Here is a 57,671-nt window from a genome sequence, read left to right as displayed (position 1 = left end):
TCGTAAATAGGAGTTTTACATATTGCCATAAATGCGCCAAATGTCATTGGCTCTGTCAAATTCCTTATAAGAGCCGATTTTCCAACTAACCGCTTGCTCCCATTTCTTGCACAAATTATAATGTCATTCTCTTCTATAAGCAATTTTTCTGATATGGAAGAACTTACTCTTACAATATCATCTAATACTAACTTGCCATTTCGTATATTACAGGAACGTAATACGATAGTTCCTTTCTCGTCAATATCTGACGGTTTGTACGTTAGACCAATATAAGAGTTTGATACATTACGAACTCTACACCATTCCCAATTACTTGGGATTTCAAAGGGAATTTGCTCAGTTATATCCAAGCATTTTTGGCCTATCTGCTCATAATACTTGTTATCGTCACCACGGAAGATAACAGAATCGTTGAGGGCAGACTTCTTTAGCTTGCCCTCTTTGACGAGTTTTTGTTTCTCTTCCTTTATCTGTTCAAGCAGTTCTTGTGCTGTACCTTCTTCGGCAAGTTGTGGAACAAGCTTTCCCTGTATAGCTTCTTGCAAGACAGACTTTTTCAACTTTTCATTTAGAACATTGTTCAATAAATCAAGTTTTGTTTGGGCATCATTGTAACGATTTATAGAATGTGCCAACCGTACCATTCCCAATATAATACGATGTTGTTCGGTAATAGGTGGAACAGGTATCAAGAAATTTCTCATACCAGCCAATGGAACATTCTTTATTGTACTACCAGTTGCAACATTTTTTGCGTATTCAGTAAAATATTCTGTCTCCAATATATGTTTGATGTATTGTTTGTCAATGTTATCCATCAAGTTGAAATAGCAAGCACTTTTACCTAAAATCACATTTTCCCCATTATAAAAGGCAACATTACCTAAAGTACCATTTATAGAGACTAAAACTGTTGTAGAATTTAGCAGACGTTTATGTTTTTCTGCCTCTTGTTCACTTACTTTTTTTGTGTCGGCTTTAATCTCAATGCTTCCATTACTTAGGTTATTGCCATTGATAAAATAAACAGTTCCTGTTGCATCGTATTCGGGAGTTCCGTGAATGCCATCTCCCAAAATGGAGGTTATGTTTGACAATCTTGCCCAATTCCATGTTGCTGGTATTTCAAACGGTATCTCCTCATCAATGCACTTCACCTCTCCCGTAGCAAGTATCTTCTCATAATAGGAATTGTCCTCACCACGGTAGATAATGGATGCGTTCTTGTCACGCTTGATTTTCTTCTCCTTGATCAAGCGTTCTTTCTCTTGGCGAATCTTGTCAAGCAAAACGCTTGCAGGCTCGTCATTAGGGTCTTGCGGTACAAGTTTTCCCTGTATCGCCCATTGTAATATGCTGTTCTTTAATTGTTTTCCGTTCATAACATAAGTTTTATCGTAAAGCATCAATTCGCAACAAGTTGTTGGCGAATTATATACTATTTCTAATCTTCATTTTCTGCCTCTTTTACACGCAGTAAGCGTTCATAGTGAACCATGATAGGTTAGGATAGAATGGTATCGCAGATTCGTCAAGCTTGCCATATTTCGCACGTTCCTTTCCATTTTGTTCCTGTGTCACGATACGCCAACCGATAAGCCAGTTGCGAACCACCAATTCTGTTATGCTTGTTAATGCCATTATTATCACCTAATTATTCTTTCATCAATCCTTTTGAGGCTGAAATTATTGTCTGGTCAACAATTTCTTGCAATTGATATGTTGATACACCGATAGGCTTATTTATGTCCTCAAACGACCATTTTACTACCGTATCGTCTTTTGACTTGCAGATAAGCAATCCGATACTTGGGTTATCGTCATCTTTTTTCAACAAATGATCAGCTGCGGAAACGTAGAAATTCAATTTTCCAGCAAACTCAGGAATGAACTTTACCACCTTCAACTCAATTACTACATAGCATTTCAAATGAATATGATAAAAAATCATATCGGGGTAAAAAGATTGACCTCCGGGCATACGCAATTCCATTTGCCTGCCTACATAGGCAAAACCTTGTCCTAATTCCAAAAGGAAACGCGTTATGTTATGAGCCAAAGCGTCTTCCAAGTCTTTTTCATCATAATCTTCCTTCAAATGCAAGAAGTCCAATTTATAAGGGTCTTTCAACACTTCTTCCGCCAACTTACTCTGAGCAGCAGGAAGTTTTGAAGAAAAATTAGTGACAGCACAACCTTGTTTAACATATAGTTTTTCTTCCATTTTATTTTCCAAAGTGCTCCGACTCCAATTGCCTTCAATTGTCTTGTTTATATAAAACAAGGCTTCCTTTACACTATTGCTCTTAGTGAAAATCGATATATGATGTCTCCATGGGACAAGACTGAAATTCGCTGGAAATTCCAATTCGTCACCAAGTTGGTGACGAATTTCATCAGACTGTGCATAGAAACTATACCAACGCTTCATATATTTAAGATTGGTAACTGAAAAACCGTTCTGCTGTGGAAACGTATCTTTTAAGTCAAGGCTAAGTTGGTTTAGCACGCCTTTACCCCAGTGGTCTTCTACCTTCATTGCAACAATATCTTTTCCCAAGGACCAGTAAAAACGAATCAACTCGCTATTTACTTTGACAGAAGCCTTTATTTGCGCATCCTTATAGCGAAGTTTTAGACTTTTAAGCCATTCGTGATATTCTACAGAAGGTACAATACCCTGATTATATGTAAACTCTGGTTTGTTCATATACTATTTTTATTTCATTACAATTCGTCCACATTCACATTTATCCCCAAGATGCGCTGTATCTCCGCCAATGTCTTATCAATTTCATGATCAAGAGCCTTGCGCTTCTTGAAATAGTCAGCAAGCAGTTCGGCAGGAGGCAGGATTTCTTCATCCTCTTTCGGGAACTTGCACAAGTCGAAGTTGCAATCGGTGGCGATAAGGTCTTCAACCGAATAGCAACGGGATTTCTCGTCACCATCAGCAATAATAATCTCCTTACGGTCGTTCCACCACTCACGGATTGGGTCGCAATGTTCCGACTTCATGGACTTTGTCTTGGAGAAATGCTTGTAACCCTCTGGCATATCCAAACGATAGAACCACGTTTCCTTTGTAGAATAACCTTCTGGAGCACCCTCCGCACTGGTATTGTCGAAGAACAAAATATTCGTGGCAATCGAAGTGTAAGGTGCAAAGATACTGCCAGGCAAACGTATAATGGTATGCAAGTTGAAATCTCTGAGTAACTTGGTCTTGATGGCTATCTTTGTGTTGTCCGCTCCAAACAGGAAACCGTCTGGAACAATAACCGCTGCACGACCATTCTTCTTCAGTCGGTACATGATGAGAACCATGAACAAGTCAGCAGTCTCGCTGCTTCGCATATCTGAGGGAAAATGCGACTTTACGTCAGCCTTCTCGTTGCCGCCGTATGGTGGGTTCATCAGTATCACGTCAAACTTGTCGTCGTCAGTATAGTTCAACACATCCTTTGTCAATGAATTGTCGTGATAGACCAAAGGTGTATCTATGCCATGAAGCAACAAGTTTGTTACGCATAGCATATATGGAAATTGTTTCTTCTCAATACCGAATACTGATTGGTTAAACTTCCTGCGGTCTTCTGCTGTTTTCACCTTTTTATCCAGTTCACCCAGCCAACTGGTGATGAAACCACCAGTGCCACATGCAAAGTCGGCCATTTTCTCGCCAATCTGTGGATTCACGATTTCTGCCATGAACTCAGTCAGGGCTCTTGGGGTGTAGAACTCACCAGATGAACCTGCCGACTGCATTTCCTTGAGGATAGTCTCGTATATCTCTCCGAAAGCATGACTCTCTTCATAGTCACCAAGATTCAAACCGTCAATTACATTCAGCACTTGACGAAGTTGAACTCCATCTTTCATATATTGGTTGGCATCCTCAAATGTGGTCTTTACTATTGCTTGGCGGATAGGGGTGTCTGGTGTTACTTCTATCTTTTTGAGCTCCACAAACAATGTGTTGTTGACAAACGAAAGCAGCTCGTCACCAGTCAAGGCATTACCGCTTCCATCGTCATGCGCCCAGTTGCGCCAACGGCATTCTTCTGGAATAATAGATTTGTAATCATCATCGTCCAACTCCCAGTCATTCTCTTTCTCGTCATAAACTTTCAGAAAAAGCATCCATGCCATTTGTTCTATGCGTTGCGCATCGCCATTGATACCAGCATCATTGCGCATGATATTGCGTACTCGTTTTACGAAATTTGATAAACTCATTTTATATTGTTTCTTTTTATGCTATATTATATATTGACTGCTCCAACTCTTTTACGGCCTTCAGATAATCTCTCTTTCCACCGAAGAACTTTACTATATTTGCCTTAGAGCCAAATCGGCGGAAAGGATCGTTTTCAAGCACAGTGAGACTTTCAAGTTCAGAAATGCCTTCTTCCATGTACTTCTCCAGCAAAGCCTCAAGTACCAGCCGTGCCTGCTCACCATATTTGGTGAATATATCACGCTTTTTCACTTGCTCGGCACGTTCCCGCCTCGTCAGGGTCTTCTTGCCGTATGCGATATGGCAGATGAAATCAAAATCATCCACATTGCTCATTTCCTGTGAAGTCTTTAATTCCGCAAGGTCTATGCCTCTTTCTTTCAGCATATCAGCAATGTCTGACTTTTTCTTTAATTCTTTCCATTTGGAGGTAAATGTATCAATGGTTGCAAACGAATCAAGGATATTCTTCTTCGTGTAGTCGGTAATACTCTCCGTGCGAAGCAGCTTGCCATCGGCATCGTAAACGGACACTACCTTATTGACAACCATCACCTGGCATCCTTCTCTATCTACAATCGGTTTTGAGTGTGTAACTGGCGCATTTGTTGAGGACGGAGGAGTGTCTGTGTCCTCTGGAAATGTACGTGGGTCCGTTTCGTTTGGTTTTGCAGGATAGTTTGGGTCAATCTCTATCGGTCCATCCCAATCGGGGTCTGCAAACAAGCGTGTTACATTGCGAAAATCCATCACTGTGAAATTGGTTTTTCCCTCATTCTCACGAAGACGGGTTCCGCGACCTATAATCTGCTTAAACTCTGTCATGGAACCAATCTGCTGGTCAAGCACTATCAGCTTTACCATCTTGCAATCCACACCGGTAGAAAGCAGTTTGCTGGTTGTTGCAATGACAGGATATTCTGAAGATACTGAGATAAAGTAATTCAGTTTGCCTTTTCCATACTCATCGCTACCTGTTATGCGAACCACATAGTCGGGATGTTTCTTGCACATATCGGAATTGGCATTGGTCAATGCCACACGCATGCGTTCAGCGTGAACTTCATCGGCACAGAATACAATGGTTTTCGCCATACGGTCTGTACTTTTCAGATAGTTTGTTATTTCCTGCGCAACTTCCCTTATACGGTCTTCTATAACAATGTTATAATCATAGTCGCTGTTGTTATAAATGCGGTCTTCTATCTCGTTGCCGTAAATATCCTTTTGTCCCTTTGTCGGTCTCCACTCATCGCCAATGTTGGTTGTGATGTTGATGACCTTGAAAGGAGCAAGGAAACCGTCCTCAATTCCGTTTTTAAGACTGTATGTATATATAGGCTCACCAAAGTAGCCAATACTCGACTGGTACTTTGTTTCTTTTGGTGTTGCTGTCATACCTATATGAGTAGCCGAAGAAAAGTATTCCAAAATGTTTCGCCAGTTGCTATCATCCTTTGCGCTACCTCTATGACACTCATCAACGATAACAAGGTCAAAATAGTCTGGATTAGGAAACAACTCCTTATAGTTTTTGGCATCATTCTGTCCAATCAACTGTTGATAGAGTGCAAAGAACACTTGATAGGAACCCAATTCTTCCAAGTGGTTCTTGTCTTTTGAGTAATCTATCTTGTGCGTTACCTTTTCTAATGGTTTGAAATCCTGCTGTATGGATTGGTCAACCAATATGTTTCGGTCCGCAAGATACAACACTTTCTTCTTCAAACCACTTTTAAGTAAACGCCATACAATCTGAAATGCAGTATATGTCTTGCCTGTACCGGTTGCCATGACAAGGAGCACACGGTTTTGTCCTTTAGCAATGGCACCGACTGTGCGGTTTACTGCATTGCGCTGATAATATCGTGGTGGAAAAATGTTCTGTCCTGTACAGAAAGGCTGTTCAATGACAGACAACTCTTGCTTATTAAGTCCGTTACCATCGTTAGCCTCATTTTTATATCTTTCGATAAGTTCTTCTTTTGTTGGAAATTCGTCCATAGCAAAAGTGCGTTCTTTGCCTGTCAAGAAGTCATGTTCGGCAAAACCTTCACCATTTGAACTGTATGCAAACTTAACATCAAGCATTTGGGCATAGGTCATGGATTGTTGCAATCCATGAGAAACAGAATGATTGGCATCCTTTGCTTCTACAATAGCAATGGGTGTTGCCTTATTTGCATAAAGTACATAGTCGGCAAACTTCGGTTTCTCTCTATGCACAAGATTACCATGAAGGTTAATTTTACCGTCAGTAAATTTAACCTTCTGTTCCATGAATATACTATCCTTCGACCATCCCTTGCTTGTGATGGCTTCGTTGAGATAGCGGAACTTGATGTCCTCTTCTGTTAAATCTTTGCTTATGCCCATATTCAAATAATATTTTATTATCAGAAGTTCTACAACATACTAGCTAAGACAGAAACTACGAGTTCATTACACTCTTTCGTTCTCGTCCGTAATCAAATCCTTGAGGTCAACTTCTAAAATCTTTGAGATTTCAAGAAGCGTCTCTAAATCGGGTAGGTATTTATTCCGAGCGTAGCAATAGACCGTGCTAAGGCTCTTACGGGAGATTTGTATTATATGCCCTTAAAATAACTCCAGGATCTTATCGATTATCTTTTCGATGCTGGAAGAATCGGTGGTTTCGTCGAGCTTCTGGTTGATTTTCTCTTCTACCTTCTTGCTCACTTTATCTGCCGCCTTATCGAAAGCCTGATTGGCTTTCTCTTCCAGTTTCTTCTGCATTCTTGTGCTGAGGCTGCCTTCATCGCTGTCAGCCTGGTCTTCTGAATCTGAGCTATCCATATTAGGATTGTCAGAGGATACATTTGATTCTGACTCCTCGATATGGAGATTATCGGCTGATTCCAGTGCTTTCACCATATCGTCGGCATTCATCGTATAGACGTTGCCGAGAATACCGAAACTCACGGTGTGCGGCTTGCCGTTGAACTCTACAGAACCCGTAGAGCAAACGATATAGTTGTGGTATTCGAAAAGCTGGTTCATCGCTTCGTCCATCATGCTGCCAGCCATCATCTTGGCTACAGAGCGGAGTGCCTGCGAGAAGAAATTGTTGTCGGTAGATCCTACCGCCTTTTCTACCGCCTTGCTTGCCTCCGTGCGAACCTTCTCCTTATGAGCGTCTGCGCCCGGATTGGTTACGGCAAATATGGCAAGGATGAAAATGATGAGACCTATTACCAGCTTCATTGCGAAATGGCTCGTCTTCTTCTTTGGCTGCTGCTGGAAATTCGAATTCATCGCTGCTCCCTGCTGGAATCCCTGCTGATAGGCTTCCTGCTGGGCTTTCTGATAATCCTGCTGCTGAGCCTGCTGCTGGTTGGCTCTTATTGCTTCCAGTACAGCTCTCAGTTCCTCTACTTTCCAGGCAGGAGTCCAATCTGCCATACCCTGTTTCCACACCAGTGTTTCGGGACTGATGCCCTTCTGTACGAGTTGATCGAAACTGAAAGGACCAGCCTGCTGTCCATTATGATCGATTATAAAAAATTCCATCTTTGTCCTTTAAATTTTTAAATGTGAACAATTTACTTGATGAGTACTAAGCCCACTTGAAAAAGTAGTTTCGGGTTCTTTACGATAAACTTTCCCATGTTAGTGGGTTGCCTTCCACCATCCTGTCTTCTCTCTTCCCTTGAGGGCTACACTGTGTTGGCTCGGGTCGGAGATGGAAAGGCCGCAATAGCTCTTCACCTGGAAGGTGGTTCCTCTATATGAGTCCTTCAGCATGGTAAATGCCTCATCGGTATGCGCTGCAGCCTTGATGGTTTTCTGCATCTGGGCGGCAAACTGATCTTTCAGGTAACCGCTTGGCTTGAGGCTATCTACATATGCCGACATATCATAGAATAGGTTGGGAGTGAAGCCGTCGAGAGGTTGGATTGTTTCCAGAGGAATGGAGGAATCAAGCGTATATTTGCTGTTGATTTCCTTCATGACGCTAGCCAGGTTATCCATCTCGCGGCAGTCGATGGCTGCCATGTTGCAATAAGGTACTTCGCTGGATTTGTAGAAGTTGACAATACCGTTCACGATGCCGGAATAGTTGGGTGTTGCGGAATTGAGCATGCTCCAGATGCTCCGGTATGGAATGCCCATACCCATCACCTCGCTGCTCGAACTGATGAGATAGTTGGTGACATCCTTCAGCTCGTATGCTGTCTCCACATTTCCCATATAGCAGGCATCGAAGAGGATGTATTGCATCTTCAGTCCGCTCTGTCTGATTCCTTCTGCCAGGGTTGGGATGTCCATGGCATAACTCTTGGAATTTACACTTCCGAAGAAGCGGGTGACCGGATGGTCTGGGTCGCTGCCAAACTGGATGCCGCTGAATGTACTGGATGGCTTGCCGGCTGTGGCTGTGCTTCCGAAGCTAGGACGGGCATAGTTCGGATAATTCACCCAATCTTCTGCATAGGTCCATCCGGAACCATGTACTCCGATGATGAGGGCATAGTTGAGAGCCTCGGCATTTTGCTTCACCTCATTGAGAAGGTTGGCGAATCCCTCTGCCGTGCAATAGCTGTTGTCCTCGTAGGTCTTCACGGGCACACGCTTCACCGTCTTGCTGGCGGCATCGTACTGCAGATCGTAGAGTGTGCTCTTGTTGTATTTCTCGCTGAAAAATACCATCACACGTGAGTCACTAAGTCCTTTTTTGGCTACGATACCCTGGCAGATGCTGTCGATGTTGTTTGCAAGGTATTGCTTCAAACCCGAACTGGTGGTACTGCCTGTCCATGGATAATATACCAGGATGGTCTGCTTGTTGACGCTATCCACATCAAAAGCCTCGTCGCTACAACTGGTGAAAGTCATGGCGAACGAAAACATACATATAAATAAGGTGAAAAGCTTCTTGATCATAATAAAAAAGTTGAATGTTGAATGCTGAATGCTGAGTTGCAGAATGGCTGACGAATTCATCCGTCTGAGATTCTGCATTCATCATTCTACACTCAACATTCAACATATATAAAAAAAGAATCTGTTACTTCTTCTATAAAAAGAATCTGTTACTTCTTCTTGAGTTCCTCGATGGTAGCCTTGAGGGCTGCAATCTTCTCTACAGAGTCGCTTTCCTTCTTGCGCTCCAGGGCAACAACCTTCTCAGGTGCGTGAGCAACGAAGTTCTCATTGCTGAGCTTCTTGCGTACACCCATCAGGAAGCCCTCCAGGTGCTTGAGCTGGGCCTCTGCCTTCTCAATCTCGGCTGCCACGTCGATGAGGTCGCCCAATGGTACGGCAAACTCGTCGGTGCCTACCATGAAGCTGGATGCATCGGCACTCTTCTCGGCGATGACCTCAATCTTGTCGAGGTTGGCCATCTTCAGCGTTACGTCGTTGTAAGCCTCGAAATCGTTCTTGCCTACTACCTGCAGAGACAACTGCTCCTTCTGGGCAATGTTCTTCTGGTTGCGAACGGTACGAACACCGGCGATAATCAGCTTCACAGCCTCGATATCTGCAGCCAACTTCAGCTCCTCAGCTGTAGGTGCAGGAATCTCCAGCTTCTCGCGCATGATGCTCTCGCCATCCTTGCGGTCGTAGATGTGCTGCCACAATTCCTCGGTGATGAATGGCATGAATGGATGCAACATCTTCAGGAGGGCATCGAAGAAGCGGAGGGTAGCGTCGTAGCTCTTCTGGTCGATAGGCTGGCCGTAAGCTGGCTTCACCATCTCCAGGTACCAGGATGAGAACTCATCCCAGAACAGCTTATATACAGTCATCAATGCCTCAGAGATACGGTAGTCCTTAAACTGCTTCTGCATCTCCTCGTTCACCTCCTTGAGCTTGGCATCAAACCACTTCACGGCGATTTCTGCACTCTTAGGCTGCTCGATATCTGCAGTTTCCCAACCCTTCACGAGGCGGAAGGCATTCCAGATCTTATTGTTGAAGTTACGTCCCTGCTCGCAGAGGCTCTCGTCGAAGAGAATGTCGTTGCCTGCTGGTGCACTGAGCATCATACCCATACGAACACCATCGGCACCAAACTTGTCAATCAGAACCAGTGGGTCTGGTGAGTTGCCGAGACTCTTGCTCATCTTGCGGCCGAGCTTATCGCGAACGATACCTGTGAAATATACGTGCTTGAATGGCATCTTGCCACGATACTCGTAGCCAGCCATGATCATACGTGCTACCCAGAAGAAGATGATATCCGGACCTGTTACGAGGTCGGAAGTAGGGTAGTAGTAGTTGATCTCCTCATTGTCAGGATGCTCGATACCATCAAACAGAGAGATAGGCCACAACCATGAAGAGAACCAGGTGTCGAGGCAGTCGCTCTCCTGCTCCAGGTCCTCAGCCTTGATGCTGGCGTTCTTTTCCTGAGCGAGCTTCAGAGCCTCCTCAGCAGTCTCTGCTACCACGAAATCCTTCTTGCCGGCATTATCGAAGTAGTAAGCAGGGATGCGATGACCCCACCAGAGCTGACGGCTGATACACCAGTCCTTGATGTTCTCCAACCAGTGGCGATAGGTGTTCTTGTACTTCTTAGGATAGAACTCGATGTCATCGTCCATTACAGGAGGAAGAGCGATGTCGGCAAAGTGCTGCATCTTGAGGAACCACTGTGTAGAGAGCTTTGGCTCGATAGGCACATTGGTACGCTCAGAGAAGCCCACCTTATTATTATAGTCCTCAATCTTCTCCATCAGACCGGCGTTCTGAAGGTCGATGGAAATCTGCTTGCGCACATCCATGCGGTCCATGCCTACATAGAGACCTGCTGCCTCGCTGATGGTACCGTTGTCGTTGAAGATATCGATGGTTTCCAAACCGTGCTTCAAACCGAGGGCGTGGTCGTTGATATCGTGAGCTGGAGTCACCTTCAGGCAACCAGTACCGAACTCGATATCTACGTATGAATCCTCGATGACAGGAATCTCGCGGTTTACGAGAGGTACAATCACGTGCTTGCCCTTCAGCCAGGTATTCTTCTTATCCTCAGGGTTGATACACATGGCAGAGTCGCCCATGATAGTCTCCGGACGGGTGGTTGCTACCACGGCATAGTAACCCTTCTCATCCTTGTGCATCACGTTCTCCTCGTCCACCTGCTGGCAGTCCTGCTCTACCACGTAATACTTCAGATGATAGAGTTTAGAGTGCTCGTCCTTGTAGATAACCTCCTCGTCAGAGAGGGCAGTCTGAGCCTTAGGGTCCCAGTTAACCATTCGCACGCCACGATAGATGAGTCCCTTCTGGTAGAGGTCGCAGAATACGTGGATAACGGCACGGGAGCGGGTCTCGTCCATGGTGAAGGCTGTGCGGTCCCAGTCGCAGCTGGCACCGAGCTTACGGAGCTGCTTGAGGATGATGCCGCCGTGCTCGTGAGTCCAGTCCCAAGCGTGCTTGAGGAACTCTTCGCGGGTAAGGTCAGTCTTCTTGATACCCTGCTGGGCGAGGCGGTTAACCACCTTAGCTCGGTAGCGATACTAGCGTGGTCGGTACCTGGTACCCAGCAAGCGTTCTTGCCCTCCATGCGTGCACGGCGAACGAGAATATCCTGGATCGTATTGTTGAGCATGTGTCCCATGTGGAGCACACCCGTAACGTTTGGTGGAGGGATTACCACCGTATAAGGTTCACGACCATCTGGCTTAGAGCAGAAAAGCTTGTTGTCGAGCCAGTACTGATACCATTTACTTTCCACTGCTTGTGGATCGTATTTACTTGCTAATTCCATTGTTTCTATCTAATTTTTATTCTTTTTCTTTCTTTTTCCTTAAAAAACGGTGCAAAGATACGAATTTTTGAGCGAAAATCATTATCTTTGCAGCATAAATTACGTATTTTTACATAAATATAGTGCCAATGATTTGTTGAAGAATAAAAAGTAATAGTTATGGAAGCATATTTGTTTTTTAATGTAATGATGTTTGTGTTTGCATTGTCTTTTGTCATTTTCCTCAACACGAAAGCCGGGAAGAAATGGAAAGATAATCTTTAATGTGAGGTTAGAGTTATGCATACGAAAGAAGAGAAAATGGCGGCATTCAGCCGCTTGCTGGATGTGCAGGACCGTTTGCGCCTGCAGTGTCCATGGGATAAGAAGCAGACATTCGAGAGCCTTCGTCCGAATACCATCGAGGAGACTTTCGAGCTTTGTGATGCCTTGATGAAGCGCGATTACAAGGATATCAAGAAGGAGTTGGGCGATGTGCTGGAGCACGTGATGTTCTATAGCATCATCGGCAGAGAAGACGGCGAGTTCGATATCTGTGATGTCTGCAATCAGGAGGCCGATAAACTGATGTTCCGCCATCCTTTCATCAACTGGAAGGAAGAGGGCGAATGGACAGTGGCGAATCCTGATATGTATATCAATGATGAGGGACAGGTGGTATATAAGGAGTCGGAAGAAACGGCAACTGGTAAGGCTGAGGCGGGAAGCTCGGAAGAAACCCTGGCTCTTGGTGCCAGCAAACCTAAGAATGCTGCCTCGGTAGAGAAAACCTGGGAGCAGATTAAGCAGCAGGAGAAAGATGGCAACGAGCGTGTTCTGAGCGGTGTGCCAAATTCCCTGCCATCCCTTATCAAGGCCTATCGCATTCAGGACAAGGCACGAAACGTGGGCTTCGACTGGAAGGAGAAGGAGGACGTATGGGATAAGGTACAGGAAGAACTGGAAGAACTCAAGGTAGAACTTGCCAAGGGTGATAAGGAGAATTCTACCCAGGAACTCGGCGATTTCCTCTTCTCCGTAATCAATGCAGCCCGTCTCTATAAGCTCAATCCTGACAATGCGCTGGAGAAAACAAACCAGAAGTTTATCCGCCGTTTCAACTATGTGGAAGATCATTCCTTAAAGCAGGGTAAGAATCTGAAAGACATGAGCTTGGAAGAAATGGATAAACTGTGGGATGAAGCCAAGAAGCTGGAAAGACAAGAAGCAGGAAAGACAAGATAAATAGAACGTTTTTATAACAACAAAAACTATAAGGATTATGAAAAGATTAGTTTATATGATGATGGCTTTGGTGGTACTCTTTGCTGCCAATAGCTGTAAGGATAAGAAGACCGCACAGGTTATCAGTCCTACAGATTCCCTCGATCTGGAGGAGGTTGCCGATGATTCAACCATCTACGGTGTATGTGGTGAGGGAACATCTATGCACAATCTGGAGCTGATTTCTGATGAGGGAGATACGCTCTCTGTCTTCATTGATGATGAGAAGCCAGACATCGTACAGGGTGGTTTGCTGGCAGGCGACCGCATCGCTCTTATCGGTTACAAGGCACAGGATGGAGAGATGATGGCACAGAAAATCATCAATCTTACTTCACTCTTGGGCAAGTGGACTTCACTCGACAAGAACTTCGACTTGCTGGAAGGCGGAGAGGTAAAAAACAATGTGAAGGCTGAGACCAATCCTTGGACTTCATGGAAAATCCTGAACGGAAAGCTACTGCTCAACAAGGATACCTTTGCCATCGATAAACTGGGATCTGACAGCTTGATGCTCGAGAATACCCAGGGCATCTATGTCTTCAAGCGCCAGGAGTAAATAGTCATTCTAATTTTAGATTAAGTTGGAACCATTTAAGATACATATACTGGGGTGTGGCAGTGCGCTGCCAACCCTGAAACACAATGCTTCCTCGCAGCTCATTGAGATGCGGGGAAAATGCTATATGATAGATTGTGGCGAGGGCGCACAGATGCAGTTCCGTCGCTCTCATATCCATTTCTCCAAGCTCAATGCCATCTTCATCACTCACATGCATGGAGATCATTGCTTTGGCTTGATGGGCTTGCTTTCTACGCTGGGAATGCTTGGACGTACATCTAAGTTAAGAATCTATGCTCCAAAGGATTATGCTCCTCTGTTTAAACAACAGGTAGAATTCTTTATGCAGACGATGGAATACGAGATGGAAATGATTCCTGTGGATACGGAGAAGCAGCAGATTATCTACGAAGACCATTCGCTCACGGTAGAGACGGTGCCTCTGAAACATCGTCTGCCATGCTGCGGCTATATCTTCAGAGAGAAGCCTACGCTGCCTCATATCAAGAGAGATATGATAGATTACTACGGCATCCCGATCAGTCAGATCAACAACATCAAGAATGGGGCTGACTGGACCAACGAAGATGGCGAGGTGATTCCGAATGCCCGTCTGGTGACACCTGCCGACCAACCTCGCAGTTATGCCTATATGAGTGATACCCGATATATTCCGAATCTCTGGGAAAAGGTGAAGGGGGTAACTGTGCTTTATCACGAAAGTACTTATACTTCGGAACAGGAAGACCGGGCTAAGATCTACAACCATAGTACGGCAAAGCAGGCTGCGATGGTGGCAAAGGCTGCCGGGGTAGGCAAGTTGCTCCTGGGACATTATAGTGCGAGATATAATGATGAGACGGTTCTGCTGAAAGAGGCCAAAGAGATTTTCGAGGAAAGCTATCTCACCAATGAGGGAATGATTATCTCGGTATAAAAATAGCCTTGCATCAAAAAAAGTTCATTTTTGGTGCAAGGTTTTGTGTTGCTATTCGTTTAATGTATAAAAGATAGAGAAAATTGGAATCTGAAAAACTACTTTTGGATGACATAAAGGGCGGCAGTCGGGCAGCGATGCACCGGCTCTACGACCGCTACGTAGGATATGCCATGGCGGTAGCGCTGAGGTATGTCCCTTTACGTGATGATGCGGAGGATGTGGTGCAGGATAGTTTTGTGAAACTTTTCTCTGGTATTGCCAACTTCGAGTACAGGGGCGAAGGTTCGCTGAAGGCGTGGTTTCTTCGGATTGTGGCAAATGAGGCCATCAGCTTTACTAGAAAGCAGAGTCGCATTACTTTCGTGGATGAAGTTCCGGAAGATGTGAGTGACGACGAACCGGAGGTAGAACGGGTGCCGCCTGCCGTATTGACGAAGATGATCGGTGAATTGCCCGAGGGCTATCGACTGGTTCTGAACATGTTTGTGTTTGAGCAAAGAAGCCATAAGGAAATTGCTGATCTGCTGGGCATCAAGGAGAGTACCTCTGCCTCGCAATATCTAAGAGCCAAGAAGTTTCTGGCAAAGAAAATAAATGAATATCTAAATAATATAAACGAGAAAGAATATGAGTAATCAAGATTGGACAAGCAAACTTCAAGACCAGTTGGCAGGCTATCAGGAGTCTGTCAGCCACGACTTGTGGGCAGGCATTGAACAATCGCTTGCTCAGAATGATATAGAATCAGTTTCGTCGAATCCACAGGCAATAGTTTCTGAAAGTTCAGAATCTTCAGATTTCCACGTTGGTTCAGAGGCTAAAAAGAAAGCCAGGATTGTCTATTTTAAGCGATGGTCTGCGGCTGCAGCAGCTGTGGCATTGTTGGGAATAGGAGGAAGCTATATTTATCTGCATCAGGAGGAAGTAGAAAAGGGTAATTTGCAATTGGCTTCTCTTTCTTCCCGCGTCGTTTCAGCGGATTTGCCATCCGCTGCACCCCATACCGTTTCATCGGATTTGCCATCCGCTCCATCCCATGCTGTTTCATCGGATTTGCCATCCGCTGCATCCCATGTCGTTTCATCGGATTTGCCATCCGCTGCACCCCAAAAGAAGAAGGGTAATGTTCTAGAGAAAGAATCTGAGAATAAAATTTCTTTGCTAGCCGATAATCATGCTGCAGCGTATGCTTCTCAATCTTATCATTTTGACAAAAATGAGGAGGTTTCAGGCTGGTCGATGCAACTCTATGCCGAAAACCTGACGTCAAGTTTGGGCGGTGTTAATTCTGATGCATCTGGAAGCTATCGTGATTATAGTTATGGCACGATGGCAGAGCCGATGCCTGGAGTCATCCCTGATCCAACGGCTGGAGGCATATATGGAGAAGAATATCTCTTGGCATCCTGTAAGGCGATTCAAAGAAACCAGCAGGTGAATGCCAAGCATCATGCTCCTGTATCTGTTGGTTTGCAGGTAGCCTTTGGCATTGCACCTCGTCTGTCTTTGAGTACGGGTATGGTATATACACGCACTTCTTCTGATTTTTATCCATATGCATCAAGTAATAGCTACAATGTTCATCAGGTGCTTCATTATGTGGGTATTCCGGTGGGATTGAATTATGAATTCTGGCAGAGCGGAGGCTTCCATGCTTATCTGATGGCTGGTGCTGAGGCTGATTATAATGTGAAGAATGATACCGAAGAAGAGGGAGTAAAGAAAGAGAATGCCAAGCGAGACAGGGTGCAGTTCTCAGGAAAGGCTTCGCTCGGTGCGCAGTATGACATCACGCCAAAGGTGGGTCTGTATATCGAACCGGGTGCTAAATATTATTTTGATAACGGAAGCCATGTGGAGAATACCTTCAAGGATAAGAAGTTGAATTTCAATCTCCAGTTCGGTTTGAGATTCAATCTATAGTATAAAAAACAGAACTTTCGCACATGCGAAAGTTCTGTTTTTTTTATTTTATTTCTTCAAAAGCTTCTCACTCATATTGAGAGCAGCCTTTCTACCATCTCCCATGGCAAGGATCACGGTGGCACCACCTCTTACGATGTCGCCGCCGGCATAGATCTCCTCAATAGAGCTCTGCATCTGGTCATTTACGGCAATCGTATTCTTTCTGCCAAGTTCCAATCCCTCGATGCTCTGAGGAACGAGTGGGTTAGGGCTTACGCCAACAGCTACGATTACCTGGTCGCACTCCAAAGTGATGGTCTCGCCTGTTGCTTCCGGACGGCGACGGCCGCTGGCATCTGGCTCACCGAGCTGCATCACATCCAGGACTACAGCCTTTACTGCGCCCTTCTCATCAGCCAGATATTCCTTTGGATTATGTAAGGTCATGAAGTTGATGCCTTCTTCCTTGGCATGTTTCACCTCCTCAAGTCGGGCTGGCATCTCTGCCTCCGAACGGCGATAAACCAATGTAACTTCGGCACCAAGTCGCTTGGCGGTGCGGCAGCTGTCCATCGCAGTGTTTCCGCCACCTACTACAAACACCTTCTTACCCAGGTTGATAGGGGTGTCGGTATGAGGGTTGGCTGCATCCATCAGGTTCACACGGGTAAGATACTCGTTGGATGACATAATGTTCAAGGCATTCTCACCAGGGATATTCATGAAGTTAGGAAGTCCTGCTCCCGAGCCAACGAAGAATCCCTTGAATCCCTGTTCTTCCAAATCCTTCACGGAGATAGTCTTGCCCACGATGCAGTCGGTAATGAACTTCACACCCATCTTCTGGAGATTCTCTATCTCTACATCCACGATGGCATTAGGCAATCGGAACTCTGGGATACCATATTTCAATACTCCGCCAATCTCGTGAAGAGCCTCGAACACGGTGACGTCGAATCCCTTCTTTGCCATATCGCCTGCAAAGCTCAAACCTGAAGGACCTGAACCCACAACCGCCACCTTGATGCCATTTGCCTCATCGCATTCTGGTACAGAGATGTTGCCGCTCTGACGCTCGTAGTCGGCTGCGAAACGCTCCAGGTAGCCGATGGCAACGGCTGGCTCGTTCATCTTGAGATGTACGCACTTGCTCTCGCACTGCTTCTCCTGCGGACAAACACGGCCGCAAACGGCTGGCAGGGCAGAGGTGTTCTTCAGAACTTTGGCTGCGGCAAGGAACTGTCCACGCTCGATGTTCTTGATGAAGGATGGTATGTTGATGCTTACAGGGCAACCCTCCATACAGGTAGGCTTCGGACAGTCGAGACAGCGCTTTGCCTCGGTTAAAGCCATCTCCTTGGTCAAACCGATGTTAACTTCCTCTGTGCGGGTCGTTGCACGATAAACTGGGTCCAGCTCTGGCATCTTGACGCGCTCGATAGCGGTGCGCTCCTTTGCTTTCATCGAAGCACGTAACTCCTTGCGCCACTCTGCGTTACGGTCGGTCAGTTCTTCTATTGGTGCATCTGTTGGCTCTACATCCATCGTAATGTCTGTAGTCTCCTTCTTCTTTTCGGCATCCACCGTAGCCAGATGCTCCTCGAAGTGCTCCATCTCTTCGCGCTCTACGTCCTTGAAGGTACCCATACGCTTGAACATCTCATCCCAATCTACGAGAGCACCGTCAAACTCAGGACCGTCGATGCAGACAAACTTGGTCTTGCCGCCGATGGTCAGGCGGCAGGCGCCGCACATACCGGTACCATCCACCATAATGGTATTGAGCGATACATCAGTAGAGAGATTATATTTCTGGGTGAGGAGGCAGCAGAACTTCATCATGATAGGAGGACCGATGGCGAACACCTTGTCGATGTGCTCCTGGTTGATGAGCTTTTCGATGCCCACGGTTACTACGCCTTTCTCGCCATAGCTTCCGTCATCGGTCATGATGATGAGTTCATCACTGGATGCACGCACTTCATCTTCCATGATGACGAGGTCCTTGCTTCTACCAGCGATAACACTGAGTACTCGGTTGCCTGCAGCTTTCAGTGCCTTGATGATAGGGAGCATGGGAGCCACGCCTACGCCACCGCCAGCACAGATCACGGTACCGAAGTTCTCGATGTGGGTAGGGTTTCCGAGTGGACCTACCACGTCGTGAATCTCATCGCCCTCGTTTAAGGCGCAGAGCTTGGTAGAGGAGAGTCCTACCTTCTGTACCACCAGGGTGATAGTACCTTTCTCGATATCAGCATCGGCGATGGTCAGCGGCATGCGCTCGCTGTTGTTATCTACACGGATGATGACGAAGTTGCCAGCCTTGCGGCTCTTGGCGATGAGTGGAGCTTCTACATCGAAACGGAATACCTTCTCAGAGTATTGTATTTTCTTGATAATCTTGTTCATGGGCTATTAACTTTTTATGTTGAATACTATCTGTGATTCTATTTCTTATTAGTTGTCTTGATGTTTGCTCATGGTATATAAAACGCAAAAGGATAACTGCGGCCGCCTTTTGGGTAGCCGAAGTTATCCTCGTACATTCTGTTATTCTTGTTTCGAAAGAACTCGGAGTTCTGACGATTTTTTTCTTGATTTCCCGAAGAACCGGGTTCTTCTTTTTTGTCGAATTAATCGAAGTTCTTGTCATCGAGCATCTCGAATCCGCAGTAAGGAACCAATACCTTAGGAACGCGGATACCCTCTGGAGTCTGGTTGTTCTCCAGGATGGTTGCTACGATACGTGGCAAAGCGAGAGCTGAACCGTTAAGGGTGTGGCAGAGTTCAATCTTCTTGTCCTCTGCATGGCGATAGCGGCAGTGGAGGCGGTTAGCCTGGTAGCTCTCGAAGTTAGATACTGATGAAACCTCCAGCCAGCGACCCTGTGCTGCACTCCATGTCTCGAAGTCGTAGCAGATAGAAGAGGTGAAGCTCATGTCACCACCGCAGAGACGGAGGATGTGGTATGGCAACTCCAACTTCTTCAAGAGACCCTCTACGTGGTCGAGCATCTCGTTCAGGCTCTCGTATGAGTGACCTGGCTTATCGATGCGTACAATCTCCACCTTGTCGAACTGGTGCAGACGGTTCAAACCACGAACGTCCTTACCATAGCTACCAGCCTCACGACGGAAGCATGCAGAATAAGCACAACGCTTGATAGGGAGGTCCTTCTCGTCGAGGATAACATCACGGAAGATGTTGGTTACAGGAACCTCGGCAGTAGGGATGAGGAAGAGGTTGTCGAGATTAGCATGATACATCTGACCCTCCTTGTCTGGCAACTGACCAGTGCCACGACCGGAATCCTCGTTAACTACGTAAGGAGGCTGAATCTCCAGATATCCGCTCTTGCGGGCCTCGTCGAGGAAGAAAGCCTCGAGAGCACGCTGGAAGCGAGCCATCTTGCCGATATATACAGGGAAACCAGCACCTGTGATCTTCACACCGAGGTCGAAGTCAACGAGGTTGTACTTCTTCAGGAGATCCCAGTGGCAGAGTGCGCCCTCACCGAGGTTAGGCTTTTCTCCGCCTTCCTTTACAACTACATTGTCTGCAGCATCCTTACCTTCAGGAACCTGCTCGCAAGGAATGTTAGGGATTTCGAGCAACTGGTTGGTCATATCGTTCTGGGCCTTCTCCATAATCTCTTCCAGAGCCTTGGCGTCAGCCTTGAGCATAGCTACCTGAGCCTTGGCGCTCTCAGCTTCCTCTTTCTTGCCTTCCTTCATCAGGGCACCAATCTGCTTGGCAAACTGGTTAGCCTGCTGCTTGTTGTTATCCAACTTCTGCTGAGCTTCGCGACGAATCTTGTCGTACTCCAAAACTTTCTCTACAGCCTCACGAGCATTTGGAAAATGCTTCTTTTCGAGACCTTTAACTACACGTTCAGTTTCTTCACTGATGAGTTTAAGTGTAAGCATAATATTTCTTTTTTATATTAATTTTCCTATTTGAAGGCAAAATTACAAAAAATATTTGTGATAGCGCAAAAAAATGCCAACTTTTTTGCCGAGAAGGGTAGAATTAAAGTTTTTTCGTGGTTTTTATGGGGTTAAACGAAGAAAGCCTGCTCTAGGTATGAGCAGGCTTCTATGTTGTTTGTTTGGAATAGTTTTTTCTAAAACTTTAAAATTTAAGCGTCAGCTTTCTTAGTCTTCTCAGCGTAAACCTCTGGAGAGAGAACAGAAACTGTACTCTTGTCCTTGCGGCCCTTGTGGAAGTAAACGATACCGTCTGCCAAAGCATACAATGTATCATCCTTACCCTGAGCTACATTCTCACCTGGGAAGTGCTTGTTACCACGCTGGCGAACGATGATGTTACCTGCGATGATGCTCTGACCACCCCAGATCTTAACGCCTAATCTTTGTGAAGCTGATTCACGGCCGTTCTTAGAACTACCAACACCTTTCTTATGTGCCATTTTCTAATTCCTCCTAATTTTAAGCGATTACAGATTTGATTGATACCTCAGTGAACTGTGCACGGTGACCGTTCTTCTTGCGATAGTCCTTGCGGCGCTTCATCTTGAAGACGATAACCTTGTCACCCTTTACGAGTGGGTTCACTACTTCTACTACTACTTTTGCACCCTCTACAGCTGGTGCACCGACAGTGATTGCGCCGTCTTTGTCAACGAGCAAAACCTTGTCGAACTCAACAGTCTGACCTGCCTCAACATCCTTGATGTGATGTACGAAGAGCTTCTTGCCCTCCTCAGCCTTGAACTGCTGACCGTTAATTTCTACGATTGCGTACATTTAATTAATTATATAAACGGGTTTTTCCGCGAGGCGTCCTGCATCGTGCCGGATCTTTACCGAGCCCCAACGAACTTAACTTTTTCTGTAATATTTGCCCAATCCATGAGCATTCGGGGTGCAAAATTACTTATTTTCTATGAAACAAGAGAATAAAGAGATGAAAAACTATCTTCTTTTAGGAAGAATTAACAAAGATGTGGGGGATTTGCAAAATAAAACGGGTGCAACCCCTAACAAAGCGGATATAAACAAAAAAAGCGATGACCTTCACAGGCTACCGCTCCAAATCTTCAATAGGTATTAGTTTTCCTTAAGGTAAAAAGATTGTTTTCAGGATAACTGCTGCAAAGGTAAATCATTTTTTTTGTATCTCCAAATCTTTTTGAAACTTTTTTGGGTCTATGTAGAATGTGTAGGTGCACAGTGATATTGTTTAACTAGCGTTAACGGAAAAAGTTGCGTAAACGTTTGCTTTTTGCAGTCTTTGGTGCTGTAAACGTTTGCTTTTTTGCAGTCTTTAGTGCTTTTTAGTAGTTTCTTCATATCAATTAGATAGCAGTTTTTCTTTTGTTTGATTGAGCGTAGCTTCTCCATAACGAAAAAAGGGCAGAAGCTCTGACAAGCTTCTGCCCCCATGCTCTTTTCTATGTATCTTTTGCTATTACTAGCCTAAGATTCTATATTCAATAACTCTTGTATAAGATGTTATTTCTGATTCTTGATCTTCTCTACGTAAGCATCGATTACAGCTACGGCTGTGATGTTTACGATATCCTGTACACTGCTCTCTGAGTCAGTGAAGTGGATAGGCTTGTTCAATCCCATCTGGATAGGGCCAATGATCTCTGCCTCTGGGTTCAATCCCTGGAGAAGCTTGTATGCGCCATTTGCACTGCTCAGGTTAGGGAATACCAAAGTATTCACATCCTTGCCCTTGAGACGTGAGAATGGATACTTCTCATCGCGGAGATCCTTGTTGAGCGCATAGTTTACCTGCATCTCGCCATCGATAGCGAGGTCAGGGAATTCCTTCTGCATTTCTGCCACTGCCTTCTTTACCTTTATAGGAGAACCGATGGCATCGGTACCGAAGTTAGAGTAGCTCAACATTGCCATTACTGGCTCCTCGTTGAAGAACTTCACTGTGCCGGCAGACAGCTTGGCGATATCGGTCAGGACATCCTCGTCTGGGTGACGGTTGATCAGTGTATCTGCGATGTAATATACGCCCTTCTGGGTATTAAGGATGTGCATGGTTCCGAATGTCTTGTACTCATCACGGATGCCGATAACGTCCTTGGCTACCTTGATGGTATTGCTGTATTTGGTGTAGAGACCAGTGATGAATGCATCAGCATCACCCTGCTCAACCATAGACATACCGAAGTAGTTGCGCTCGTACATCTTATCGTAAGCCTCTTCGAAGCTGTAACCCTCGCGGGCACGCTTCTCTGCCAGGTGCTTGGCAAACTTGGCACGGCGACCCTGCTCGTTGTCAGCACGCATATCTACAATCTCGATGCTTGAGAGGTCGAGCTTCAATCGGCTTGCCACACGGTTCAGACGGTCTGGGTTGCCCAACAGGATAGGCTCGCAGATACCCTCGTTCTTTGCCTGGACTGCAGCCTTCAGCATGGTAGGGTTACCGCCCTCTGCGAATACTACGCGCTGTGGGTGGAGGCGGGCTGTATCGTGGAGCTTGCGGGTGAGCTTTGTCTCCTGACCGAGCAACTGGCGCAATTCCTGCTTGTACTTCTCCCAGTCTTTGATAGGGGTGCGAGCTACGCCGCTTTCCATAGCTGCCTTGGCTACTGCTGCAGATACCTCTGTAATCAAGCGTGGGTCAACTGGCTTTGGAATGAAGTACTTAGGACCGAATGTGAGGTCGTTTACATGATATACGTCGTTCACTACGTCTGGCACAGGCTGCTTAGCCAGGTCGGCGATGGCGTGAACGGCAGCCATCTTCATCTCCTCGTTGATGGCACGGGCGTGAACGTCGAGTGCACCACGGAAGATATATGGGAAACCGATAACATTGTTAATCTGGTTTGGATAGTCGGAACGGCCTGTTGACATCAATACGTCAGGACGGCTTTCCATCGCATCCTCGTAACTGATTTCTGGCACAGGGTTGGCGAGTGCGAATACGATAGGGCTGTCTGCCATTGATCGAATCATATCCTTAGAGAGCACATTGCCCTTGCTGAGTCCTACGAATACATCGGCACCCTTCACGGCCTCTTCGAGTGTGTGGACATCGCGGCGGTCGGTAGCGAACAGCTTCTTCTGCTCTGTCAGGTTCTCACGGTCGCTTGTAATTACGCCCTTAGAGTCGAGCATGACGATATTCTTCACCTGTGCACCGAGGGCTACGTAGAGCTTGGTACAGCTGATGGCTGCAGCTCCGGCACCATTAACCACGATCTTCACGTCGCAATGTTCTTGCCGGCTACTTCGAGGGCATTCTTCAAACCTGCAGCTGAGATGATGGCAGTACCATGCTGGTCGTCATGCATCACAGGGATGTCGAGGGTCTTCTTCAAGCGCTCTTCGATGTAGAAGCACTGAGGCGCCTTGATGTCCTCCAGGTTGATACCACCGAAAGTAGGTGCAATCTTCTCTACGGTTTCGCAGAATTTCTCAGGATCTTTCTCGTCGATTTCGATATCGAATACATCCACGCCACCATAAATCTTGAACAGCAATCCTTTACCTTCCATTACTGGCTTGCCGCTCATCGCGCCGATGTCGCCGAGTCCGAGCACAGCAGTTCCATTACTGATCACAGCTACCAGGTTACCCTTGTCTGTGTACTTGAAAACTTCGTCAGGATTTTGCTGAATCTCCAAGCATGGGAAAGCCACGCCTGGTGAATATGCCAAACTCAAGTCCGTTTGTGTGTGATAAGGTTTTGTTGGTTTAACCTCAATCTTACCAGGACGGCCTGCTTCGTGATATTCGAGAGCCGCCTCTTTTGTGATTTTTACCATAACAATATATTGGTTTAATGATTCTATTTCTTTCTGTTTTTCGCAAAAAATGCGTTTTATCTTAAAGATTGTGCAAAGGTAATAAAAAACTTATTAAAAAAAGATGGTTTTTTGTTTTTTTTTGTATCTTTGCACAAAAATTATCTAATGGATGCGGTTTTGCTATATGGAGTTGGCAGAATCGAATATGCAACAAACCATTAAAATAAGAGATATGGCAGAAATTAATCAATATAGAAAGGATTTGCGCGATAAGATCATAGCTTATGCCATGAGAGAGTTTTACCAGCGCGGCGTGAAGGCGGTGAAGATGGATGAGATTTCTCGTGGACTTCGTGTGTCGAAGCGTACGGTGTATGAGATTTTCGGCGATAAGGAGGAACTGCTGCTCGCAGGACTGAAGATGGAGCGGGCTGAGTATAAGGCCCGTGTTGAAGGGTATGCTATTGCGCACGCGCGTAATGTAATAGATGTGATTGGCTATATCTATCGCCTTCAGATGGAGCGTAACCAGCAGGTGGGTGTCGTTTTCTATGAGGAGATTCATAGGATGCCCCGCATCCTGAAGTTCCTGAAGGAGGAGCATGACAAGGAGTATGATGATAGCATGCGCTTCTTCAAGGCTGGTGTAGATGAGGGATACTTCCGCAAGGATGTGAATTTCGAGGTGATTTATGAGTCTTCGAGAATCTGTATGTCAGAGATGATGCATCATCAGCTCTATAAGAGATTTACGATGCAGCAGCTCTTCGATAATTTCACTCTCATCATGATTCGTGGTTTCTGTACCGAACGCGGTCTCGAATTGCTGGATAAGGCTATCGGACAGCTTTAAGGCTTGTATATCCATTTCATCAGTCTGTTGATGATGCCGATGTTGCATCTGAACCAGCGGTATTTTGCCACGGGCTTGCCTCCGAAGCTGCGAATGAAATCTCTATACGGATTTCGCTTCCAAGGTAAGCCTACATCCATAAAGTGCAGGTGCTTGAAGCCCCTTTGGTGGGCATATTGGATGGCGTGCCAGACGGTCAGGGTATCGGGATGCAGATATCGGTAGCTCTTCCTGAGCGATGCCAGGTGCCACAGGTAGGCATCGCTGTCGCTGAAGGCCAGGGCGCATCCTCCCAGTATCCTGTTTTCGCAAGAGGCTTTCTTGATACCCAGCCGCTTCTTGTCGTAGGTTGTCACGAAGACCTTTGCCTCGCTGCTTTTGCTTATTTGCTCAAAGTATTCTCTTGGTGGCACATAGCGGCGAGGTTTCATCTTGTAGAAGTTTCTATAGAGTTGATAGAATCTTCTCACTTCGTTTTCGTCAGAAGTGCTATGACATTTCAATCCCTTTCTTTCTGCAGCTTCAATTTGCATTTTAGCCTTGTCGGTGAGTCTCTCTTCCGGTGTCTTGCTGTGTAGCGAATTATATACTTCCTGCCAAGCTACAGGGAAATAGCCCGTGCGACGGAAATGTCGGTAGCCGAACATCTTTTTCTGTATCTCTGAAAATTCGATGTAGAGGGTATGGCGGCGGGTGAGTTCGCGGGTCATCGCATGCAGAAGAGTAGGGAAGGTGGCTTCGGCGGTTTCTTCATCCAGATAGACTCCTTCTCCGTGCACGTGGGCATGTGTATATATAAAAGGTGGAATAAGGATATGGCGGCGGTGTATCATGGCTAGCATTTGTCCCACTACTCTTCCTTCCTGGGTAGCTACAGCCATAATGGGGGTGTCGCTTGGTACTTTTTCACCTATCTGGAAGAGTTCCAAGCTATGGAAGAAGTTGCCCTCCAACAGATGGGGCAGTTCCTCGTTTTCCGAATATATTCTTACTTCAATTCTTTTCACATTGCAAAAATAATAAATTAATTATAAAAAAACAAGTTTTCTTCCATTGTGTGGCTCTTTTTTAGTATTTTTGCACATTATCAAGGATTGTTTAGGTAAAAATGGCCTGATGGCTTGCGTAAAGCGGCTTGATGGCTTTAGGTAAAAATAAGATTGAAAAAGAAAAAGATATGAAGGTGATATTGATTGGCGCTGGCAATCTTGCCACTCATTTGGGTAAGGCGATATTTGCCGCAGGGCATGATGTGGTGCAGGTGTTCAGCCGCACGATGCAGTCGGCTACGGCTCTGGCTTCCGAGGTGGGCGCGCAGCCTGTTTCGGATATATCAGCTGTTCGCTCTGATGCAGATTTATACGTCGTCTCGGTGAAGGATAGTGCACTTGCCGAGTTGGTTCCTGTTCTTTGCAAGGGCAGGGAGACCAAGGTCTTTCTGCATACGGCAGGCTCTATTCCGATGGATGTTTTCCAGGGAATGGCTTTACATTATGGTGTGCTTTATCCGATGCAGACTTTCTCCAAGCAGCGTGAGGTAGATTTCTCTCAGATACCTTGTTTTATCGAGGCGAATGATGAGCATGCCTTGCAGCAGATCGGTGATGTGGCGCATCAGGTGAGCTGTAGGGTGTATCATCTGGCGAGTGAAGACCGCAAGTACCTGCATCTCTCTGCCGTCTTTGCCTGCAATTTCGTGAATCATTGCTATGCCTTGAGCCAGGAAATTCTGGAGGAGCACGGAATACCGTTCGATGTGATGCTTCCGTTGATAGACGAGACGGCTGCGAAGGTGCACGAACTGAATCCGAAAGATGCACAGACGGGTCCAGCTGTAAGGTATGATGAGAATGTGCTTCGGGCGCAGGGAACTCTGCTCAAGTCGAATCCGCAGATGAAGGATATCTATGACAGAATGAGCATGAGTATTCATAAGTTAAGTATCAAGGAATAAGTATCAAGGAACAGAGTTCAAGTGTCTGATTACTAAATAGAAAAAGTTTTCAAGTATGATTAATTACGATTTGAAGAAGATAAAGGCAATTGCATTTGATGTGGATGGCGTGCTTTCCCGCCAAACCATTACGCTTGCCAGTACGGGTGAACCTCTTCGCACCGTGAATATCAAGGATGGCTATGCAATCCAGTTGGCTCAGAAGGTGGGTGTGCGCATCGTCATCCTTACGGGCGGAACTACCGAGGCTATCCGCAAGCGATATGAGGGATTGGGCGTTCAGGATATCTATATGGGATGTGCTGTAAAAATCAATACCTATGATGATTTCCTGGAGAAGTATCAGCTTTCTGATGAGGAAATCATCTATGTGGGTGATGATATCCCGGATTACGAGGTAATGCGTCGTTGTGGCTGCCCGTGCTGCCCTGCCGATGCCTGCTCTGACATCAAGGAGATTTCCTGCTACGTCTCTTCTGCCAATGGTGGCGAAGGAGTGGGCAGGGATATTGTAGAGCAGGTGCTTCGTGCCAAGGGGCATTGGCTTTCCAATGCCAAGGCGTTTGGATGGTAATCATAAAGTTCAAAGTTCAAAGTTCAAAGTAAATAAATGAAGTATAAAATCATTTTGGCGAGCAATTCGCCACGCCGCAGAGAGTTGTTGGCAGGATTGGATGTTAATTTCGAGGTAAAGGTATTGCGTGGTATTGATGAAAGCTATCCTGAAGATTTGGATGCATACGATGTGGCAGAGTATATTGCACAGAAGAAAGCGGATGCTTATCGCTCTTTGTTGAATGGAGATGAGGATTCTGAAGATTCTTCTTCCGACAAATCCTCCTCCGATGATTTGCTCATTCTTACAGCGGATACTGTAGTGATAGCTCCTGTTGCTGATGAACAGAACGATCAGGAGGGTAAGGGAATCATTCTCGGAAAACCGCAGAATGCCGATGATGCGGTTCGCATGCTTAAGATGTTGAGCGGCAAGACTCATCATGTGGTTACGGGCGTATGTCTTACTACGAAGAAAGAGCAGCGCAAGTTCTCGGTATGCACGGAAGTAAGTTTCAAGGAATTTGAAGAATGGGAGATCAATTATTATATCACCCATTACAAACCCTTCGACAAGGCGGGTGCTATGGCATCCAGGAATGGATAGGTTACATCGGATGTACCGGACTCAAGGGCAGTTACTTCAATGTGATGGGCTTGCCTGTGCAGCGCATCTATGCAGAAATGCTTCAATTAGCAGAATAATAGATCTGGCTTTGTGCCAATTTACATCAATAATCCCTAAAACAGCCATCAGATTGGTGAAGAAAAAGCAGGAAAATTACCAAAAACAGGGCAATTTAGATTTTTTAAATTTAAATATGCCCTTATGTCCGGAATAATGAGTATCTTTGTGCGTTTTATGTAACTAACAAGGATTATGACTGAGAAAAATAAAGCCAAGGTTCGTGAAATCTTGGACACATATTTGGAGTGCAATCATCACCGCAAGACCCCAGAAAGGTATGCAATTCTGGATGCGGTTTATAGCATTGATGGGCACTTCACTTTAGAAGAGCTGGATGCTGAGCTCACGAAGAGAAACTTCCGGGTGAGCAGAGCTACGCTCTATAATACAATGCACCTCTTCATCGAGCTGAGGCTCGTGATGAGACACAGCCTGGTGGATGGTACCAAGTACGAGGCGTGCTATTGCAATGATAGCCATATTCACCAAGTGTGCAGCGTGTGCGGGCAGGTAACAGAAATCAATGTTCCGGCTGTTACGGCAGCGGTGAACGAACTCAAGCTGCTGCGCTTCAGAAAAGACGCTTTCGCCCTCTATATCTATGGCGTATGCAGTGCATGCCAGGCAAAGCTTACACGCAAGAAAAACGATAAATAATAAAAATAACTATATTTTATAGAAATGAACACAGGTAAAGTAGATGTCCTGCTCGGTTTGCAGTGGGGCGATGAAGGAAAAGGTAAGGTGGTTGATGTTTTGACCCCTAAGTATGATGTCATTGCTCGTTTCCAGGGTGGTCCTAATGCGGGTCATACTCTCGAGTTCGAAGGCGAGAAGTATGTTCTTCGTTCTATCCCTTCTGGTATCTTCCAGGGCGGCAAGGTAAACATCATCGGTAACGGCGTAGTCTTGGCTCCAGACCTCTTTATGGGCGAGGCTAAGGATTTGGAGAAGAGTGGCCATGACCTCAAGAGCCGTCTCTTCATTTCCAAGAAGGCTCATCTCATCATGCCTACTCACCGTGTGCTCGATGCTGCCATCGAGGCTTCCAAGGGCAAGAACAAGGTAGGTACCACTGGTAAGGGTATTGGCCCTACTTATACTGATAAGGTAAGCCGTACAGGTCTTCGCGTGGGTGATATCCTCGAAAACTTCGAGGAGAAGTATGCTGCTCACAAGGCTGCTCATCTCAAGACTATCGCTAGCCTCGGATACACTGATTTCGATATCACTGAGGTAGAGAAAACCTGGATGGAGGGCATCGAATACTTGAAGCAGTTTAAGCTCATCGACAGCGAGGTGGAGATCAACAAGGTGCTCCGCTCTGGCAAGGACATCCTCTGCGAGGGTGCTCAGGGTACTATGCTCGATGTTGACTTCGGTTCTTATCCTTTCGTAACTTCTTCTAATACCATCTGTGCGGGTGCTTGCATCGGTCTGGGTATCGGTCCTAACCGTATCGGCAATGTCTATGGTATCATGAAGGCTTACTGTACTCGCGTAGGTGCCGGTCCATTCCCAACAGAGCTTTTCGATGAGACTGGTGCTAAGATCCGTGACCTCGGTCATGAGTACGGTGCTGTTACTGGCCGTGAGCGTCGTTGTGGCTGGTGCGACCTCGTACAGCTCAAGTATTCTGTTATGGTAAACGGTGTAACCGAGCTTATTATGATGAAGAGCGACGTGCTCGATGGTTTCGATACCATCAAGGCTTGCGTGGCTTACAAGTTGCCTGATGGCACTGTTACTACAGATTTCCCTTACGAGATTGATAACGTAGAGCCTGTTTACAAGGAGTTCAAGGGATGGAAGACGGATATGACTCAGTTTACTTCTGAGGATCAGTTCCCACAGGAATTCAAGGACTACATTGCATTCGTAGAGGAGTTCCTTGAGACCAAGATTGGTATCATCTCTATCGGTCCAGACCGCGCTCAGACTATTGTTCGTAAATAATTTGATAGTGTTTAATGTTTGGTGTATGATGTTTGCTTAAGGGTGAGCATAGCACTAGGCATTAAACATTTAACATTTAATATTTAACATAAATAAATGGCTCAGAAACCAAGTATTCCAAAGGGTACCCGCGATTTCGGTCCTGTTGAGATGGCAAAGCGTAATTACATCTTCAATACCATCAAGGATGTGTATGCCCTTTACGGATTCCAGCAGATTGAGACTCCTGCCATGGAGACCCTTCAGACCTTGATGGGTAAGTATGGCGAGGAGGGCGACAAGCTGCTCTTTAAGATTTTGAATTCAGGTGACTATATGAATAAGGTGAGCGATGAGGATATTCATTCGCTCGGATCACTCAAGTTGGCAGCAAAGCTCTGCGAGAAGGGTCTTCGCTACGATCTTACCGTGCCTTTCGCACGCTACGTAGTGCAGCATCGTGATGAGTTGCAGATGCCTTTCAAGCGCTATCAGATTCAGCCAGTATGGCGTGCCGACCGTCCACAGAAGGGTCGCTATCGCGAGTTCTATCAGTGCGATGCCGATGTGGTTGGTTCTGATTCTCTTCTCAACGAGGTTGAGTTGATGCAGATTGTAGATACAGTCTTTACCAAGTTTGGTGTGCGTGTCTGCATCAAGATCAACAACCGTAAGATCCTTACCGGTATCGCTGAGGTTATTGGCGAGGCAGAGAAAATCGTAGATATCACCGTGGCTATCGATAAGCTCGACAAGATTGGTCTTGACAATGTGAACGAGGAGCTGCGCAAGGATGGTATCTCTGAAGAAGCAATTGAGAAGTTGCAGCCAATCATCTCATTGTCTGGTTCTAATGATGAGAAGCTTGAAGTGATTTCCAAGGTGCTCGAAGGTTCTGAAATCGGATTGAAGGGTGTAGAGGAAACTAAGTTTATCCTTGATACTTTGAAGTCTGTAGGTTTGAACAATGAGATTGAACTTGATCTTACTTTGGCTCGTGGCTTGAACTATTATACTGGTGCCATCTTCGAGGTGAAGGCGCTTGATACTCCTATGGGCAGTATCACCGGTGGTGGCCGTTACGACAACCTTACCGGTATCTTTGGTTTGCCAGGACTGAGTGGAGTAGGTATCAGTTTCGGTGCCGATCGCATCTACGATGTGCTCAATGCTCTCGATCTCTATCCAAAGGAGGCTGTCAATTCTACTCAGGTGCTCTTCATCAATTTCGGTGAGAAGGAGACTGCCTATTGCCTTCCTGTCGTGAATGCCGCTCGTGCAGCTGGTATCCGCACAGAGATTTTCCCAGACAAGGCGAAGATGAAGAAGCAGATGAGCTATGCCAATGCGAAGCAGATTCCATTCGTTGTTCTCGCTGGCGAGAATGAGATGGCTGCTGGCAAGGTTACATTGAAGAATATGGAGAGTGGTGAGCAGACTTTGGTTTCTGCAGAGGAGCTCATCGCTGTCGTTAAGAAATAATAAAGGCTATACTATTTTGGTATAAGGTTTTTCTACCGTATATATTTACCATTACGTCCGTTCTCTTGTGTATGAATTTGTGAAAACTCTGCATAGGAGGCGGATTTTTATTAGCTTTAGGGCTAGAAACATTTAAAAACTCAAACTATATAAAACAATGAAAAGAATAATAACTTTTTTGTCTGTATTTGTCTTGGTGCTGATGATGACTTCCAGTTCCAGGAAAACTACTATTTTCGTTATTGGTGATTCTACCGCTGCCGAAAAGCAATGGTACAAAACGAGTCCGGAACGTGGTTGGGGCATGGTGTTGCAAGGTTGCTTCGACGATCAGATTATCGTTGACAACCATGCGGTAAACGGCAGAAGCTCCAAGAGCTTTCTGGATGAGGGAAGATGGCAGAAGATTCTTGATAAGATGCAGCCAGGCGATTATGTCCTGATCCAGTTTGGTCATAATGATGAGAAGCATTTCTCTGATCGTTATACCGAGCCTGGCGGTACCTTTGATGCGCATCTCGCCAAGTATGTAAACGAAACCCGCCAGAAGGGGGGCATCCCTGTGCTTCTGAACAGTGTGGTTCGCCGCTGCTATTATTCTGAGGATTTGAAGAATGATAACGACGAGAAACTACGTGACAAACAATATGATGGCAAAGAACTCATCAACAGTGATACGCTCATAGATACCCACGGAGCTTATGTCGTAGCTCCACGCCATGTAGCCAAGGCATTGAATGTGCCATTCGTGGATGCTACCAAGATTACCCACGACATTGAAACCAAGATGGGTATCGAAGGTAGCAGAAAGCTTCACATGTGGTTTATGCCAGGCGAGAATCCTCAGGTTCCAAAGGGTAAAAAAGATAACACCCATTATAATGTCTATGGTGCGCATGTGGTAGCTAATGCATTGGCTGATGCCTTGGCCGAGCAGGTTCCTGCGCTGAAGAAGCACATTCGTCATTATGATTATGTGGTAAGTGCCGAGGGTAGGGGTAATTTCATGACTTTGCAGCAGGCAGTAGATGCTGTTCCTGCTCATCAGTCAGCTACTATTCTGGTTTTGGGTGGTAAATGGAAGAATCCTTCTCATGTTGCCGGCAAGCAGATCAAGTATGTGCTGCAGTTTGGTGCCAGTATAGAAAAGTAGCTGCAAGTGCTAGGGAAATTACTTTCTACCTTTAAAGGAAAATGTTTCTAGAGTTAGTAGAAAGCTTCGTTCTGTGACGTTGAATCTCCGTTCAATAGTTTTGAATGTCCGTTCAATAGTTCTGAATGTCCGTTCAATAGTTTTGAACGGAACTTTCTTCTAGTCTTAAAAACAATTTTGCCCTATACGGTTGAAAAATCCTCCTATAATAAATTCTATATTATTCTCCGATGGACTGGCAAGAGCCAGCATATGAAAAAGGGGGAGCAAGCAGCCATGATAGACTGATGCCTCCCCCAAACGATATGGAAAGTTTTAAATGTCTTAATTCTTAAAGCTGTGGATAGGAGCAGGAATGCGACCTACACGATTTACGAAATCAGAGCAGCTGAACTGATTAACCGGCATGATTGGAGCATAACCCAACAAACCGCCGAAATCTACAGTATCACCTACCTTCATACCCACAACAGGGATGATGCGGACTGCAGTGGTCTTCTGGTTTACCATACCAATGGCAGCCTCGTCGGCAATGATACCGGAAATAGTGGTAGCTGCAGTATCGCCAGGGATGGCAATCATATCCAGACCTACAGAGCAAACGCAAGTCATTGCCTCCAGCTTCTCGATGGTAAGTGCACCTGCCTCTACGGCATTGATCATACCCTGGTCTTCAGAAACAGGGATGAAGGCACCACTCAAACCACCGACATAAGAAGAAGCCATGATACCGCCCTTCTTAACCTGGTCGTTCAAGAGTGCGAGTGCTGCGGTTGTACCTGGAGCACCAGCACGCTCCAAACCTATCAACTCCAGAATATCAGCTACGCTGTCGCCGATGGCTGGAGTAGGAGCCAATGAAAGGTCGATGATACCGAATGGTACGTTCAGGCGGCGTGATGCCTCCTTAGCAACCAGCTGACCTACACGGGTAATCTTGAAAGCAGTACGCTTGATAGTCTCGCAGAGAACCTCGAAGCTTTCGCCCTTCACCTTCTCTAATGCATATTTAACTACACCAGGACCGCTGACACCAACGCTGACAACAGCGTCTGCCTCAGAAACACCATGGAAGGCACCAGCCATGAATGGGTTATCATCAGGAGCATTGCAGAGAACCACGAGCTTAGCGCAACCCAAAGAACCATTATCCTTGGTAGCCTCGGCTGTATCCTTGATGATTTCGCCCAGCAGGCGTACAGCATCCATATTGATACCGGTCTTGGTAGAACCTACGTTTACAGAGCTGCAGATGAAATCGGTCTGAGCCATAGCCTGAGGGATAGAACGGATGAGAAGCTCATCGCTCTTGCTCATACCCTTGCTTACGATGGCAGAGTATCCACCGAGGAAGTTGACACCCAACTCCTTGGCACACCTGTCGAGAGTCTTGGCAATCTTCACATAGTCATCGGTAGTCTTGCAGGCAGAACCACCTACGAGTGCGATAGGAGTGATAGAGATGCGCTTGTTTACGATAGGCACACCATACTCTTTAGAGATGTCCTCACCGGTCTTCACCAGATCCTTGGCGAGGCGGGTAATCTTATTATAAATGTTCTGACAGAGCTGGTCGAGATCTGAAGTGGCACAATCCAGGAGGTTGATACCCATGGTGATGGTGCGCACGTCGAAGTTCTCCTGCTCAATCATCTTGTTGGTTTCGATAACCTCAGATATATTGATCATATTCCTTCTATTGATTTAAAAAGTGATAAACTTAGATGCGGTGCATCATGTTGAAGATTTCCTCACGCTGGCATTTTACCTGAACACCAATGCTCTTGCCAAGATCAGCGAGTTCATCGGCAACAGTCTCGAAAGATGTATTCATCTTACCCATGTCAACAATCATCATCATGTTGAAGTACTCCTGCACGATGGTCTGAGAGATATCCAAGATATTGACGTCTTTCTCTGCCAAATAGGTACAAACTCTGGCGATGATACCCTTTGTATCCTTGCCCACTACTGTAATAATCGTTCTGTTCATGTAATAAATTATTTTATATGGAAAGTTTAATGCTGCAAATTTACAACAATTTAGGGAGACTACCAAATAAAAAACAGAAAACTTGCAAAATGTCTGTCATTTTGCAAGTTTTCTGATATGTCGTTTACTTGATTCCTCTTTCGTTGAGTGCCTTGGAATATTTTGCAGCATTCTGCAGATGCTCCTGATAGGTGCGGGCAAAATTGTGGGTGCCGCTGAAATCCTCCTTGGCGCACATATAGAGATACTCGTGCTTTACATGATTGAGTACGGCATCAATGCCGGCAACCGATGGTATGCGGATTGGACCAGGAGGAAGACCTGGATTCTTGTAGGTGTTGTATGGGCTCTTGATGTACAGGAGGTTGTTGTAGATACGCTTCAGTTCGAAACGCTTCCAGGCGAACTTGATGGTTGGGTCAGCCTGCAGTGGCATACCTTCCGGATACTCTGCATTGCGCAGCATCAGTCGGTTGTAATACATACCTGCAATCATCGGTTTCTCGCCGTTGTTGGCAGTTTCCTCATCCACGATACTGGCAAGTGTAATCACCTGGTTAGGGGTGAGCTTCATCGTCTTGGCCTTCTCCGTGCGCTCAAAGTTCCAGAACTTGTCGCTCTCTTTCTTCATGCGTTCCAGGAATTTCTCGATGGATACATTCCAGTAGATATCGTAGGTGTTAGGGATAAACATGCAGGCGATGGTGGCGGTATCGTAGCCCATCTTCTCGCAAACAGCCTCATCTGTAAGTGCCTTCTTGATTTCTGTGCTGTCGAGCATCAGTTTCTTGCTCAGCTCCACGGCGAGCTTGTCGATGGTGCGTACGGAAGGTATGGTGAGGTTGACTGGTTCCTGCAAACCGTTCTTCATGTGGCGCCAGACCTTGAGTGCTCCGTCTCCGGGATGGATGGCGTATCTGCCGGTGCGGATGTGCTCGGCATAGCCGGAATGAAGGGTGAGTGTGCGGAATGCCCGCATCGGAATGCTCTTGGCGATAGGCTGCACCTTATTATATACGGAGTCGATGTTGTCATCGGCGTCGATATATACATACTTGGTTTCGCTGCTTTTCGAGAATGATGAGAAGCAGTAGAGATAGCCTGCGATGGCGATGACGGCGATGCAGCCGATGGCGCCATAGAGGTAAAACTTAGAAGTTGTTTTCTTTTTCTTCATTTTCTTTATCTACTTAAAACATTTTCTATTCTTCTTGAAACATTTTCTATTCTTAAAACATTTTGGTGCAAAAGTACAGTAAAAATGCCAAATAGCAAAGCGTAGTCAATTAAAATAGGTTAATTCGCTGATTCTTTATCCGTGGTATGAAGATTTTCATTACCTTTGCATCATAGAAACTGAGGAATATTGACATATTAAAACGATTGATGATATGAGAATGAAATTTACAATATCATACAAGGCAGAGTGGGGGGAGTCCTTGCATGCCGATATCACCTTCTTCGCACGTGACGGAAAGCGGAAGGTGGTAGATCTGGCGATGAACACTTTGGACGGTTATCATTGGATGGCTGAAACCCATACTTTGGAAAACCGTCATCATCCCTTTGTGGCTGTAGCCTATTATTATAAGGTGGTGGATGCCGAGGGAAACGTGGTGCGCAGGGAATCTGTTGCTTCTCCTAGAGCCTATGTGTATGAGGCGAATAGAAACTATATCCTGTCCGACTTCTGGCTGGATGATGAGAACGAGATGCAGGGCGCTTTCATCAACTATACGGCTCCGGTAGTCTGGACAGGTAATGAGGCTGCCAAACTGCCTCTGTTCGAGCAGACCGTGATTTTCAAGGTTTCTGCTCCTCATCTTCACGAGGGTGAGGCTGTGGCACTGCTGGGTAATCATCCTACCTTGGGCGAGTGGAATACCGACCATTATCTCCCGATGATTCATCAGGGCGGAACCAGTTGGGTGCTCTCTGTCAACGTGCAGGCTTTGGAGGCTCCGCTGGAGTATAAATATGTGGTAGTGGATGCCAGGACCCATCAGTTCAAGAGATGGGAGTTTGGTGAGAATCGCACCATGGGAACAGGCTTGGCCTATGGCCATGATGAGGAGGAGAAAGCCAACCGCTATGCGGTTAGCGGTCCGGATGAGATCCGCCTTTATTCCAAGGATGTCTGTATCCTCCATGGTGGTGAGTTCCGTGTGAAGAAGATGCCGCCTCATGCTCAGTTTAATTTCGACACCTATATCTTCGACTTGGATGGTACCTTGCTTTCTACCCTTGGCGATTTGGCTGCGAGCTGCAATTATGCCCTCAAGACGAATGGCTTTCCTGAGCGAACCGTAGATGAAGTGCGCCGCTTTGTTGGAAACGGTATCAAGAAATTGATGGAACGTGCCATTCCGGATGGTTTGGAAAATGAGAAGTTTGAACAGGTGTTTGCCGATTTCCGCAAGCACTATATGATGCATAATCTTGATACCACGCAGCCTTATCCGGGTGTGATGGAAATGTTACAGGAATTGAAGGATAGAGGCAAGAATATTGCCGTGGTGAGCAATAAGTTTTATGCTGCCACCCAAGCCCTCTGCCGCCATTTCTTTGGCGACTTGGTAGATGTGGCTATAGGTGAGCGTGAGGATATTCAGAAAAAGCCAGCCCCAGATACGGTAAATGAGGCTTTGCGCCAGATGAATGCCGATAGGGAAAGTGCTGTCTATATCGGCGACAGTGATGTGGATGTCATGACCGCCAAGAACAGCGGAATGCCTTGCATCAGTGTGCTTTGGGGATTCCGCGATCTCGAATTCCTTATCGCACATGATGCTAGAATATTTGTTACATCCCCACTGCAGATCTGTTAGTTGATTCCGTGTTCTTCTACGAATTTCACTACATCATCCCTGTTGGTGTCAGAGATAGGCACCGCCAGTTTGCCATAGATGACCTTCATGTTCTGGATGTAGTCGAAATTAGTTAGATTGGCAATGAAAGAGCGGTGCACCCTTCTGAACTTCTCGCGTGGGAGTTTCTCTTCCAGGCGTTTCAGGTTGCCCAGGGTCATGATGTTGTGTCCGTCCGCTATGTGGAACTTCACGTAATCTTTCACGCTCTCGATAAAGAGTATGTTCTCGAAAGGAATCCTGGTGTATCTGCTTTCGTTCTTCACCACTACGAAGCCATCGCGCTTGATGGGGTTGTAGGCATCGTTCTGCATATAATGGTCGAATACCTTCTGGCATGTCTGCATGAAGTCTCCGTAAAGGATAGGCTTGACCAGATAGTCGAAGGCGTTCACCTTGTATGCTTCGATGGCATACTCCTTGAATGCGGTGGTGAAGATAATCTTCACGTTCATTGGCACGAGCTTGGCAAACTCGAGCCCGCTGATCTGCTGCATGTGGATGGCAAGAAACAGAATGTCGAGATGGCTGTGGTGGATTCCATCTACAGCTTCGATGGCGTTGTGGTACGCGCCGATAAGTTTGAGGGATGGTGTTTCCTCAACATAATGCTTCAGCAAAGCCAAAGCCTCAGGATCTTCATCTATGATAGCGCAGTTTAATATCATAATCTTATTTTATTTGATTAGTTTGATGGTATTATCATTATATTTGCCTAATAACGGCTGATTTTCCGTTTTATTGTATCCGGAAGATGTTTTTTTTCTGGAAATCTTATTTTTATTCTTTTTCCCTTAAATTTGCTTAATCTATTTGGTAGTTTGCCGAAAAAGCGTTACTTTTGGGGATTGAATCGAATATATCGGTTCGGAATCGGTCAAACTCCGTTCTGGACTCGCAATCATGTGGCCCGGGAATGGCTGTGATACCAGTTCTTTTCGAAATCAAAATGATGATAAACGACATGAATGATAAGAAAAACAATTCTATAAGATATTTTTCTGTAAGCACGTTTTTGCTTACAGGTAAGCAGATGATGCTGGCGATGATGCTGGCATGTTCGCCTCTTGCCATGTCGGCGCAGAAAATCTCGCTCGGTAGCTGCATTACCCGTGATGGCGGCCAGTATAAGGGAGAGATGGTAAGCGGCAAGCCACAGGGTAAGGGATCTACCATATATAAGAATGGTGATACTTACGAGGGTGCCTACGTCAAGGGAAAGCGCAGCGGATATGGCGTATATACTTTCTCGGATGGCGAGAGATACGAAGGACAGTGGCTGCAGGACCAGCAGCACGGCAAGGGCACCTATTACTTCCAGAACAATAATAAGTATGTGGGACTCTGGTTCCGCGATTTCCAGCACGGACATGGCGTGATGTACTATTACAATGGTGATAAGTATGACGGAGACTGGTATAAGGATAAGCGACAGGGAAAGGGTACCTATACTTATTCCAACGGTGCCAAATACAAAGGCCAGTGGATGAACGACATGAAGAATGGCAATGGATTCTTTGACTGGGGAGATGGAACCACCTATGATGGACAGTGGGTAGATAACCAGCGCTCAGGAAAGGGTACCTTTAAATATGCTGACGGTGATACCTATATCGGCGACTGGAAGGATGATATCCAGGACGGTAAGGGTATCTACAAATTTCATAACGGCGATATCTATGAAGGTGATTATTCGCAGGGTGAGCGTACCGGTGAAGGTATTTTCCGCTCAGCCAGCGGTTCGAAATACACCGGACAGTTTGTGGATGGCCAGCGTTCCGGACAGGGTACTTTCGTATGGAAGAATGGCGACATCTATGTTGGCAGCTGGAAAGACGACCTGCAGAACGGCAGGGGAAAGTTGACCAAGAAGAACGGTGACATCTTTGAAGGTGAGTTCAAGAAAGGATATGTGGACGGCAACGTGGTGATACATTACGCCAACGGCAACCGCTTCAAGGGCATCTATCACAATGGTAAGCGCGAGGGTTTCTGTATCGAGGAGAACAAGGACGGCAAGCGCTTCGAGGGCAACTATAAGAAGGATGCACGCGATGGCAGATTCGTAGAGAAAGACCGCAATGGTCAGGTTACTGCCAAGGGTGTATATGAGAACGGAAAGCGATTTGAGGATTAAACTTCCTGCCAGGAATTGAATCATCAATCAATCTGGAGGCAATTAAACACTTATCCGCTTCTATGCTTTCCTAGAATATAAACTTTTTAAAAAAAGAAATCAATCACAAAATTCAATATACTATGGTAATTGATACATTAGACAATTTGGAGAAATATGTTTCTCTTAATCCACTCTTCGCAGAAGTAGTGAAGTTTATCAACGAGAATGATCTCACTAAGTTGGAGACAGGCAAGCATCCTATCCAGGGTGATGATCTCTTTGTGAATATCGCTGTAGCTCACGGCAAGACCGAGGAAGAAGCTACCATCGAGGCACATCGCCAGATGATAGATATTCAGATTCCTTTGAATACAGAGGAAACCTACGGATATTCTCCAGTGAAGGATCTCCCGGAAGTGGAGTACGACGAGGCTAACGATTGTACCGTATATCCTGGTGTGAAGGCTCAGACACTGGTAACCTGCAAGCCAGGTCAGTTTGCCATCTTCTTCCCACAGGACGGTCATCAGCCATGCATCGGCAAGGGTGATATCCATAAGGCTATCTTCAAGGTAAAGGCTTAAAAACCTTAATAAAATAGTAGAACCATCTAAAATCATGATATATGGCAACAGAAAAGAAAACTTCAGCTAAAAATACTACAGCAAAGAAGACAACAGCCAAGAAGGCTACCTGCAAGGCAACCGCCAAGTGCGCTACCAAGAAAACCGTGAAGGCTGCTGCCCCAAAACATATTGGACTCGTGAAGAACGATCCATATCTGGCAGACTTTGAGCCTGCTATCGTAGGAAGACATGAGCATGCGCTCTGGAAACTCAACCAGCTTACCCGTAACGGCAAGATTTCGCTCAGCGATTTCGCCAACGGATACGACTACTTCGGATTGCATAAGACGGAGAAGGGATGGGTGTTCCGCGAGTGGGCGCCAAATGCTACTGATATTTATCTCATCGGAGATTTCAACGGCTGGCAGGAAAGCCCAAAGTATCGTGCCAAGCGTATCAAGGGTACCGGCAACTGGGAGTTGAAACTCTCGGAAAAGGCAATGAAGCACGGTGATCTCTTCAAGATGAAGGTGCACTGGGAAGGTGGAGAAGGCGAGCGTATCCCTGCATGGGCTAATCGTGTGGTTCAGGATGAGCAGACCAAGATTTTCTCTGCGCAGGTATGGAGCCCTGAGCCTTACAAGTGGAAGAAGAAAACCTTCAAGCCTAGCACCACTCCGCTGCTCATCTATGAGTGCCATATCGGAATGGGACAGGATGCTGAGAAGGTGGGTACCTACACCGAGTTTAAGGAGAAGGTGCTGCCACGTATCATTGAGGATGGTTACAACTGCATTCAGATCATGGCTATCCAGGAGCATCCTTATTATGGTTCCTTCGGCTATCACGTAAGTAGCTTCTTTGCTGCCAGCAGCCGTTTCGGAACCCCTGAGGAGCTCAAGGATCTCATCGATACGGCTCATCAGAATGGCATAGCTGTCATCATGGATATCGTTCACTCTCATGCAGTGAAGAATGAGATGGAAGGTCTCGGTAATCTTGCCGGTGATCCTAACCAGTACTTCTATCCTGGCGACAGACATGAGCATCCAGCTTGGGACAGCCTCTGCTTCGACTATGGTAAGGATGAGGTGATGCACTTCCTCCTGAGCAACTGCAAGTACTGGCTCAGCGAATACCACTTCGATGGTTTCCGCTTCGATGGAGTAACCTCCATGCTCTATTATAGCCACGGTCTGGGAGAGGCATTCTGCAATTACGGTGACTACTTCAATGGTCATGAGGATGATAACGCTATCTGCTATCTCACCCTTGCCAACTGTCTGATTCACGAGGTAAACAAGAATGCCATCACCATTGCCGAAGAGGTGAGCGGTATGCCTGGATTAGCTGCCAAGTTTACCGATGGCGGCTATGGCTTCGACTATCGTATGGCGATGAATATTCCAGACTATTGGATCAAGACCATCAAGGAATTGAAGGATGAAGACTGGAAGCCATCCAGCATTTTCTGGGAGATCAAGAACCGCCGTGCCGACGAGAAGACCATCTCTTACTGCGAGAGCCACGACCAGGCATTGGTAGGCGACAAGACCATCATCTTCCGCCTGATAGATGCTGATATGTACTGGCACTTCAAGAAGGGTGATGAAAACGATATGGTTCACCGAGGCATTGCCTTGCACAAGATGATTCGTCTGGCTACAGCTTCTACCATCAATGGTGGCTACCTGAACTTCATGGGTAATGAGTTCGGCCATCCAGAGTGGATTGATTTCCCTCGCGAGGGTAACGGATGGAGCTATAAGTATGCTCGCAGACAGTGGAATCTGGTAGATAACAAGGAACTCTGCTATCACTATCTCGGCGACTTCGACAAGGAGATGCTCAAGACAATTAAGAGTGAAAAGAACTTTAACAAGACACCAGTTGTTGAAATCTGGCACAATGATGGCGATCAGGTACTCGCTTATATGCGAGGCGACCTGCTCTTCGTCTTCAACTTCTCGCCAACCCGCTCGTTTACCGACTATGGATTCCTGGTACCAACCGGTGCTTATAGTGTGGTACTCGATACCGACAACAAGGCGTTTGGTGGCAATGGTCTGAACGATGACGAGATGACCCACCTCACCAGCTATGACCCTGTGTATGTGAACGATCGCAAGGAGTGGTTGAAGCTCTACTTGCCAGCCCGTTCGGCACTGGTGCTCAAGAAAAATTAAACATAGATATATGGATCATAAAAGGAATAGCACGGCGAAGATGCGCTTCGCCTGTGCTATCATTTTTTTAGTTTTTGCTTATACATTCCTGGCTTGTTACCAGGCAGACATTCTAGCCGTGGCGCAGCATGTCTTATCAGAAGGTAAGACGGATTATTTCTATACGCTTGCACCGCTGCTTGTAACCTTTGTATGCTTTCTGCTGCAGTTGGGAGCATATGCGGTGACCCGTGTGAAGCGCCGCTTCCACGGACTTACTTATTTCCCTTCATTCCTTTTGCTGGCCCTGATAGCCGATGTGCCTACCCATGTAGATACTAGCTTGTCGTTGGGTTGGTGGTGGCTTGTCCTGCCTTTCAGTCTGCTGGTCTGGGGAGGCGTGATGTGGGTGGTCAGACAGTTGGAACCTCTTGAGCAGGAGCCACATAGTTTCGGTTGGCTCTCGCATTACTCATGGGTGAACATCTTCCAGCTTGTCCTGATGATGCTGGCAGTTATCTTCATCACCAACAATGATCGCCTCTTTCACGAAAGAATGAAGATGGAACATCTGATGAAAGAAAAACAGTATGAAAAAGCTTTAGAGGTGGGAGAGAAATCCCTTCAGACTGATTCGTCGCTTACGATGCTCCGTATAGCCTGTCTTTACAGAACGGGCGAGCTGGGCAGTCGTCTTTTCTCCTATCCATTGGTAGGTGGCAGCCAGTCGATGTATATCAATGGCACGTCCGTCAAGGCATTGATGTGGCAGGCTCCGGTGTGGATGTATGGCACATCGCCCTGGATGAAGAAACATCGCCTGAAGTATCGCCTCTCGAAGGAGTACGAGCTTTGTGCGCTTCTGTTGGATAAGAAGCTCGATGCATTTGTCAGCAAGCTGGTTAAGTATTATGATTTGACCAAGCTGCCAACTCATTACAAAGAAGCTCTTTTGCTCTATTGTCATCTTCGTACGCATCCTATCGTAGAGTTTCACGACAACGTGATGGATGCCGATTTTGCCGATTATCAGTCGATGGAGCGTAAATATAGCAATCCGGTAGAACGCCAGTCTGTTCTCCGCGATACATACAGCAACACATATTGGTACTATTATGATTATGGAAATAAATAATAGATTGAGACATAAAATATCGGGATATAGTAGTAAATGGGAATATCCGTTTTTCCGCAACCTGGCGAGTGCCATATTGTGGATGCTCCTTCTTGTGCCATCAGCGGGCTTTGCCCAGAAGAAGGAAATACAATTGGCGAAGGATCAGGTGAAGTCGGGCAAGAATCTGCCTCAGGCGCAGGCAAGCATGCAGAAACTTCTGGCTGATTCTGCCAATCAGAACAACAAGAAAATCTGGAGCCTCTACTTTGCTGCCGTACGTAAGCAATACGAGCAGGGTAACGAAAAGCTCTATCTCAAGCAGAAGTATGATACTGCCCAGCTCTTCAATTTCACCCGACAGCTCTTTGAGATTGCGCAGCAGTTTGATTCTGTAGAGATGGTTCCTAATAAAAAGGGAAAGGTGGAAATCGAATTCCGTAAGCAGCATGCTGATTATCTTTCCCATATCCGCACCAATCTCTTTAATGGTGGTCTGTGGTTCCTCGGTAAGAAGAAGTATGCCGATTCCTATAAGTTCTTCGACCGTTATATAGATTGTGCCAACCAGCCGTTGTTCCAGTCGTATGATTACAGCCAGAAGGATAAGCATCTTCCTTTGGCAGCCTATTATGCCGTATATTCCGGCTATAAGATGAAGGATCCCAAGGCAACGCTGCATCATTCTTATGTAGCGCTGAAAGATACCGTGCATTACAACTATATGTTGCAGTATCTTGCCGAAACCTATTATCTGGAGAAGGATACAGCGCGTTATCTGGCATCGCTGAAGGAAGGATTCGAACGGGTGCCTACCTTCCCATATTTCTTCCCACGACTCGTGGAGTTTTATGTAGATACCAATCAGCTGGATTCTGCGATGGCAGTAGTGGACAAGGCTCTCACCATTGTGCCAGACAGTGATACGTATCTTGTTGCCAAGAGCAACATCCTCTTCGAGCAGAGCAAACTCCAGGAGTGCATCAAGGTAAGCGATAAGGCTATCTCCGTGAATGAGGAACTTGCCGATCCATATTATAATGCAGGCATCTGTTACTTCAATATGGCAGTGGAACAGGATAAGAGTTCGCAGACTTCGAGAAAGGTGCGTGAACAGGTGGATGCCAATTACAGGAAGGCACTCCCTTATCTTGTCAAATATAGAAAGCTTCAGCCTGATGAGCAGTCTAAATGGGCTTTTCCGCTCTATACCATCTATCTGAATCTGAATATGGGTAAGGAGTTTGATGAAATAGATAAAATCATGAAGAAAAGGTAATCTCTTTTTCAATAAACAAAAGACAATGATAGATAGAATTTTAGATAAGTTGGGTATCGAACTCAACGATATGCAGCAGGATGCGATGCAGGCCGTGCTGCACACCGATAGAGATGTGGTAGTGCTTTCGCCTACCGGTAGTGGTAAGACGCTGGCTTATCTCCTGCCGCTCTCGCAACTCATTGATGCCGGCGACGACGAGCCGCAGGCTGTTGTGGTGACTCCTGGTAGAGAGCTGGCGCTGCAGTCTGCCACCGTACTCAAGAATATGGGTAGCGGACTTCGTGCCATGGCTTGTTATGGAGGTCGTGCGACAATGGATGAGCATCGTGTGATGAAGCAGGTGCGTCCACAGATTGTCTTCGGAACTCCAGGCCGTCTGAACGATCATCTTGATAAGGGTAATCTGAACCGTTACCATATCAGATATCTCGTAATTGATGAATTCGACAAATGTCTGGAGATGGGTTTCCAGGATGAGATGAGCCGTCTGGTGAAATCGCTCCCTGGCTTACGCCGTCACTTCCTGCTTTCTGCTACCGAGGCAGAGGAGATTCCTCGTTTCGTACACATGGGCAGAGTAGAGAAGATAGATTATCGGATGGACGAGGAGCAGGTGCCTGAACGTGTACATATATATAAGGTGGAAAGTCCGGTGAAGGATAAGCTGGAGAGCCTGGGTATGTTGCTCCGCAGTTTGGGCGACCAGAGCACCATCGTCTTCCTGAACTATCGTGATAGCGTAGAGCGCACTAATAAGTATCTGGTGGAGCAGGGGTTCTCTACCTCTTTCTTCCATGGCGGTCTGGAGCAGAAGGAGCGTGAGGCTTCACTCTATCGTTTCAGCAATGGCAGTGCCAATATCCTGGTGAGCACCGATCTCGCATCACGTGGTCTCGACATCCCAGACATCGATAACATCATCCATTATCACATGCCGGAAAGCGAGGATGGCTATATCCATCGTGTGGGTCGTACTGCAAGATGGGAGGCACAGGGTAGAGCTTTCTTCCTGTTGGGTCCGGAGGAGCACATTCCTGAATATGTTGATGCAGAGGTAGAGGAGTACGAGATTCCTGCCGTAGAGGAGTTGCCGATGCCGGCAAAGCCAAAAATGGCTACCTTATATATAGGTAAGGGAAAGAAGGATAAGATCAGTAAGGGCGATATCCTGGGCTTCCTTTGCAAGAAGGGCGGATTGAACTCGTCTGAAATCGGAAAGATTGATGTCAACGACCGCTATGCCTATGCGGCGATAGCCCGACCAAAGTTGAGAAGTGTGCTCAACAATGTAAAGGGTGAGAAAATTAAGGGCGTAAAGACCATCGTGGAAGAAGTGCGATGATTTTAATGCCGGTGAAGGCCTCTTCTTGGAATTTGTTTCCAGAGGAGGCTTTTCTGGTTATAAATTGATATTTATGGCATAAATATGCGATAAATATGTTAAAAGCACTGACAAAATGAAAGATTTTTGCCCAAAACGCTAAAAATGTGCAGGAAAATTTGGTGGTTTCAAATAAAATATGTATTTTCGCATCCGTAAATCCATACATTAGGGTTGCTCAGTTGCCTATATGGGTGGATTGCGCTTATACTGTTCCTGCTAACAGGAATGGCATAGTCAGAAAACTAAAATAATTAAACAAGATGAAGAAGTACAATTTTAACGCAGGTCCATCAATGCTTCCACGTGAAGTGATTGAGAACACAGCAAAGCAGATTTTGGATTTTAATGGTTCAGGTCTTTCATTGATGGAAATCAGCCACCGTGCTAAGGATTTCCAGCCAGTTGTTGATGAGGCTGTCTCCCTTTTCAAGGAGCTTCTTGACATTCCTGAGGGTTACTCCGTAATCTTCCTTGGTGGTGGTGCGTCATTGCAGTTTATGCAGATTCCAGCCAACTTCCTCATCAAGAAGGCTGCCTACATTAATTCTGGTACTTGGGCTAAGAAGGCAATGAAAGAGGCAAAGCATTTTGGTGAGGTCGTGGAGATCGCATCATCGTCCGACGCCAACTACACTTTCTATCCACAGGTTCCTAACACTGTGCCAGCCGATTGTGATTACTTGCATCTCACAAGCAACAATACTATATATGGTACCGAACTCCGTGTGGATCCAGACGTGAACGTTCCTTTGATTTCTGATATGTCATCAGACATCATGAGTCGTCCTGTGGATGTTTCCAAGTACACCGCCATCTATGCTGGTGCCCAGAAGAACCTCTCTATGGCTGGTGTTACCGTTATCATCGTGAAGGATGAGATGCTCGGCAAGGCTCCTCGCGAGATTCCTACCATGCTCGACTATCGTACTCACGTAGAGAAGTGCAGTATGTTCAATACTCCTCCTGTAGTTCCTATCTATACCCTTATGGAGAACCTCCGCTGGTTGAAGGCAAATGGTGGTGTAGAGGCTGCTGACAAGCGAGCTCACGGGCGTGCTGAGGTTCTCTATACAGAGATTGACCGCAACAAGCTCTTCAAGGGTACCGTGGAAGAGGCTTCCCGCTCATTGATGAACATCTGCTTCGTGATGAACGATGAGTACAAGGAGCTGGAGAAGCCATTCCTTGATTTCGCTACAGAGCGCGGCATGGTTGGTATCAAGGGTCACCGTTCTGTTGGTGGTTTCCGTGCCAGCTGCTACAATGCACAGACCATGGAGGGTGTTCAGGCACTTGTAAAGGCTATGCAGGATTTTGAAGCACAACATTAATTTTTGAATTTGTATGAAAGTATTAGTTGCAACAGAAAAGCCATTCGCAGCGGCTGCTGTGGAAGGCATTAAGAAAGAAATAGAGGGAGCAGGCAACGAACTCGTTCTGCTCGAAAAATATACAGAGAAGGCTCAGCTTCTCGAGGCTGTGAAGGATGTGGATGCGATGATTATCCGTTCTGACAAGGCTGATGCCGAGGTGCTCGACGCTGCCAAGAACCTGAAGATTATCGTTCGTGCTGGTGCTGGTTATGACAATATCGACCTGGCAGCTGCTACTGCTCACAACGTAGTAGCCGAGAATACCCCTGGTCAGAACTCTAACGCTGTAGCCGAGTTGGTATTCGGCTTGCTGGTATTTGCCGTTCGTAACTTCTACAATGGCAAGGCTGGCTGTGAGTTGAAGGGTAAGAAGTTGGGTATCCTGGCATTCGGAAATGTGGGTCGCAATGTAGCTCGCATCGCCAAGGGCTTCGGTATGGAAGTGTCTGCCTATGATGCCTTCTGCCCTGCAGATGTTATCGAGGCAGCTGGTGTTCACGCCGTAAAGTCTCAGGATGAACTGTTCCAGACTAGCGACATCGTTTCTCTTCATATTCCTGCTACTCCAGAGACTATCAAGAGCATCGATTACAAGACCGTGAACCAGTTGCCTAAGGGTGGTATTCTTATTAACACTGCCCGCAAGGAGGTCATCAATGAGCCTGAGCTCCTGAAGCTTCTCGCTGAGCGTGAGGACTTGAAGTTCATCACCGACATCAAGCCAGATGCTGATGCAGACTTCGCCAAGTTCGAGGGCCGTTACTTCTCAACACCTAAGAAGATGGGTGCGCAGACAGCCGAGGCTAACATCAATGCTGGTATTGCTGCAGCCAAGCAGATCAATGCGTTCTTTGCAGATGGCTGCACCAAGTTCCAGGTAAATAAGTAATTAATCATCCCGAATATATAGCTCATGAAGAGTGCTTTTTCACTGAAGCACTCTTGATGGGCTTTTCGTGTTTTTATTCATCTTGACAAATTTAATATAACATTATGGCAATAGTAAAACCTTTCAAGGGCATTCGCCCTCCAAAAGATTTAGTAGAGCAAGTTGAGTCTCGTCCATACGATGTCCTCGATTCAGAGGAAGCTCGTACCGAGGCTGGCGATAACGAGAAAAGCCTTTATCATATTATTAAACCTGAAATCAACTTCGAGCCGGGTACCTCAGAGTACGACCCTCGTGTTTATGAGAGTGCCGCAGAGAACTTCAAGAAGTTCCAGGAGAACGGCTGGTTGAAGCAGGATGATAAAGAACAGTATTATATCTATGCACAGACCATGAATGGCAAGACACAGTATGGTCTTGTGGTGGGTGCATATGTAAATGATTATATGACGGGTGTCATCAAGAAGCATGAACTTACCCGCCGTGACAAGGAAGAGGATCGTATGAAGCACGTTCGTGTCTGCAATGCCAATATCGAACCTGTCTTCTTTGCTTATCCTGATAATCTGGTGCTCAATGAGATTCTGATGCGCTATGCTGCAACAGAGCCTGAGTATGATTTCGTCGCTCCGATTGATGGCTTCCGTCACCAGTTCTGGATTGTCAGTGATGACAAGGATATCGAAACCATCACCGCTGAATTTGCCAAGATGCCTAGCCTCTATATCGCCGATGGTCATCACCGTTCGGCTGCCGCAGCTTTGGTAGGCGCAGAGAAGGCAAAGCAGAATCCGAACCATACCGGTAAGGAGGAATACAACTATTTCATGGCTGTCTGCTTCCAGGCTAGCCAGCTTACCATCCTTGATTACAACCGAGTAGTGAAGGACTTGAATGGCTTGACATCAGAACAGTTCCTCGATGCTCTTACCAAGAACTTCGAAGTTATTGAGATTGATGCGATTAATGTGAATGTGTCTGGCGATGAGGAGGGTATCCCATGCTATGAGAAGTTTGCTGTTGATGCAGCAATCGAGCAGTTTGGCTTGGATATCCTGAAGCCTGCCGCTCTCCATTCTTTCCTCGTGTATCTCGATGGTAAATGGTACGGTTTGTTTGCCAAGCCTGGAACCTATGATGATGAGGATCCTATCGGCGTGCTCGATGTAGATATCTCTTCCCGTCTGATTCTGGATGATATTCTGGGCATCAAGGATTTGCGTTCTGATAAGCGTATCGACTTCGTGGGCGGTCTTCGTGGACTCGGCGAGTTGAAGCGTCGTGTAGATAGTGGCGAGATGAAGATGGCACTTGCCTTGTATCCTGTCACCATGCAGCAGATTATGGACATTGCAGACAGTGGCAAGATTATGCCGCCAAAGGCAACCTGGTTTGAGCCAAAGTTGCGTAGCGGATTGATTATTCACAAGTTGGATTAATGATTGACGAATTTAAGACTATATCAGATACAGTAGGCGAGGGATATTACACCGAGAAAAGGAGTAAGTTTCTCGCCTTTGCTCACCACGTTACGACCGTTGACGAGGTGAAGGAGATTGTTGCCGGGTACCGTAAGAAATATTACGATGCCCGACATTGTTGTTATGCCTATATGCTAGGTCCGGAGCGTACGGAGTTTCGCGCCAATGATGATGGTGAGCCTTCTTCTACGGCAGGAAAGCCTATCCTGGGACAGATTACGAAAGCCGAATTGACGGATATTCTCATCGTGGTAATCCGCTATTTCGGAGGTGTCAAGCTGGGTACCAGCGGATTGATTGTTGCCTATCGTGAAGCTGCGATAGATGCCTTGGCGCATTGTGAGGAGGTAACGCAGCAGGTAGAGGAAATCGTAACCTATGATTTCACCTATCCGATGATGAATGATGTGATGAGAATCGTGAAGGAGATGAATCCACGCATCGTGGATCAGACTTTCGACAATACCTGTACCATCAAGTTATCCATCAGGAAGAGCGAAGCCGAGCAGTTACGTACTCGCCTGAAGAAGCTTTCCTTCGAATAAAGAAAATGAGGGTGTGGCTTATGACACACCCTCATTTGTATATAATTACTAATTATTTTTTTCTTCCAATTCCTTCTGCAATCGGATGATTTCGTCGCGATACTGGGCGGCCTGCATGAAGTCGAGGTCCTTGGCGGCTTGCTTCATCAGGGCTGTAGTATTGGCGATGCTCTTCTCCAGTTCCTCCTTGCTCATGCTGCGGACGATAGGATCGGCAACCATCGTGGCTGTATCCGGTTCGATATAAACCCGTTGCTTCGAACCTTCGGCACCCAGAACACCCTGAAAACCTTCGGCACCCTTGATGTTTCTGATGCTGGCGGCACCATTGGCTGCCTCTTCCTTGCTGGTAGGCAGTGCAGAGGTGATTGCCTTCTGAATCTGCTTAGGGGTGATGCCATGATCGGCATTGTATTTCAGCTGGATGCTTCTTCGGCGGGCAGTCTCATCAATGGTCTTCTGCATGCTGTCTGTAATATTATCCGCATACATAATCACCTTGCCGTTCACGTTTCTGGCGGCACGACCGGCGGTCTGGGTCAGAGAACGGTGACTGCGCAGAAATCCCTCCTTGTCTGCATCGAGAATGGCTACAAGCGATACCTCAGGCAAGTCAAGACCCTCGCGGAGCAGATTCACACCCACCAGTACATCATAGATACCTGCTCGCAGATCGTTCATGATCTTCACGCGGTCGAGCGTTGCCACATCGCTATGGATATAGGCAGCCTTTACATCGTGGTTCAGCAGGAACTCGGTCAGCTCCTCAGCCATACGTTTGGTAAGGGTGGTGATGAGTACACGTTCATCCCGGTGGGTTCTGGTCAGAATCTCATCGAGCAGATCATCTATCTGGTTCTCGCTTGGGCGGACCTCTATCTCCGGATCGAGCAATCCGGTAGGACGAATCAGCTGTTCTACTACCACACCTTCAGATTCTCTCAGCTCATAGTCGGCTGGGGTAGCACTCACGTAGATGGCCTGATGAATCATACTGTGAAATTCCTCGAAGGTGAGCGGACGGTTGTCGAAGGCGGCAGGCAACCGGAAACCGTATTCCACCAGGTTCTTCTTTCTGGCTCTATCGCCACCATACATCGCACCGATCTGCGGAATGCTTACATGGCTCTCGTCAACCACCAGTAGGAAATCTTTCGGGAAGAAATCGAGCAGACAGTATGGACGCTCTCCTTCATGTCTGCCATCGAAATATCTCGAATAGTTCTCGATGCCCGAACAGTGTCCCAGCTCCTTGATCATCTCCATATCGTATTCCACACGCTCCTTGATGCGCTGTGCCTTGATGCCATCGCCTATGCTCTTGAAGAATTCTTCCTGCTTCACCAGGTCGTCCTGTATCATTCTGATGGCGATTTCCTGCTGCTCCTTGCTGGTTACAAAAAGGTTGGCAGGATAAATCTCATATTCTTCAAAGGAGGCGAGTCGGTGATAGGTGAGGGAATCTACCTCCTCGATGCTGTCTATCTCGTCATCCCACCAGGTTACTCGCAGCACATGGTCGCTGTACGCCATGAAGATATCTACCGTTTCTCCCTTGACACGGAAGTTGCCGCGCTGCAGTTCGATGTCGTTTCTTACATAGAGGGCATCTACCAGTTTCCTGAGGAACTCATTTCTGTCGAGTTGCTGTCCCCTGCGAATCTTGATGATGTTCTCCTGCATGGCTACTGGTCCACCCATACCATAGATGCATGATACGGAAGATACCACGATGACATCTTTTCTGCCTGAAAGCAAAGCGGAAACGGCACCCAGACGGAGCTTGTCGATCTCATCATTGATGGCGAGATCTTTTTCTATATAGGTATCCGTGGTTGGCAGATATGCCTCCGGCTGGTAATAGTCGTAGTAGGAAACGTAATACTCCACGGCGTTATTGGGGAAGAAGCCTTTCATCTCCTGATAAAGCTGGGCGGCAAGCGTCTTGTTATGACTCAGGATAAGAGTCGGCTTGCCCACGTTGGCTATAACGTTTGCTACGGTGAAGGTCTTGCCGGAACCGGTTACGCCAAGCAGCACCTGTGCGGGCTCTCCCTGCTGGATGCCTTCGGTGAGTTGTCGGATGGCCTGCGGCTGATCACCCGTCGGTTGATATTCTGATGTGATTTTAAAGTCCATAATCTCTGTTTTTGGGTGCAAAAATACAAAAAAAACGGCATTAATCGTTATAAAGATTAATTATTTGCGAAAAAATGTATTTTTTCTTTTGATAATAAGCAAATTATCTGTAACTTTGCATCCACAAAAGTAATAATATGAAGAAATCAATACTAATCGCAGCTAGTGTGGCATTGCTTCTCACAGGCTGTGCGAGCGAATATAATCAGGTATATAAGGCAGCAACACCTACCTATAAGTACGAGTATGCCAAGCAGTGTTTTGCACAGGGCAAGTATTCTCGTGCCATTCCTCTGTTGCAGGAAGTTGTGACCATCAAGAAGGGTTCAACTGAGGGCGAGGAGTGTCTTTATATGTTGGCGATGGCTGAGTATGGCTTGAAGGATTACGAAACGGCATCAGAGTATTTCAAGAAGTATTATGCCAGCTATCCGAAGGGACAGTATGCAGAGATGGCGAAGTACTTTGTGGGCGAAAGCCTCTATCAGAATGCACCGGAGCCTCGACTTGACCAGAGTACTACTTATATGGCGATTTCAGCTTCCAGGAGTTCCTTGACCTCTTCCCGGATGCTCATCTCAAGGCTCAGGCTACCAACCGTCTCTTTGCCTTGCAGGATCTCCTGGTAGAGAAGGAGTATAAGAGTGCACGCCTGTACTTTGATATGGGTACTTACTTCGGCAACTGCACCAGCGGCGGCAACAATTACGAGGCTTGCATCGTTACAGCGCAGAATGCCCTCAAGGATTATCCTTACAGCAACAAGCGCGAGGAATTTGCAACACTCATCATGAAGAGCAAGTATGAACTGGCGAAGATGAGTGTTGAGAGCAAGCAGCTGGAGCGCTATCAGGATGCTGAGGATGAATGCTATGGCTTCATCAATGAGTATCCGGATTCCAAGGAGCGTGCCACTGCCGAGAAATATATCGAGAAGTGCAAGGCTTTCGAGAAGGCACATCCTGAGGATACACTCGACAAGCTCGCAGGCGACAACAGATAATGCCCTCACAGCTTACTAGTAGGAAACGATAGATAAATATAGAATAATATATATAGTACTATAAATTATGGATTATAAGAAATCAAAAGCACCAGTTAACACAGTTACCCGTAACATCATGGATCTCTGTGATGATACGCATAACATTTACGAGAGTGTTGCAATCATCGCTAAGCGAGCTAACCAGATCTCGCTTGAGATTAAGCAGGACTTGAGCAAGAAACTCTCTGAGTTTGCTTCTTACAACGATTCTTTGGAAGAGGTCTTCGAGAACCGTGAGCAGATTGAGATCTCTCGTTTCTATGAGAAGTTGCCAAAGCCAACTTTGATTGCTACAGAGGAGTTTGTAGAGAAGAGCATTTATTGGCGTGATCCAAGTATGCCAGTTCACTCTTCTGATGAGGATGAACTCTAAACAAGACAGGTAGAGCTATGATACAGCGTAAACAAACCCTGTTTTTGCTTTTAGCTGTTATTGTATGTGCGCTGGGGCTGTTCTTCCCAATCGGCAGTATAGAGCCAGAGGGAATGGGAACAGACAGTATGGTTTACAATCTGGGTGTGGTGACAGGCGAGGGCGGTCTTGCTATCTCTGCCACCTGCATCCCTCTGTTTGTCCTGCTCAGCGTAACAGCAATCTTATCGTTGGTAACGATATTCCTTTATAAGAACCGCAAGATACAGATGAGTATCTGCAAATGTACCATGCTGCTTCAGGTACTGTGGGTGATAGATTATGTCTTGATTCTCTTGGGTATCATTCCAATTCCAGAGGTTCAGGGCAAGATGGGCTTCGAGTTTGCTGCCTGTCTTCCAATCGTCAGCCTGATACTTGTCGCAATGGCATATAAGGGCGTAAATGATGACGAAAAGCTGGTTAGAGCCGCTGATCGCATCCGATAAAGCCCTGATTCTTAAAAGAAATGCTAAAAAAGCCTATAAAATAGGAGAAAAATTTGTGGGTACCAAATAAAAGTAGTACCTTTGCACCCGCTGTCACGAGATGACAGCATAAAATTCAAACCTCATTAATAATAAATTAAAATTAGATTTTAAAAATGGCAACAAAAATCAGATTGCAGCGCGGCGGTCGTAAGAACTATGCTTTCTATAGCATCGTAATCGCTGACGTTAGAGCACCACGTGATGGTAAATTTACTGAGAAGATTGGTACTTTCAACCCTAACACCAATCCTGCTACTGTAGATTTGAATTTCGAGCGCGCACTCTACTGGGTAGAGACAGGTGCACAGCCAACAGACACAGTTCGCAACATCCTCAAGGGCGAGGGCGTTTACTTGATGAAGCACCTCAAGGGTGGCGTTAAGAAGGGCGCATTCGACGATGCTGAGGCTCAGAAGCGTTTCGACGCTTGGAAGAATGGCAAGGACGCTAAGGTTTCTGCTGTTCGCGAGGGCGACGCTAAGGCTAAGAAGGAGCTGCTGCTAAGGAGCTCGAGGCTGAGAAGAAGATGAACGAGGCAATCGCTAAGAAGGTAGCTGAGAAGAAGGCTGCTGCTGCTGCAGAGGCTGCTGCTGAGACTGAGGCTACAGAGGAGGCTCCAGCTGAGGCTTAATCTTCTAAAAGAATCTTCTTTGGAGATTGAAAAGTATAAAGGTCGATTACTCTTATCAAGGGTGTCGGCCTTTTTTTTATATCCTGGATTTGCGTTAAAGTATTATGGGAAAGACTAAGAAAATGGATGAAAGACTGGATTCTGAAAAGAACAGCTATTCGCATATATTGAAATATACCGGATTGTTTGGAGGAGTACAGGGGCTGACTATGCTCGTTGGCGTAGTCAGGAATAAATTTACCGCTATGTTCCTGGGACCTTCAGGTATGGGATTGCTGTCTCTTTTCAATTCTACTTCCAATTTTCTTTCTTCTGCTTCCAATCTCGGTATTCCTACCAGTGGCGTAAGGGTTGTTTCTGAGGCAGATTCCGGAAACGGGATAGACCAGGCTGTTGCTCAGGTCCGTTCACTCAGTCTGCTTTCTGCTCTTCTGGGTGCTTTGCTTTGTGCTCTTTTAGGACCCTTGCTTAATCTCTTCACTTTTTCGTGGGGAAATCATACCCTGCATTTCATCTTGCTGGCTCCTACCATCTTCTTTACCATATTAGCTGGTGGCGAGACGGCTATTCTCAAAGGATTGGGTAAACTCAAGGCGTTGGCGGTGCAGTCTTCTTTATTGGCGCTTTTGTCTTTGCTGGTTTCTGTACCCATCTATGGCTACTTCGGAGAGCAGGGGATTCTCGTCGTACTTTTTCTGTTGGCATTAGGTCAATGGTTTCTTGCCTTTTGGTTTTCACGTAAGGAAAAGCCGTTTCGCTTGTGCTTTTCCAAGAGCCAGTTGGTTAAAGCGTTCCCGATGGTTCGTCTGGGACTCTCGTTTGTCTTGGCTGGAATGATGAGTAGTGGGGCAGAATTTCTGGTAAGAGCCTTTCTCAATCAGCAGGGAGATCTCGCCGAGGTGGGTCTTTTCAATTCCGGTATTACTCTGGTGCTGGTGTATGGTGGTATGATCTTTTCGGTGATGGAAACCGATTATTATCCCCGTCTTTCTGCCGTAAAGAGTGAGGAGAGTGGTATGGTCGAGGCAGAAAAACGTAATCTGGTTGTAAACAGACAGTTAGAGATGAATATTCTCTTGATGGGTCCCATCATCATTGCCATTATCCTGTTGCTTCCTATAGCCATACCGTTATTATACAACAGCCAGTTCCTGGGTGTCTTGGGTATGACTCAGATTGCTGCAGCGGGGTTGTTGTGGAAGGCGTTTTATCTGCCGCTGGAGTATATACCTTTGTCTAGGGGTGAGGCTCGGATATTTCTGGTTCAGGAATGCTGTTGCGTATTATTGCTCATCGTCTGCGAAATCCTCGGCTATCTATGGTATGGTCTGGATGGTTTGGGAGCAGGTATTGTTGTCGCCTATGTTCTGGAGTCGGTAGGAGTCTTTGTCTTCTGTCGTGCTCATTATGGCTATCGCCTGAGTTTCCTGGCTGGCAGGCATCTGGTGGTTCATCTTCTGAATCTGCTGCTGATAGGAGGTGTAGTTTGGGCGTGGGATGCAGATTCCTGGGGCTATTGGCTGCTGGGTCTTTTCCTGTTCCTGAATTCTCTGGCGTATAGTTTCACGAAAATTCATGGTTCGTTGAAGCAGTAGCAGAGGGTAGGGCGCTTGCTTGGATATGAATCTTATTATTTTCAAATATCATTACAAGTTTCAGAAAACCAAAATAATCTTTAAGGAGAAATATTTCTACCCTTAAGGAAAATATATTTTCCTTAAGGATAATTTTATTTTTCCTTAAGGGAAAATTTTGAATCTCTACTTCCCTTATTTTTCGGGTCTTTAAGTATAAAGATTTGGATGTAGAATTATTCTTACACGATATTGGGTTGTTGCATGTCGATCAAACAAGGGATTAATGTTTTTCCATATCGTTTATATGATCCTTAATTCCGCAACACTATAATTTAACTTTATTTATAAGTTCCTGAGCAACAAAAAGTTGCCCAGGATTTTGCCGTGTCAGATTTTTCACTTATCTTAGTGTTGCAATTAGAAAACAAGCGAAAATCGTAACAAGACATGGCAAAGGTACAAATAAAATCTGAGAAACTCACACCTTTTGGAGGAATTTTTTCAATCATGGAGAAATTTGACTCCATGCTTTCACCCGTTATCGACTCAACACTGGGTCAGAGATGCAGCAGTATCATCGGAT

Annotated in this window: 44 protein-coding genes and 8 pseudogenes (1 of these 52 running past the window's edge); 32 read left to right on the top strand and 20 right to left on the bottom strand. The window is 46.2% G+C overall.

Translation table 11 applies throughout. From position 1 onward, the window contains the following. The 9 genes and pseudogenes from DW830_RS08495 to DW830_RS08460 all read right to left on the bottom strand — a co-directional run. Nucleotides 1-1,385: the 5' portion of a restriction endonuclease subunit S gene (locus tag DW830_RS08495; RefSeq protein ID WP_119249572.1), read on the bottom strand. Its footprint begins 184 nt before the window's first position; only the first 1,385 of its 1,569 coding nucleotides appear in the window; the start codon lies at nt 1,383-1,385; its stop codon lies beyond the left edge, outside the window. Between the two features lie 85 nt (nt 1,386-1,470). After that, nucleotides 1,471-1,644, bottom strand: a complete 174-nt coding sequence (locus DW830_RS15670) for a DUF1016 domain-containing protein (protein ID WP_147487239.1) — start codon at nt 1,642-1,644, stop codon at nt 1,471-1,473. A 13-nt stretch (nt 1,645-1,657) separates the two neighbouring features. Further along, nucleotides 1,658-2,713: a YhcG family protein gene (locus DW830_RS08490; protein WP_119249569.1), complete on the bottom strand. Its 1,056-nt coding sequence runs from the start codon at nt 2,711-2,713 to the stop codon at nt 1,658-1,660. A 17-nt stretch (nt 2,714-2,730) separates the two neighbouring features. Then, complete coding sequence (locus DW830_RS08485; protein ID WP_119249568.1) at nt 2,731-4,242, bottom strand: class I SAM-dependent DNA methyltransferase; 1,512 nt, start codon at nt 4,240-4,242, stop codon at nt 2,731-2,733. 16 nt (nt 4,243-4,258) lie between these two features. Then, nucleotides 4,259-6,619, bottom strand: a complete 2,361-nt coding sequence (hsdR, locus tag DW830_RS08480) for an EcoAI/FtnUII family type I restriction enzme subunit R (RefSeq protein WP_119249567.1) — start codon at nt 6,617-6,619, stop codon at nt 4,259-4,261. 66 nt (nt 6,620-6,685) lie between these two features. Beyond that, nucleotides 6,686-6,817, bottom strand: a pseudogene (locus DW830_RS16520) (transcriptional regulator); the annotation flags it as partial. 24 nt (nt 6,818-6,841) lie between these two features. Then, nucleotides 6,842-7,774 (bottom strand): GYF domain-containing protein, encoded by a 933-nt coding sequence (locus tag DW830_RS08470; RefSeq protein WP_119249566.1) that lies wholly within the window; start codon nt 7,772-7,774, stop codon nt 6,842-6,844. Nucleotides 7,775-7,873: 99 nt separating this feature from the next. Continuing rightward, nucleotides 7,874-9,148, bottom strand: coding sequence for a clostripain-related cysteine peptidase (locus tag DW830_RS08465; protein WP_119249571.1), 1,275 nt, complete (start codon nt 9,146-9,148; stop codon nt 7,874-7,876). Between the two features lie 149 nt (nt 9,149-9,297). Continuing rightward, nucleotides 9,298-11,978, bottom strand: a pseudogene (locus tag DW830_RS08460) (valine--tRNA ligase). A 279-nt stretch (nt 11,979-12,257) separates the two neighbouring features. Between DW830_RS08460 and DW830_RS08455 the strand changes: the two are divergent. The 5 genes from DW830_RS08455 (at nt 12,258) to DW830_RS08435 (ending at nt 16,666) form a co-directional block, all read left to right on the top strand. Next, complete coding sequence (locus DW830_RS08455) at nt 12,258-13,202, top strand: YabN family protein (protein ID WP_119249565.1); 945 nt, start codon at nt 12,258-12,260, stop codon at nt 13,200-13,202. A gap of 37 nt (nt 13,203-13,239) precedes the next feature. Next, complete coding sequence (locus tag DW830_RS08450; RefSeq protein ID WP_119249564.1) at nt 13,240-13,800, top strand: hypothetical protein; 561 nt, start codon at nt 13,240-13,242, stop codon at nt 13,798-13,800. Nucleotides 13,801-13,825: 25 nt separating this feature from the next. Further along, nucleotides 13,826-14,740 carry a ribonuclease Z gene (locus DW830_RS08445; RefSeq protein WP_119249563.1) on the top strand — a complete coding sequence of 305 codons (915 nt, stop codon included), beginning with the start codon at nt 13,826-13,828 and terminating at the stop codon, nt 14,738-14,740. Nucleotides 14,741-14,844: 104 nt separating this feature from the next. Further along, on the top strand, nt 14,845-15,378 hold the full coding sequence (locus tag DW830_RS08440) for an RNA polymerase sigma factor (protein ID WP_317125387.1): 534 nt from the start codon (nt 14,845-14,847) through the stop codon (nt 15,376-15,378). Continuing rightward, on the top strand, nt 15,371-16,666 hold the full coding sequence (locus DW830_RS08435) for an outer membrane beta-barrel protein (protein ID WP_119249561.1): 1,296 nt from the start codon (nt 15,371-15,373) through the stop codon (nt 16,664-16,666). The genes DW830_RS08440 and DW830_RS08435 overlap by 8 nt, the downstream gene beginning before the upstream one ends. A gap of 48 nt (nt 16,667-16,714) precedes the next feature. Here DW830_RS08435 and DW830_RS08430 read toward each other — a convergent pair whose 3' ends face one another. From DW830_RS08430 to rplU, 4 genes are all read right to left on the bottom strand, one after another. Then, nucleotides 16,715-19,060, bottom strand: a complete 2,346-nt coding sequence (locus DW830_RS08430; protein ID WP_119249560.1) for a bifunctional dihydroorotate dehydrogenase B NAD binding subunit/NADPH-dependent glutamate synthase — start codon at nt 19,058-19,060, stop codon at nt 16,715-16,717. A gap of 224 nt (nt 19,061-19,284) precedes the next feature. Further along, nucleotides 19,285-20,577: a serine--tRNA ligase gene (gene serS / locus DW830_RS08425; RefSeq protein WP_119249559.1), complete on the bottom strand. Its 1,293-nt coding sequence runs from the start codon at nt 20,575-20,577 to the stop codon at nt 19,285-19,287. A gap of 212 nt (nt 20,578-20,789) precedes the next feature. Beyond that, nucleotides 20,790-21,080, bottom strand: coding sequence for a 50S ribosomal protein L27 (gene rpmA / locus DW830_RS08420; protein WP_006848684.1), 291 nt, complete (start codon nt 21,078-21,080; stop codon nt 20,790-20,792). Between the two features lie 19 nt (nt 21,081-21,099). Next, a complete protein-coding gene (rplU, locus tag DW830_RS08415) occupies nt 21,100-21,417 on the bottom strand; it encodes a 50S ribosomal protein L21 (RefSeq protein WP_089543391.1) in 318 nt (105 codons plus the stop codon). 139 nt (nt 21,418-21,556) lie between these two features. On the opposite strand from rplU, the gene DW830_RS15840 reads away from it, so the two are divergent. Then, entirely contained in the window at nt 21,557-21,724 is a 168-nt protein-coding gene (locus tag DW830_RS15840) for a hypothetical protein (RefSeq protein ID WP_158573465.1), read from the top strand. Between the two features lie 401 nt (nt 21,725-22,125). On the opposite strand, the pseudogene DW830_RS08405 reads toward DW830_RS15840, so the two are convergent. Continuing rightward, a pseudogene (locus tag DW830_RS08405) lies at nt 22,126-24,413 on the bottom strand (NADP-dependent malic enzyme). Nucleotides 24,414-24,627: 214 nt separating this feature from the next. Between DW830_RS08405 and DW830_RS08400 the strand changes: the two are divergent. Continuing rightward, complete coding sequence (locus tag DW830_RS08400) at nt 24,628-25,248, top strand: TetR/AcrR family transcriptional regulator (protein ID WP_158573464.1); 621 nt, start codon at nt 24,628-24,630, stop codon at nt 25,246-25,248. On the opposite strand, the gene DW830_RS08395 is transcribed toward DW830_RS08400, so the two are convergent. Further along, nucleotides 25,245-26,255: a GNAT family N-acetyltransferase gene (locus DW830_RS08395; RefSeq protein ID WP_119249556.1), complete on the bottom strand. Its 1,011-nt coding sequence runs from the start codon at nt 26,253-26,255 to the stop codon at nt 25,245-25,247. The genes DW830_RS08400 and DW830_RS08395 overlap by 4 nt on opposite strands. A gap of 131 nt (nt 26,256-26,386) precedes the next feature. Between DW830_RS08395 and DW830_RS08390 the strand changes: the two genes are divergently transcribed. The 7 genes and pseudogenes from DW830_RS08390 (at nt 26,387) to DW830_RS08360 (ending at nt 33,015) form a co-directional block, all read left to right on the top strand. After that, on the top strand, nt 26,387-27,202 hold the full coding sequence (locus DW830_RS08390) for a Rossmann-like and DUF2520 domain-containing protein (protein WP_119249555.1): 816 nt from the start codon (nt 26,387-26,389) through the stop codon (nt 27,200-27,202). A 55-nt stretch (nt 27,203-27,257) separates the two neighbouring features. After that, on the top strand, nt 27,258-27,776 hold the full coding sequence (locus DW830_RS08385) for a KdsC family phosphatase (protein ID WP_119249554.1): 519 nt from the start codon (nt 27,258-27,260) through the stop codon (nt 27,774-27,776). A 36-nt stretch (nt 27,777-27,812) separates the two neighbouring features. After that, nucleotides 27,813-28,462: pseudogene (locus DW830_RS08380) on the top strand (Maf family nucleotide pyrophosphatase). A gap of 175 nt (nt 28,463-28,637) precedes the next feature. Further along, complete coding sequence (locus DW830_RS08375; RefSeq protein WP_119249553.1) at nt 28,638-29,102, top strand: Fur family transcriptional regulator; 465 nt, start codon at nt 28,638-28,640, stop codon at nt 29,100-29,102. Between the two features lie 24 nt (nt 29,103-29,126). Further along, a complete protein-coding gene (locus DW830_RS08370) occupies nt 29,127-30,401 on the top strand; it encodes an adenylosuccinate synthase (RefSeq protein WP_118311070.1) in 1,275 nt (424 codons plus the stop codon). A gap of 96 nt (nt 30,402-30,497) precedes the next feature. Beyond that, nucleotides 30,498-31,862: a histidine--tRNA ligase gene (gene hisS / locus DW830_RS08365; RefSeq protein WP_119249552.1), complete on the top strand. Its 1,365-nt coding sequence runs from the start codon at nt 30,498-30,500 to the stop codon at nt 31,860-31,862. 157 nt (nt 31,863-32,019) lie between these two features. Beyond that, nucleotides 32,020-33,015: a rhamnogalacturonan acetylesterase gene (locus DW830_RS08360; RefSeq protein ID WP_119249551.1), complete on the top strand. Its 996-nt coding sequence runs from the start codon at nt 32,020-32,022 to the stop codon at nt 33,013-33,015. 324 nt (nt 33,016-33,339) lie between these two features. Here the strand turns inward: DW830_RS08360 and DW830_RS08355 are convergent, their stop codons facing one another. From DW830_RS08355 to mltG, 3 genes are all read right to left on the bottom strand, one after another. Next, on the bottom strand, nt 33,340-34,704 hold the full coding sequence (locus DW830_RS08355) for a PFL family protein (protein WP_119249550.1): 1,365 nt from the start codon (nt 34,702-34,704) through the stop codon (nt 33,340-33,342). Nucleotides 34,705-34,735: 31 nt separating this feature from the next. Further along, nucleotides 34,736-35,008, bottom strand: a complete 273-nt coding sequence (locus DW830_RS08350; RefSeq protein ID WP_089543380.1) for an ACT domain-containing protein — start codon at nt 35,006-35,008, stop codon at nt 34,736-34,738. 124 nt (nt 35,009-35,132) lie between these two features. After that, the gene (gene mltG, locus DW830_RS08345) at nt 35,133-36,185 is read right to left on the bottom strand and encodes an endolytic transglycosylase MltG (protein ID WP_119249549.1); all 1,053 of its coding nucleotides are present in this window, start codon (nt 36,183-36,185) and stop codon (nt 35,133-35,135) included. A 214-nt stretch (nt 36,186-36,399) separates the two neighbouring features. On the opposite strand from mltG, the pseudogene DW830_RS17085 reads away from it, so the two are divergent. Both DW830_RS17085 and DW830_RS16510 read left to right on the top strand, forming a co-directional pair. Next, nucleotides 36,400-37,044 (top strand): annotated as a pseudogene (locus DW830_RS17085) (carbohydrate-binding module family 20 domain-containing protein); the annotation flags it as partial. A 138-nt stretch (nt 37,045-37,182) separates the two neighbouring features. Further along, nucleotides 37,183-37,836: an HAD family hydrolase gene (locus tag DW830_RS16510; protein WP_233544447.1), complete on the top strand. Its 654-nt coding sequence runs from the start codon at nt 37,183-37,185 to the stop codon at nt 37,834-37,836. Here the strand turns inward: DW830_RS16510 and DW830_RS08335 are convergent. Beyond that, nucleotides 37,833-38,543 (bottom strand): LytR/AlgR family response regulator transcription factor, encoded by a 711-nt coding sequence (locus tag DW830_RS08335; protein WP_119249547.1) that lies wholly within the window; start codon nt 38,541-38,543, stop codon nt 37,833-37,835. The genes DW830_RS16510 and DW830_RS08335 overlap by 4 nt on opposite strands. 365 nt (nt 38,544-38,908) lie before the next feature. On the opposite strand from DW830_RS08335, the gene DW830_RS08330 reads away from it, so the two are divergent. From DW830_RS08330 to DW830_RS08285, 10 genes are all read left to right on the top strand, one after another. Further along, nucleotides 38,909-40,012 carry a phosphatidylinositol-4-phosphate 5-kinase gene (locus DW830_RS08330; RefSeq protein WP_233544446.1) on the top strand — a complete coding sequence of 368 codons (1,104 nt, stop codon included), beginning with the start codon at nt 38,909-38,911 and terminating at the stop codon, nt 40,010-40,012. A gap of 122 nt (nt 40,013-40,134) precedes the next feature. Beyond that, a complete protein-coding gene (locus DW830_RS08325; RefSeq protein ID WP_119249546.1) occupies nt 40,135-40,578 on the top strand; it encodes a YhcH/YjgK/YiaL family protein in 444 nt (147 codons plus the stop codon). A gap of 41 nt (nt 40,579-40,619) precedes the next feature. Further along, entirely contained in the window at nt 40,620-42,746 is a 2,127-nt protein-coding gene (locus DW830_RS08320; protein WP_119249545.1) for an alpha amylase C-terminal domain-containing protein, read from the top strand. Between the two features lie 10 nt (nt 42,747-42,756). Further along, entirely contained in the window at nt 42,757-43,860 is a 1,104-nt protein-coding gene (locus tag DW830_RS08315) for a DUF6057 family protein (RefSeq protein ID WP_119249544.1), read from the top strand. Next, on the top strand, nt 43,847-45,118 hold the full coding sequence (locus DW830_RS08310) for a tetratricopeptide repeat protein (protein ID WP_233544443.1): 1,272 nt from the start codon (nt 43,847-43,849) through the stop codon (nt 45,116-45,118). Before DW830_RS08315 ends, DW830_RS08310 begins: the two co-directional genes overlap by 14 nt. A 25-nt stretch (nt 45,119-45,143) precedes the next feature. Further along, complete coding sequence (locus DW830_RS08305) at nt 45,144-46,463, top strand: DEAD/DEAH box helicase (RefSeq protein WP_119249542.1); 1,320 nt, start codon at nt 45,144-45,146, stop codon at nt 46,461-46,463. 302 nt (nt 46,464-46,765) lie between these two features. Continuing rightward, nucleotides 46,766-47,836, top strand: a complete 1,071-nt coding sequence (serC, locus tag DW830_RS08300) for a 3-phosphoserine/phosphohydroxythreonine transaminase (RefSeq protein ID WP_119249541.1) — start codon at nt 46,766-46,768, stop codon at nt 47,834-47,836. Between the two features lie 13 nt (nt 47,837-47,849). After that, nucleotides 47,850-48,767, top strand: a complete 918-nt coding sequence (locus DW830_RS08295; RefSeq protein ID WP_119249540.1) for an NAD(P)-dependent oxidoreductase — start codon at nt 47,850-47,852, stop codon at nt 48,765-48,767. 104 nt (nt 48,768-48,871) lie between these two features. After that, the gene (locus tag DW830_RS08290) at nt 48,872-50,206 is read left to right on the top strand and encodes a DUF1015 domain-containing protein (protein ID WP_119249539.1); all 1,335 of its coding nucleotides are present in this window, start codon (nt 48,872-48,874) and stop codon (nt 50,204-50,206) included. After that, the gene (locus DW830_RS08285; protein ID WP_119249538.1) at nt 50,206-50,793 is read left to right on the top strand and encodes an IMPACT family protein; all 588 of its coding nucleotides are present in this window, start codon (nt 50,206-50,208) and stop codon (nt 50,791-50,793) included. The genes DW830_RS08290 and DW830_RS08285 overlap by 1 nt, the downstream gene beginning before the upstream one ends. 48 nt (nt 50,794-50,841) lie before the next feature. On the opposite strand, the gene uvrB is transcribed toward DW830_RS08285, so the two are convergent. Continuing rightward, complete coding sequence (gene uvrB / locus DW830_RS08280) at nt 50,842-52,932, bottom strand: excinuclease ABC subunit UvrB (RefSeq protein ID WP_119249537.1); 2,091 nt, start codon at nt 52,930-52,932, stop codon at nt 50,842-50,844. A 137-nt stretch (nt 52,933-53,069) separates the two neighbouring features. On the opposite strand from uvrB, the pseudogene DW830_RS08275 reads away from it, so the two are divergent. From DW830_RS08275 to DW830_RS08250, 6 genes and pseudogenes are all read left to right on the top strand, one after another. Continuing rightward, nucleotides 53,070-53,935 (top strand): annotated as a pseudogene (locus tag DW830_RS08275) (outer membrane protein assembly factor BamD). 67 nt (nt 53,936-54,002) lie between these two features. Continuing rightward, the gene (locus DW830_RS08270; protein ID WP_119249536.1) at nt 54,003-54,350 is read left to right on the top strand and encodes a DNA-directed RNA polymerase subunit omega; all 348 of its coding nucleotides are present in this window, start codon (nt 54,003-54,005) and stop codon (nt 54,348-54,350) included. A 17-nt stretch (nt 54,351-54,367) separates the two neighbouring features. After that, entirely contained in the window at nt 54,368-54,838 is a 471-nt protein-coding gene (locus DW830_RS08265) for a DUF4293 domain-containing protein (RefSeq protein WP_119249535.1), read from the top strand. Between the two features lie 155 nt (nt 54,839-54,993). Beyond that, nucleotides 54,994-55,511: pseudogene (locus DW830_RS08260) on the top strand (30S ribosomal protein S16). 122 nt (nt 55,512-55,633) lie between these two features. Beyond that, on the top strand, nt 55,634-57,106 hold the full coding sequence (locus tag DW830_RS08255; RefSeq protein ID WP_119249534.1) for a hypothetical protein: 1,473 nt from the start codon (nt 55,634-55,636) through the stop codon (nt 57,104-57,106). 429 nt (nt 57,107-57,535) lie between these two features. Further along, nucleotides 57,536-57,671, top strand: a pseudogene (locus tag DW830_RS08250) (IS1380 family transposase); the annotation flags it as partial.

Source organism: Prevotella sp. AM34-19LB (assembly GCF_003468525.1).
In the GTDB taxonomy this organism is placed as follows: domain Bacteria; phylum Bacteroidota; class Bacteroidia; order Bacteroidales; family Bacteroidaceae; genus Prevotella.
Note: the sequence above shows the minus strand (reverse complement) of the source record. Positions and strands in the feature narration are given on the sequence as shown.

Coding starts and splice junctions, on each gene's coding strand:
- DW830_RS08400 (WP_158573464.1), top strand. CDS start 24,628: ATGGCAGAAATTAATCAATATAGAAAGGATTTGCGCGATAAGATCATA.
- DW830_RS08310 (WP_233544443.1), top strand. CDS start 43,847: ATGGAAATAAATAATAGATTGAGACATAAAATATCGGGATATAGTAGT.
- DW830_RS08325 (WP_119249546.1), top strand. CDS start 40,135: ATGGTAATTGATACATTAGACAATTTGGAGAAATATGTTTCTCTTAAT.
- DW830_RS08305 (WP_119249542.1), top strand. CDS start 45,144: ATGATAGATAGAATTTTAGATAAGTTGGGTATCGAACTCAACGATATG.
- DW830_RS08295 (WP_119249540.1), top strand. CDS start 47,850: ATGAAAGTATTAGTTGCAACAGAAAAGCCATTCGCAGCGGCTGCTGTG.
- DW830_RS08390 (WP_119249555.1), top strand. CDS start 26,387: ATGGCTTTAGGTAAAAATAAGATTGAAAAAGAAAAAGATATGAAGGTG.
- hisS (WP_119249552.1), top strand. CDS start 30,498: ATGGCTCAGAAACCAAGTATTCCAAAGGGTACCCGCGATTTCGGTCCT.
- DW830_RS08255 (WP_119249534.1), top strand. CDS start 55,634: ATGGATGAAAGACTGGATTCTGAAAAGAACAGCTATTCGCATATATTG.
- DW830_RS08450 (WP_119249564.1), top strand. CDS start 13,240: ATGAAAAGATTAGTTTATATGATGATGGCTTTGGTGGTACTCTTTGCT.
- DW830_RS08355 (WP_119249550.1), bottom strand. CDS start 34,704: ATGATCAATATATCTGAGGTTATCGAAACCAACAAGATGATTGAGCAG.
- DW830_RS08315 (WP_119249544.1), top strand. CDS start 42,757: ATGGATCATAAAAGGAATAGCACGGCGAAGATGCGCTTCGCCTGTGCT.
- serC (WP_119249541.1), top strand. CDS start 46,766: ATGAAGAAGTACAATTTTAACGCAGGTCCATCAATGCTTCCACGTGAA.
- DW830_RS08430 (WP_119249560.1), bottom strand. CDS start 19,060: ATGAACAAGATTATCAAGAAAATACAATACTCTGAGAAGGTATTCCGT.
- rpmA (WP_006848684.1), bottom strand. CDS start 21,080: ATGGCACATAAGAAAGGTGTTGGTAGTTCTAAGAACGGCCGTGAATCA.
- DW830_RS08470 (WP_119249566.1), bottom strand. CDS start 7,774: ATGGAATTTTTTATAATCGATCATAATGGACAGCAGGCTGGTCCTTTC.
- DW830_RS08370 (WP_118311070.1), top strand. CDS start 29,127: ATGAACACAGGTAAAGTAGATGTCCTGCTCGGTTTGCAGTGGGGCGAT.
- hsdR (WP_119249567.1), bottom strand. CDS start 6,619: ATGGGCATAAGCAAAGATTTAACAGAAGAGGACATCAAGTTCCGCTAT.
- DW830_RS08360 (WP_119249551.1), top strand. CDS start 32,020: ATGAAAAGAATAATAACTTTTTTGTCTGTATTTGTCTTGGTGCTGATG.
- DW830_RS08265 (WP_119249535.1), top strand. CDS start 54,368: ATGATACAGCGTAAACAAACCCTGTTTTTGCTTTTAGCTGTTATTGTA.
- DW830_RS08290 (WP_119249539.1), top strand. CDS start 48,872: ATGGCAATAGTAAAACCTTTCAAGGGCATTCGCCCTCCAAAAGATTTA.
- DW830_RS08375 (WP_119249553.1), top strand. CDS start 28,638: ATGACTGAGAAAAATAAAGCCAAGGTTCGTGAAATCTTGGACACATAT.
- DW830_RS15840 (WP_158573465.1), top strand. CDS start 21,557: ATGAAACAAGAGAATAAAGAGATGAAAAACTATCTTCTTTTAGGAAGA.
- DW830_RS08485 (WP_119249568.1), bottom strand. CDS start 4,242: ATGAGTTTATCAAATTTCGTAAAACGAGTACGCAATATCATGCGCAAT.
- DW830_RS08435 (WP_119249561.1), top strand. CDS start 15,371: ATGAGTAATCAAGATTGGACAAGCAAACTTCAAGACCAGTTGGCAGGC.
- DW830_RS08330 (WP_233544446.1), top strand. CDS start 38,909: ATGATGCTGGCGATGATGCTGGCATGTTCGCCTCTTGCCATGTCGGCG.
- serS (WP_119249559.1), bottom strand. CDS start 20,577: ATGCTTACACTTAAACTCATCAGTGAAGAAACTGAACGTGTAGTTAAA.
- DW830_RS08320 (WP_119249545.1), top strand. CDS start 40,620: ATGGCAACAGAAAAGAAAACTTCAGCTAAAAATACTACAGCAAAGAAG.
- DW830_RS08350 (WP_089543380.1), bottom strand. CDS start 35,008: ATGAACAGAACGATTATTACAGTAGTGGGCAAGGATACAAAGGGTATC.
- DW830_RS08335 (WP_119249547.1), bottom strand. CDS start 38,543: ATGATATTAAACTGCGCTATCATAGATGAAGATCCTGAGGCTTTGGCT.
- DW830_RS08285 (WP_119249538.1), top strand. CDS start 50,206: ATGATTGACGAATTTAAGACTATATCAGATACAGTAGGCGAGGGATAT.
- DW830_RS08270 (WP_119249536.1), top strand. CDS start 54,003: ATGGATTATAAGAAATCAAAAGCACCAGTTAACACAGTTACCCGTAAC.
- DW830_RS08385 (WP_119249554.1), top strand. CDS start 27,258: ATGATTAATTACGATTTGAAGAAGATAAAGGCAATTGCATTTGATGTG.
- mltG (WP_119249549.1), bottom strand. CDS start 36,185: ATGAAGAAAAAGAAAACAACTTCTAAGTTTTACCTCTATGGCGCCATC.
- DW830_RS16510 (WP_233544447.1), top strand. CDS start 37,183: ATGCCGCCTCATGCTCAGTTTAATTTCGACACCTATATCTTCGACTTG.
- DW830_RS08455 (WP_119249565.1), top strand. CDS start 12,258: ATGCATACGAAAGAAGAGAAAATGGCGGCATTCAGCCGCTTGCTGGAT.
- DW830_RS08490 (WP_119249569.1), bottom strand. CDS start 2,713: ATGAACAAACCAGAGTTTACATATAATCAGGGTATTGTACCTTCTGTA.
- uvrB (WP_119249537.1), bottom strand. CDS start 52,932: ATGGACTTTAAAATCACATCAGAATATCAACCGACGGGTGATCAGCCG.
- DW830_RS08465 (WP_119249571.1), bottom strand. CDS start 9,148: ATGATCAAGAAGCTTTTCACCTTATTTATATGTATGTTTTCGTTCGCC.
- rplU (WP_089543391.1), bottom strand. CDS start 21,417: ATGTACGCAATCGTAGAAATTAACGGTCAGCAGTTCAAGGCTGAGGAG.
- DW830_RS15670 (WP_147487239.1), bottom strand. CDS start 1,644: ATGGCATTAACAAGCATAACAGAATTGGTGGTTCGCAACTGGCTTATC.